Source organism: Streptomyces sp. NPDC059788 (genome assembly GCF_042732265.1).
GTDB lineage: Bacteria > Actinomycetota > Actinomycetes > Streptomycetales > Streptomycetaceae > Streptomyces.
Map to the genome: position 1 here is coordinate 1 of NZ_JBHWHY010000017.1, position 57,671 is coordinate 57,671.

Consider the following 57,671-nt stretch of genomic DNA (forward strand, 5'->3'; position numbering starts at 1 on the left):
GTCGCAAGCGGTTGCGACCGGCTCCCGGCGGCGTTGTCAGTGGGGTGGATTAGGCTCTGGACCGTGGAGCCCGACCTGTTCACCGCCGCTGCCGAAGACCGCCAGGAGAAAGACCCCACGGGGTCGCCCCTCGCCGTACGGATGCGTCCGCGCACCCTCGACGAGGTGGTCGGCCAGCAGCATCTGCTCAAGCCGGGCTCGCCGCTGCGCCGCCTCGTCGGCGAGGGCGACGGCGGACCCGCCGGACCGTCCTCCGTCTTCCTGTGGGGCCCGCCCGGCATCGGCAAGACCACCCTCGCGTACGTGGTCAGCCAGGCCACGAACAAGCGCTTCGTGGAGCTGTCGGCGATCACCGCGGGCGTCAAGGAGGTGCGCTCCGTCATCGACGGCGCGCGCCGTGCCTCCGGGGGCTACGGCAAGGAGACCGTCCTCTTCCTCGACGAGATCCACCGCTTCAGCAAGGCCCAGCAGGACTCCCTGCTGCCCGCCGTCGAGAACCGCTGGGTGACGCTGATCGCCGCGACGACCGAGAACCCGTACTTCTCGGTGATCTCCCCGCTGCTCTCCCGCTCCCTGCTGCTGACGCTCGAACCGCTCACCGACGACGACCTGCGCGGCCTGCTCAAGCGCGCGCTGACGGACGCGCGCGGCCTGGCGGGCGCGGTCGCGCTGCCCGAGGACACCGAGGCGCATCTGCTGCGCATCGCGGGCGGCGACGCGCGCCGCGCGCTCACCGCCCTGGAGGCCGGGGCCGGGTCCGCGATCTCCAAGGGGGACAAGGAGATCACCCTCCAGACGCTGGAGGAGTCCGTCAACCGCGCCGCGGTGAAGTACGACCGCGCCGGTGACCAGCACTACGACGTCGCCAGCGCCCTCATCAAGTCCATCCGGGGCTCCGACGTGGACGCGGCGCTGCACTACCTCGCGCGGATGATCGAGGCGGGGGAGGACCCGCGGTTCATCGCCCGCCGGCTGATGATCTCGGCGAGCGAGGACATCGGGCTGGCCGACCCGTCCGCCCTGCAGACCGCGGTGGCCGCGGCCCAGGCCGTCGCCCTGATCGGCTTCCCGGAGGCCCGGATCACGCTCAGCCAGGCCACGATCGCGCTGGCGCTGGCCCCCAAGTCCAACGCGGCCTACCTGGCGATCGACGCGGCCCTCGCGGACGTACGGGCCGGGCTGGCGGGCCCCGTGCCGCCGCATCTGCGCGACAGCCACTACAAGGGCGCCGAGAAGCTCGGGCACGGCAAGGGATACCAGTATCCGCACGACCTGCCGGGCGGCATCGCGGCGCAGCAGTACGCGCCGGACGAGGTGCACGGGAAGCGGTATTACGCGCCTACGCGGTACGGCTCCGAGGCGCGGTACGCGGAGGTCACGGAGCGCGTGCGGGGCCGCCTGCGCGGCGAGGAGCCGTAGTCAGGCCGGGCCGGTGCGGGCGCACCCTGGCCGACGGCCGTCCTCAGGCGCCGGACGGGCTGGATCTGCCGGGTGCCCGTCCGGCGGGTGAGTGGCTCTCGGCTTCATTCGGACGCGGCCGCGTCGAAGAGGGTGTGCATGGCGCGGCGGAGTTCGAAGACGTCGCGGACGGGTTCCGGGAAGTCGAAGCGGGCGTCGAAGGAGCGCCGCTCGGCGTCGGTGAAGCGGACCCGCAGGCCGAAGCGGTCCAGGGCGACCGGGACGGCCCGGTCGCGGAAGTCGCAGGCGCTCTGCGAGCGGTCCCCGAGCAGCGTGCACAGGCCGCGGACCTGGTCGCTGTGGGCGGAGTGGAGGTGCTGGAGCAGCTCCGCCTCGTGGTCCGCCAGCGGATCGGGCCGGGCCCGGGTGAACTCCTCCGGCTCGACGGCCTGCGCACCCCACAGGTCGTCCACGGCCGCCTCGCCGACCTCCATGCGCAGCATCATCCAGGCGGGCCGCCCGAACATGCCGGGCTGCGGGTCCGGCTGCAGGGCCTCGCCGATGCCGAGCAGCTCGCCGACCGGGTGCCGCTCGGCGAGCAGCATCGCCGAGCGGGCGCGCTCCTCGTTGCGTACGGGAGTCAGCCAGCCCGCCACCCAGGCCCGGCCGCGTACGCGATGGGGCACGGATACGGGTGCCACGTCGGTGATCTCCATCACGGCGGTGAGGTCGTCGTCCTGGGCGTGTGCGGCGGCCCTGGCGGCCGCGGAGTCCCCAGGAACCAGCAACAGCACGTCACCTGAGGCCGTGACCGTACGGCATACTGGGGAAGAGAGTCCGGCGTCGTCGGGGTCCTCGATTCCGGGGATGCTCAGCGAGGCCATACCATTGGACTCGACGAGGGTTCGTACGCGCTCGGCGGCTGCTGGCTGCTGGGCGTCTTCCACGGGACGCGGCTGACCCATCTCGGTGCTCTGACCAGCACCGGGCAGGGGGATCCCAGGTCGAAACATGCGTTCTCCTCGCGGTAAGGTAAGCCTAACCTAACTTACACGGAGGTCCGTTCCACGTGAACCAGTCGCGTCCCAAGGTCAAGAAGTCGCGCGCGCTCGGCATCGCGCTGACGCCGAAGGCCGTCAAGTACTTCGAGGCCCGTCCCTACCCGCCCGGCGAGCACGGCCGTGGCCGCAAGCAGAACAGTGACTACAAGGTCCGTCTGCTCGAAAAGCAGCGTCTGCGTGCGCAGTACGACATCAGCGAGCGCCAGATGGCGCGTGCCTACGACCGCGCTCGGAAGGTCGAAGGCAAGACCGGCGAAGCGCTGATCATCGAGCTTGAGCGCCGTCTGGACGCGCTCGTCCTGCGTTCGGGCATCGCCCGGACGATCTACCAGGCCCGTCAGATGGTCGTCCACGGCCACATCTCGGTGAACGACCGCAAGGTCGACAAGCCGTCCTTCCGCGTCCGTCCCGACGACGTCGTGATGGTCCGCGAGCGCAGCCGCGAGAAGCACCCCTTCCAGGTCGCGCGCGAGGGCGGTTACGCCCCCGACGGTGAGACCCCCCGCTACCTGCAGGTCAACCTGAAGGCCCTGGCGTTCCGCCTGGACCGTGACCCGCAGCGCAAGGAGATCCCGGTGATCTGCGACGAGCAGCTCGTCGTCGAGTACTACGCCCGCTGACCCAGGCGTAGTCACCGCACGGCTGCGCGCCCCGCGCGCAGCCGGCCGCGTGCTCAGCCCGCCGTCTCCCCGCCCTTCGTGGTGGGGGAGGCGGCGGGTTCGTCGTTGTCCGGGCGCCGCTGCGGTGCCGTGGCGCGCGGGCCCGGTACGGACCCGTCCGGCCGGGTGCTCCCGCCGCCGTCGAGGACCCGGGCGACCGCCGCGTCCAGGTCCAGCAGGGCGCCCGTCGCCACGCGGCGCTCGTACCGCTCCGCGCCCAGCGCCTCCCGCGCCTGCTCCTCGCACAGCCGGTGCGGCTGGTTGAAGAAGCGCGAGCCGAACAGCGGCAGCCCCACCGAGGGCCAGATCCGCCCGGCGGCCCCCTGGAGCAGCGCCGCCTCGTCCGCGTCCCCCTCGCCGAGCGTCACCAGCGCCAGCAGCTCGATGGCCAGCACCGCGCCCAGCAGGTCGTGGAAGACGTGGTCGATGGCCAGGCACTCCGCCAGCAGGGCCCGTGCCCGCGCCGCCTCGCCGCGGCTCCAGGCCGCATAGGCGAGCACGAACAGCGCGTACGCCAGGGTCCACCGCTCGCCGTGGTCGTCGCAGACCTGCCGTACGTCCTCGCACAGCCGTACCGCCTGCGCGAGATCGCCCTGGAAAGCCACCGCCATCGCCAGCTCGACCTGCCCCATCAGCACGTTGCTGTTGAGTTCGCCGATCTCCCGGTAACGGCCGAGCGCGTCGCGCAGCAGCAGCTCCGCGCGCGGCATGTCGTCGCCGACCAGTGCGAGGCAGCCGGTGCGGTGTACGGCGTACGCGGCCGCGGTGGCGTTGCCCGCGCGCTCCGCCTCCACGTCGCACTCCTGGAGCGCGCCCATCGCGCCGACCGTGTCGCCCTGGAGCACCGCCACGTACCCGGCCACCCACAGCGCTTTGAGCCGCGCGTCGTCGTGCTCGCCGTCCAGCTCCAGGGAACGGGCGAGCCAGTGCCGCCCCTCGGAGAGCCGGCCGCAGCCGACCCAGTAGAACCACAGGGTGCCCGCCAGGTACTGGCCCAGGTGCGCGTCGCCGGAACTGTCGAGGCTGTATTCCAGCGCGACCCGCAGATTGGGCAGTTCGCACTCGATACGGGCGGCGACCTCGGCCTGCCGTGGGCTGAACCAGTCCAGTTCGCACCAGGTGGCCAGGCCCACGTACCAGTCGCGGTGCCTCCGGCGCAGCCGCTCGATGTCGCCGGTCGCCTCCAGCCAGCCGGCTCCGTACTCCCGGACCGTGTCCAGCATCCGGTAGCGCAGGCCGGCCGGGGTCTCCTCCCGTACGACGACCGACTGGGCCACCAGCTCTTCCAGGACGTCGAGCAGCTCGTCCGCGGGCAGGCCGGGGCCCGAGCAGACGTACTCCGCCGCGTCCAGGTCGAACTGCCCGGCGAAGGCCGACAGCCGTGCCCACAGCAGCCGTTCGGCGGGCGTGCACAGCTCGTGGCTCCAGCCGATGGTCGTGCGCAGCGTCTGGTGGCGCGGCGGCGCCTCTCGGGTGCCCCCGGTCAGCAGCCGGAAGCGGTCGTCGAGCCGGTGCAGCACCTGCCCCGGCGACAGGGCGCGCAGCCGCCCGGCCGCCAGCTCCAGGGCGAGCGGGATGCCGTCCAGGCGGCGGCACAGCTCGGTGACGGTGGCCTCGTCGTCCGCGTCGGCGGTGAAGCCGGGGAGGACGGCCGCGGCGCGGTCGCGGAACAGGCGGGCCGCGTCCGGGCCGTTCATCGGCGGCAGCGGGAGGTTCTGCTCGCCGGCCAGGCCGAGGGGGCGCCGGCCCGCCGCCAGTACGCGGAGGCCGGGCGCGCGCCGCAGCAGGTCGGCGGTGAGCTCGGCGCAGTCGTCGACCAGGTGCTCGTAGCCGTCCAGGACGAGCAGCAGCTCGCGCCCGGCGAGGTGGCCGCGCAGCGCGGCGCGGGGCGGGCGGCCGGTGTGGTCGGCGAGGCCGAGCGCTTCGGCGACCGCGTGGTCCAGCAGGTGGCCGTGGCGCAGCGCGGCCAGCTCGACCAGCCACACCCCGTCGCAGAAGCGATCCTGCAAGATTGCGGCGGCCTGGGTGGCGAGCCGGGTCTTCCCGACGCCGCCGACCCCGGTGAGCGTGACCAGCCGGGCGGACTCCAGATGAACGGCCAGCGCGGCGAGTTCGGCGTCGCGGCCCACGAACCGGGTGAGCTCCGCGGGCAGGTTGCCGGGCACCCGCCGGCGTGCGGCGAAGGGGCGGGAAGCGGGTCCGGGGCGCATGGAGCGTCGCATGGAACACGGAGCGTACTCGCAGGTGTGCGGACCGTACAATCGCCCGGCGGCGGCCCGGCGGCGCACGGGCCGGGCGGTACGGGCGCACGGCCGCGGCGCGATAGGCTCGGGCTCTGCCGTTCGAGCAGGACGGGACCAGAACAAGTCAGTCGGAGAGTGGTGCCAACGTGTCCGGTGGAGAGGTGGCCGGGATCCTCGTGGCCGTCTTCTGGGCGATCCTCGTGTCCTTCCTCGCCCTCGTGCTGGTGAGGCTCGCGCAGACGCTCAAGGCGACGACCAAGATGGTCGCCGAGGTGTCCGAACAGGCCGTACCGCTCCTGGCCGACGCGTCCGCGACGGTCCGCTCCGCGCACACCCAGCTCGCCCGTGTCGACGCGATCGCCTCCGACGTCCAGGAGGTCACCGCCAACGCCTCCGCGCTCTCCTCGACCGTCTCCTCCGCGTTCGGCGGCCCCCTGGTCAAGGTCGCGGCGTTCGGCTACGGCGTGCGCCGCGCGATCGGCAAGAAGGGCGCACCGCCCGAGCCGAAGCGCACCGTCGTCGGCCGTACCCTGCCCGCCGCCCGCCGCGGCGGGCGCCGCAACCGTCGCTCCAAGGACTGATCGCCGCGATGTTCCGCCGCGCATTCTGGTTCACCACCGGCGCCGCCGCCGGGGTCTGGGCCACCACCAAGGTCAACCGCAAGCTGCGCAAGCTCCAGCCCGACAGCCTCGCGGCGCAGGCCGCCGACAAGGCCGTCGAGACCGGACACCGGCTGCGCCAGTTCGCGTTGGACGTACGCACGGGAATGGCGGACCGTGAAGGGCAGCTTCACGAAGCGCTGGGCCTGACCGACCGGGGCGAGGCGCGCGAACTGCCGCCGACGCGCTCCCGTGCCGCACTCGAAACGCCGCAGTACCAGATCACGCAGCACCGAACGAGAACACCCGGACCGACCGGACCGACCGGAAATGAGGACCACTGATGGAGTCGGCTGAAATCCGCCGCCGCTGGCTGCGCTTCTTCGAGGAGCGCGGGCACACCGTCGTGCCGTCGGCGTCGCTCATCGCGGACGACCCGACGCTGCTGCTGGTCCCTGCGGGCATGGTGCCCTTCAAGCCGTACTTCCTCGGCGAGGTCAAGCCGCCGTGGCCGCGCGCCACCAGCGTCCAGAAGTGCGTGCGCACGCCGGACATCGAAGAGGTCGGCAAGACCACCCGGCACGGCACGTTCTTCCAGATGTGCGGCAACTTCTCCTTCGGCGACTACTTCAAGGAAGGCGCCATCAAGCACGCCTGGGAGCTGCTGACCGGCTCCCTGGAGGACGGCGGCTACGGCCTGGACCCGGAGAAGCTCTGGGTCACGGTCTACCTGGACGACGACGAGGCCGAGCGCATCTGGCACGAGGTCGTCGGGGTGCCCAAGGAGCGCATCCAGCGCCTGGGCAAGAAGGAGAACTACTGGTCCATGGGCGTCCCGGGCCCGTGCGGCCCGTGCTCCGAGATCAACTACGACCGCGGCCCGGAGTTCGGCGTCGAGGGCGGCCCGGCCGTCAACGACGAGCGGTACGTGGAGATCTGGAACCTGGTCTTCATGCAGTACGAGCGCGGCGCCGGCACCTCGAAGGAGGACTTCGAGATCCTCGGCGACCTGCCGAGCCAGAACATCGACACCGGCCTCGGCCTGGAACGCCTGGCGATGATCCTCCAGGGCGTCCACAACATGTACGAGACCGACACGCTGCGCGTCGTCATCGACAAGGCCGGCGAGCTGACCGGCGTGCGCTACGGCGCCGCCGCCGACACCGACGTGTCGCTGCGCGTGGTCGCCGACCACATGCGCACCTCCACCATGCTCATCGGCGACGGCGTCACCCCCGGCAACGAGGGCCGCGGCTACGTGCTCCGCCGCATCATGCGCCGCGCCATCCGCAACATGCGCCTGCTCGGCGCCACCGGCCCGGTCGTCGCCGACCTGCTGGACGTCGTGATCAAGACGATGGGCCAGCAGTACCCGGAGCTGCTGGAGGACCGCAAGCGCATCGAGACGGTCGCCCTCGCCGAAGAGGCCGCCTTCCTCAAGACGCTCAAGGCCGGCACCAACATCCTGGACACCGCCGTCTCCGAGACGAAGGCCGGCGGCGGCACGGTGCTCCCCGGCGACAAGGCGTTCCTGCTCCACGACACCTGGGGCTTCCCCATCGACCTCACCCTCGAAATGGCCGCCGAACAGGGCCTTTCGGTGGACGAGAACGGCTTCCGCCGGCTGATGAAGGAGCAGCGGGAGCGCGCCAAGGCCGACGCCCAGGCCAAGAAGCACGGCCACGCCGACCTGTCCGCCTACCGCGAGGTGGCCGACCGCGCCGGCGCCACCGTCTTCACCGGCTACGCCCACACCGAGGGCGAGACCACCGTCGTGGGCCTGCTGGCCAACGGCGTGGCCGCCCCCGCCGCCCACGAGGGCGACGAGGTCGAGGTCGTCCTGGACCGCACCCCCTTCTACGCCGAGGGCGGCGGCCAGCTCGCCGACACCGGCCGCATCCGGCTGGAGTCGGGCGCCGTCGTCGAGGTCCGCGACGTGCAGCGCCCGGTGCCCGGCGTCACGGTGCACAAGGGCGTCGTCCAGGTCGGCGAGATCGTGGTCGGCTCGGCCGCGTACGCCACCATCGACGTCAAGCGCCGCCGGGCCATCGCCCGCGCCCACAGCGCCACCCACCTCACCCACCAGGCGCTGCGCGACGCGCTCGGCCCCACGGCCGCCCAGGCCGGTTCGGAGAACTCCCCGGGCCGCTTCCGCTTCGACTTCGGCTCGCCGGCCGCCGTGCCGGGCACCGTCCTGACCGACGTCGAGCAGCGGATCAACGAGGTGCTCTCCCGCGAGCTGGACGTCCAGGCCGAGGTCATGAGCATGGAGGACGCCAAGAAGCAGGGCGCCATCGCCGAGTTCGGCGAGAAGTACGGCGACCGGGTACGCGTGGTGACCATCGGCGACTTCTCCAAGGAGCTGTGCGGCGGCACCCACGTCGCCAACACCGCCCAGCTGGGCCTGGTCAAGCTGCTCGGCGAGTCCTCCATCGGCTCCGGCGTGCGCCGCGTGGAGGCCCTGGTCGGCGCGGACGCGTACCACTTCCTGGCCCGCGAGCACACCGTCGTCTCGCAGCTGACCGAGCTGGTCAAGGGCCGTCCCGAGGAGCTGCCCGAGAAGGTCTCCGGGATGCTGGCCAAGCTCCGCGAGGCCGAGAAGGAGATCGAGCGCTACCGCGCGGAGAAGGTCCTGCAGGCCGCCGCCGGGCTGGCCCGGGACGCCAAGGACGTACGGGGCGTGGCGCTGGTCGCCGCCCAGGTCGCCGACGGCACCTCCGCCGACGACCTGCGCAAGCTGGTCCTGGACGTGCGCGGCCGTGTGCCGGGCGACCGTCCGGCCGTGGTGGCCCTGTTCACCGTGGCCAACGGGCGTCCGCTGACCGTCATCGCCACCAACGAGGCCGCCCGCGAGCGCGGCATCAAGGCCGGTGACCTGGTCCGTACGGCCGCCAAGACGCTCGGCGGCGGTGGCGGCGGCAAGCCGGACGTCGCCCAGGGCGGCGGCCAGAACGCCGCCGCGGTGCCCGAGGCCGTCGAGGCCGTCGAGCGCCTCGTGTCCGAGGCGGCCTGAGCGCGTGGGTGAGATGCGGCGTGGCAGGCGCCTCGCCATCGATGTGGGGGACGCCCGGATCGGGGTCGCCTCGTGCGACCCCGACGGGGTCCTCGCGACGCCGGTGGAGACGGTGCCGGGGCGGGACGTCCCGGCGGCCCACCGGCGCCTGCGGGGGATCGTCGAGGAGTACGAACCCATCGAGGTCGTCGTCGGCCTGCCCCGCTCCCTGAACGGGGGAGAGGGGCCGGCTGCGGCCAAGGTGCGGGCGTTCGCGCAGGAGATGGCGCGGGGGATCGCCCCGGTGGCGGTACGCCTCGTCGATGAGCGCATGACAACCGTCACAGCCACGCAGGGACTGCGGGCCTCGGGGGTCCGGAGCAAGAAGGGCCGCTCCGTGGTGGACCAGGCCGCTGCCGTGGTGATTCTCCAGAGTGCGCTGGAGACCGAACGGGTGTCCGGTCACCCACCCGGCGAGAGCGTCGAAGTGGTCATCTGATCGCGGTACGGTAACGTTCCGCGCGACGTTGCGGCGGATCGAACAACCGCACGTGCAGAAAGAGGCGGTCGGTACCGCAGGCGCTGCCACTCAGGAGCGCACCGCCTCGCGGCTCTAGGGGATCGATGACTGAGTATGGCCGGGGCTACGGCTCCGAACCGTGGCACCCGGACGACCCTCTCTACGGAGACCAGGGTCGTTACCGGGGGCAGCCGCAACAACCTCAGCAAGGTCCCTACGGGGGGCAGTACGGCGGCCAGCACCAGCAGGCCGCTTACGGAGGGCAGCAGCACGGAAACCAGCAGCCGCCGTACGGGCAGCAGCCGCACGGGCAGCAGTGGGATGAGCTGAACGGTCCCTACCCTCCCGCCCAGCAGCAGCAGTACGGCAGCGGATGGGACGCCTCCCAGGGCGGCGCCCCGTATGACCCGTATGGGCAGCAGCACCCGCCCGTCGACCCGTACAGCGGCCAGACCCCCGACTACTACGGGACCCAGGACGCCTACCCGCCGCCGCAGCCGCAGCACCTGCGCCAGCAGCAGGCCGGGCAGGACGGCCCCCAGGGACAGCACGACCCGCACGGCCACCAGGGACAGCACGGACACCAGGGGCCGCACGACCCGCACGAGCAGCAGGGGCAGGGCGACCACCAGGGCGACCAGATCGCCCAGACCGCCCAGTTCGAGGCGGTGCGGCCGGAGCACCTGAGCCAGCCGCCGCACCCCTCCCCGCCGGGCGACGACTTCCGGGCCGAACCCGGGCCCGGGCAGGACGAGCAGGTCCGCGACCCGGCGCACTCCTTCTTCAAGGACGGCGGGGACGGCGACGACGACTACGACGACGCCGTCCCCCGCGAGGAACGCCGCTCCGGCCGCGAGCGCCGCGGCCGCAAGGGCAAGCAGCGCAGCCGCATGGCCTGCCTGATCGTCGCCGGTGTCTTCGTCGTCGGCGGCGGCGGTGTCGCCTACTTCGGCTACGACTTCTGGAAGAGCCACTTCGGCCCGGCCCCCGACTTCGAGGGCGAGGGCACGGGGGAGGTCCAGGTCCAGATCCCGCCGGGCAGCACCATCCTGAAGATGGGCCTGATCCTCAAGCGCGAGGGCGTGGTCAAGAGCGCCGACGCGTTCACCGAGGCGGCGGGCGAGGGCGACAAGGGCAAGCGGTTGCAGGACGGCGCCTACTCGCTGCGCAAGCAGATGTCGGCGGAGTCCGCGATCACGCTCATGCTGGACCCCAAGAGCCGCAACGGCCTCACCGTCCGCGAGGGCCTGCGCAACGCCGCCGTCTACGACCTCATCGACAAGAAGCTGCACCTCAAGCCCGGTACGACCAAGGACGTCGCGGCCTCCGAGGCCAAGAACCTGGGGCTGCCCTCCTGGGCGAACAGCAACCCGAAGATCAAGGACCCGCTGGAAGGGTTCCTCTACCCCTCCACGTACAGCGTCAGCGGCAAGGCGAAGCCCGCGGAGGTCCTCAAGGAGATGGTGACGCGGGCCAACCGGGAGTACGCCAAGTACGACCTGGTGGAGAACGCGGCGAAGCTGGACCTCAAGTCGCCGCTGGACCTCGTCACGGTCGCCAGCCTCACCCAGGCCGAGGGCATCACCCACGACGACTTCCGCAAGATGGCCGCGGTCGTCTACAACCGGCTCGCGCCGAGCAACACGATCACGAACCAGAAGCTCGAATTCGACTCGACATACAACTACCTGAAGAACCAGAGCAAGATCGACATCGGTACGCGCGAGATCCGCAACTACGACGACCCGTACAACACCTACTTCTACAAGGGCCTGCCGCCCGGCCCGATCGGCAACCCGGGCGCGGACGCGCTGAAGGCGTCGATCGACCCGGACGACAGCGCCAAGTGGCTGTTCTTCATCTCGATCGACAGCAAGAAGACCGACTTCACGACCAACCTCAAGGACCACGAGAAGCTGGTCCAGGAGTTCAACAAGCGCAAGCGCCCGTAGGGGCGCAGCCGGCGCCCGCCCCGGCCCCCGCCCGACGGCGGCGGCCCCGGGCCGGGGGTGCCCCGGCCGCCGCGCGCGGTTCGTCTATCGTGTCGCGGGTCCGAGCTGAGGAGCACCATGTCCAGTGAAGTCCAGGGCCGACACCGTGCGGCGGTCCTCGGGTCACCCATCGCCCATTCCCTCTCCCCGGTCCTGCACCGGGCCGCCTACGCCGAACTGGGCCTGAGCGGCTGGGAGTACGGCCGCCACGAGATCGACGAGGCCGCGCTGCCCGGCTTCATGGCCCGGCTGGACGGCAGCTGGGCGGGGCTCTCCCTGACCATGCCGCTCAAGCGGGCGGTGATCCCGCTGCTGGACGGGATCAGCGACACCGCGGCCTCCGTCGAGGCCGTCAACACCGTCGTCCTCACCGAGGACGGCCGCCGCACGGGCGACAACACCGATATCCCGGGCATGCTGGCCGCCCTGCGCGAACGCGGCGCGGACCAGGTCGAACGGGCCGCGATCCTGGGCGCCGGCGCCACCGCCTCCTCCGCGCTCGCCGCCCTGTCCCGCATCTGCGCGGGCGAGGTGACCGCCTACGTGCGCAGCGAGGCGCGGGCCGCGGAGATGCGCGGCTGGGGCGAACGGCTGGGCGTGGACGTGCGTACGGCCGACTGGTCGCAGGCCGCCGCGGCCTTCGAGGCGCCGCTCGTCATCGCCACCACCCCGGCCGGGACCACCGACGCGCTGGCCGCCGCCGTGCCCGAGCGCCCCGGCACCCTCTTCGACGTCCTGTACGAGCCGTGGCCGACCACCCTGGCCACCGCGTGGGGCGCCCGCGGCGGCGCCGTCGTGGGCGGCCTGGACCTGCTCGTCCACCAGGCCGTACTACAGGTGGAGCAGATGACGGGGAAGTCGCCGGCGCCGCTGGAGGCGATGCGCGCGGCGGGGGAGGCGGCCCTCGCGGGGCGGTGAACCGGCCCTGTCACCGCCGCTCCGACACCGCGCGGCCGGCCCTCCGCCACCGCGGCCGGTCCGTTTTCCGGACGGGAAGCGGGCCGCCGGGGCAGACGTGGGAGGATCAGGGGAAGACTGTTCGCGCAGTAGCAGGACATGAGGAGCATCGTTGAGCAGGTTGCGCTGGCTGACGGCGGGGGAGTCGCACGGCCCCGCACTCGTGGCGACGCTGGAGGGCCTCCCGGCCGGCGTCCCGATCACCACGGACATGGTGGCGGACGCCCTGGCCCGTCGCCGGCTCGGCTATGGCCGCGGTGCCCGCATGAAGTTCGAGCGCGACGAGGTCACCTTCCTCGGCGGCGTCCGGCACGGGCTCACCCTCGGCTCGCCCGTGGCGATCATGGTCGGCAACACCGAGTGGCCCAAGTGGGAGAAGGTCATGGCGGCCGACCCGGTCGACGAGGCGGAGCTGGCCGAACTGGCCCGCAACGCCCCGCTGACCCGCCCCCGCCCCGGCCACGCGGACCTGGCCGGCATGCAGAAGTACGGTTTCGACGAGGCCCGGCCCATCCTGGAGCGCGCCTCCGCCCGCGAGACCGCGGCCCGTGTCGCGCTCGGCACGGTCGCCCGCTCCTTCCTCAAGGAGACGGCCGGCATCGAGATCGTCTCGCACGTGGTCGAGCTGGCCGCGGCGAAGGCCCCGTACGGCGTGCTCCCCAAGCCCTCCGACGTGGAGAAGCTGGACGCGGACCCGGTCCGCTGCCTGGACTCCGCGGCGAGCGAGGCGATGGTCGCCGAGATCGACCAGGCCCACAAGGACGGTGACACCCTCGGCGGTGTCGTCGAGGTGCTCGCGTACGGCGTGCCCGTCGGCCTCGGCTCGCACGTCCACTGGGACCGGCGGCTCGACGCCCGGCTGGCCGGGGCCCTCATGGGCATCCAGGCCATCAAGGGCGTCGAGGTCGGCGACGGCTTCGACCTGGCCCGGGTGCCCGGCTCCAAGGCGCACGACGAGATCGTTTCCACCGACGACGGCATCCGCCGCACGACCGGCCGCTCGGGCGGCACCGAGGGCGGCCTGTCCACCGGCGAGCTGCTGCGCGTACGGGCCGCGATGAAGCCCATCGCGACCGTCCCGCGCGCGCTGGCCACCGTCGACGTCGCCACCGGCGAGGCCACGCAGGCCCACCACCAGCGCTCCGACGTGTGCGCGGTCCCCGCGGCCGGCATCGTCGCCGAAGCGATGGTGGCGCTCGTGCTGGCCGACGCGGTGGCGGAGAAGTTCGGCGGCGACAGCGTGCCGGAGACCCGCCGCAACGTGCGGTCCTTCCTCGACGGCCTGGCGATCAGGTGACGCCGCCGCTCGTGGTGCTGGTGGGCCCCCCGGGCGCGGGGAAGTCCACCGTGGGGGCCCTGCTGGCCGCCCGGCTCGGCGCCGGGTACCGCGACACCGACGCCGACATCGAGGCGGGCGCGGGCAAGCCCATCCCGGAGATCTTCATCGACCACGGCGAGCCGCACTTCCGCGAGCTGGAGCGCCGCGCCGTGCGCGCCGCGGTCGAGGGCCACCCCGGGGTGCTCTCGCTCGGCGGCGGCGCGATCATGGACGAGGGCACCCGTGCCCTGCTGTCCGGGCTGCCGGTCGTCTTCCTGGACGTCCAACTGGCCGACGCCGTACGGCGGGTGGGGCTGGACGCGCCGCGCCCGCTGCTCGCCGTCAATCCGCGCCAGCGGTGGCGCGAGCTGATGGAGGCGCGCCGCCCGCTGTACACGGAGGTCGCGCGCGCCGTGGTCGCCACGGACAGCCGGACGCCCGAAGAGGTCGCCGAAGCCGTACTGGACGCATTGCAGCTACACGAATCCCCGGAGCCCGGGGTGCCGGCGGCGGACGCCGCGGCCCCCGGCACACCCGGGAGGAAGGAACACCCGTGACGGAGCAGGCCACCCGCATCCAGGTCGGCGGCACCGCGGGCACCGACCCCTACGAGGTCCTGGTCGGCCGGCAGCTGCTGGGCGAACTGGCGGGCCTGATCGGCAAGAAGGCCCAGCGCGTCGCCGTACTGCACCCGGAGGCGCTGGCCGCCACCGGCGAGGCGCTGCGCGAGGACCTCGCGGGCCAGGGGTACGAGGCCATCGCCATCCAGCTGCCCAACGCCGAGGAGGCCAAGACCGCCGAGGTCGCCGCGTACTGCTGGAAGGCGCTCGGCCAGACCGGCTTCACCCGCACCGACGTCATCGTGGGCGTCGGCGGCGGCGCCACCACCGACGTCGCGGGCTTCGTCGCCGCGACGTGGCTGCGCGGCGTGCGCTGGGTCGCCGTACCGACCACCGTGCTCGGCATGGTGGACGCGGCGGTCGGCGGCAAGACCGGCATCAACACCGCCGAGGGCAAGAACCTGGTCGGCGCCTTCCACCCGCCGGCCGGTGTGCTGTGCGACCTGGCCGCGCTGGACTCCCTGCCGGTCCACGACTACGTCTCCGGCCTCGCCGAGGTCATCAAGGCGGGCTTCATCGCCGACCCGGCGATCCTGGAGCTGATCGAGGCCGACCCCGAGGGCGCCAAGCGCCCCGACGGGCCGCACACCGCCGAGCTGATCGAGCGCGCCATCCGGGTCAAGGCCGAGGTCGTCTCCGCGGACCTCAAGGAGTCCGGACTGCGCGAGATCCTCAACTACGGGCACACCCTGGCCCACGCCATCGAGAAGAACGAGCGCTACAACTGGCGGCACGGCGCGGCCGTCTCCGTCGGCATGGTCTTCGCCGCCGAGCTGGGCCGGATCGCCGGCCGGCTGGACGACGCGACCGCCGACCGGCACCGCGCCGTCCTGGAGTCGGTGGGCCTGCCGCTGACCTACCGCGGTGACCAGTGGCCCAAGCTGCTGGAGACGATGAAGGTCGACAAGAAGTCGCGCGGCGACCGGCTGCGCTTCATCGTCCTGGACGGCCTGGCCAAGCCCACCGTCCTGGAGGGCCCCGACCCGGCGATGCTGCTCGCCGCGCACGCGGAGATCGCCGCGTGAGGCGCGTCCTGGTCCTCAACGGGCCCAACCTCGGCCGCCTGGGCTCCCGCGAGCCCGACGTGTACGGCTCCACGTCGTACGCCGGTCTGGTGGAGCGGTGCGCCGCGCTCGGCAAGGAGCTGGGCTTCGAGGCCGACGTCCGGGAGACCAACGACGAGGGCGAGATGATCCGCTGGCTGCACGAGGCGGCGGACCATTCGATTCCGGTCGTGGTCAACCCCGGCGCGTTCACGCACTACTCGTACGCGATGCGGGACGCCGCCGCCCAGCGCACCGCGCCGCTCGTCGAGGTGCACATCTCCAACCCGTACGCCCGCGAGGAGTTCCGCCACACCTCGGTGATCGCGGCGGTGGCCAGCGGCACCGTCGCGGGCTTCGGCATCGGCTCCTACGAGCTCGCGCTGCGCGCGCTGGCCGCCGAACTCACCGGCTGAGCACGCCCCTCGGGCCCGCCCCGGCCGTCGCCCGCACGGCGACGGCCGGGGGAGGACTGCGGCCGCCTTCTGCGGGTACCGTTCGCCGGACAACCACATCGGCCCACCCGGGCCGGACGCCCGGCGCGCCGGACACGCGAGCACGGTACGGACGACAGCCCCGCCCGTATCGCGTACCGCGCACGCCACGGGCGGCCACGAGATTCGACCGCACGAGACGGAGAGCCACCGGATGCAGCACGCAGTGGGGGCTCCGCTGCCACCGCCTCACGGACCGGTGCCGGGCCCGGGGGCCGCGATGAGCCCGCACCCCGGCCACCCCATACCGCCGCACCGGCCGCCCGCCGCGCCGCCCGCGCCCGGCTGGCCCACGGCCCCGCCGCCCCTCGCCCCGCAGCACGGCGCGCCGACCGCGCCGCCCGCTGCCGAGGCCACCGGGCACATCCAGCTCCCGCCCGGCGCGCCCGTGGCGCTGCCCAGCCCGCCCGCCGGCGCCTCCGCGCAGGACGCCGCGCACACCGCCGTCGCGGTGCTGCTCATCGGCCCGGCCGGAGCCGGCAAGACCAGCGTCGCCCGGCACTGGGCCGACACCCGCCGGGTGCCCACCGCGCACATCAGCCTCGACGACGTACGCGAATGGGTGCGGTCCGGGTTCGCGGACCCGCAGACGGGGTGGAACGAGCACTCCGAGGCGCAGTACCGCCTCGCCCGCCGCACCTGCGGCTTCGCGGCCCGCAACTTCCTCGCCAACGGCATCTCCTGCATCCTCGACGACGCCGTCTTCCCGGACCGCCCGGTGATCGGCCTCGGCGGCTGGAAGCGCCATGTGGGCCCCGGGCTGCTGCCGATCGTGCTGCTGCCCGGCCTGGAGATCGTCCTGGAGCGCAACGCCCGCCGTACGGGCAACCGGCGCCTCTCCGACGAGGAGGTCGCCCGCATCCACGGCCGCATGGCGGGCTGGTACGGCTCCGGCCTGCCCATCATCGACAACTCCGCGCAGGACGTGCCCACCACGGCCCGCCTCCTGGACGACGTGGTGGCGCGCAGCATCGCGAGCCCGCCGAGCTGGTAGGGGCGGGGGCCGGCCTCCGGGGCTTGGCCGGGCGTTCGGTCGGGGGCCGGGTCGCCGTCCGGCTTGGTCCGTGGCGTCCGGTCTCCGGCGTCCGGTCCGCGGTCCGGGCCGCCGCGCCGGTCCGGGAGCTGGTCCGGTCGCTCCGTCCGGCGTCCGGGCCGCCGTTCGGTCCGCCGTGCGTTCCGGCGCCCGAAAGGCTCCGGTTCCCGGGGTTCCCGTCGCCCGCTCCGGGTATCCCCCCGCCGGGGGGACGATCACGTTCGATTCGCCCCGTAGGGCAGCCTCCCGGCCCGCCCCCCGGCCCTGCCTCCCGCCCGGCCCTGCCTCCCGCCCGGCCCTGCCTCCCGCCCGGCCCTCCGCCTGCCCTTCCGCTCCGCCCCCGTCCGGCCTCCCCCCCAGCCTCCCGCCCCGCCCCCCCCCGCCCGCTTCCGGCCCGCCTCCCGCCCGCCCGGCCAAGAGCCCGTACGGCCCCGGTCGGAAGCCCTACGCAGCCCCCCGGCCAGGAGCGACCCGCGGTCCCCCGGCCGGACCCGCCCGACCGGCCGGGCCGGACCGGTGCCCGTACGCTCGGTGCATGTCCGAGCTGTACTCGGCCCGGCGTACGCGGCTGCGCGACCGCTGCGTCGCCGCCGGAAGCGCCGCTGCGCTCATCTCGCGTCCCGCCAACGTCCGCTACCTCACCGGCTGCGCACCGCCCGGCGCGGCCCTGCTGCTCGGCCCGGCCGACGACCTCCTGCTGACCGGGGGGCCGCTCAGCGGTGACCCTTCGGAGGGCCGGCCCGCCGAGGAGCTGCGGGTGTCCGAGCTGCCCGACCGGGGCGGCGACCCGGTCGTGGCGGCCGCGGACCGGGCCGCGCGGGCCGGGGCGGGCTCGCTCGCCGTCGAGGAGCACCACCTCACGGTCGCCCGGCACCGCGCGCTGAGCCAGGTCGCCCCGCGGCTGCTGCTCGCCGATCTCGCCCGCGCCGTCGAGGCGCAGCGGGTCGTCAAGGACGACGAGGAGATCGCCTGTCTGCGGATCGCCGCGGAGATCACCGACCAGGCCCTCGGCGAGCTGCTGGAATCGATTCTGGTGGGCCGTACGGAACGGCATCTCGCCCTGGAACTGGAGCGCCGCCTCGTGGACCACGGCGCGGACGGCCCCGCCTTCCCCACCTCGGTCGCCTCGGGGCCGCATTCGGGACGGCCCGGACATTTGCCCACCGACCGGCGGGTCGAGGAAGGCGACTTCCTGACCGTCAACCTGGGCGCGAACTACCGGGGTTACCGTTGCGAGATCGGCCGTACGTTCGTCATCGGCACCACGCCGGCGGACTGGCAGATCGAGCTGTACGACCTCGTTTTCGCAGCCCAGCGGGCCGGACGGGAGGCGCTGGCACCGGGCGTGGAGTGCCGCGAGGTGGACCGGGCGGCGCGTCAGGTCCTGGTCGGCGCGGGCCACGGCGAGCGCCTGGGACCGGGGACCGGACACGGTGTGGGACTCGAAATCGTCGAGGACCCTCGGCTGTCACCTGCGGCCATGGGTAAACTGGACGCTTGCGTGCCGGTCACCGTCGATCCGGGGGTTCACATCCCGGGCCGCGGCGGCGTCCGGATCGACGACACACTCGTCGTCCGCCCCGAGGCGGACGGCGGGCCCGAGCTACTCACGATCACGACCAAGGAGCTGCTCGCGCTCTGAGCCGGACCGGTTCGTCGCGCGGGGGCCCGGGGTCCCACCACCCGCAGTCCAGGAGATTCCGCAACCGTGGCTTCCACGAACGACCTCAAGAACGGCCTGGTGCTCAAGCTCGAAGGCGGCCAGCTCTGGTCCGTCGTCGAGTTCCAGCACGTCAAGCCCGGCAAGGGCCCGGCCTTCGTCCGCACCAAGCTCAAGAACGTGCTGTCCGGCAAGGTGGTGGACAAGACCTTCAACGCCGGTGTGAAGGTCGAGACGGCCAACGTCGACAAGCGGGGCATGCAGTTCTCGTACATGGACGGCGAGTACTTCGTCTTCATGGACATGGACACCTACGACCAGCTGCACATCGACCGCAAGACCGTCGGTGACGCCGCCAACTACCTCCTCGAAGGCTTCGAGGCCGTCGTGGCCCAGCACGACGGCTCGGTGCTCTACGTCGAGCTGCCGGCCGCCGTCGAGCTGGTCATCAAGGAGACCGAGCCGGGCGTCCAGGGTGACCGCTCCACCGGCGGCACCAAGCCCGCCACGCTGGAGACCGGCTACCAGATCCAGGTGCCGCTCTTCATCACGACCGGCGAGAAGATCAAGGTCGACACCCGCTCCGGCGAGTACCTCGGCCGGGTGAACAGCTAACCGTGGCCGCCCGCAACAAGGCCCGTAAGCGCGCCTTCCAGATCCTCTTCGAGGCCGACCAGCGCGGTGCCGACGTGCAGTCCGTGCTCGCGGACTGGATGCGGCACGCCCGGACCGACCCGCGGCAGCCGCCGGTCAACGAGTACACCCTGCAACTGGTCGAGGGGTACGCGGAGCGCGTCGAGCGCATCGACGAGCTGCTCGCCTCCTACTCGGTCGGCTGGACGCTGGACCGGATGCCGACGGTGGACCGCAACGTCCTGCGGCTCGGCGCGTACGAGCTGATCTGGGTGGACGAGACGCCGGACGCCGTCGCCATCGACGAGGCGGTACAGCTGGCCAAGGAGTTCTCCACGGACGACTCCCCGGCCTTCGTCAACGGCCTGCTGGCCCGTCTGAAGGAACTGAAGCCCGGCCTGCGGCGCGAGGCGCAGTAAGGCGGCGGTGGATCCCGTGAAAGGGCCCGGAGCGTGCGACGCTCCGGGCCCTTCGCATGGGCGGGTGCGGGCCGCGGGGGAGCGGTGGGGCGCCGCGTGCGGGCCCGGAGCCCGCGAGCGTACGCGTACGGAGGGCGGGTGCGTACGCGTACGGCGGCAGCGCGCGCGTGCGGAGAGCGGGTGCGTACGCGTACGGAAACGGCGGCGCACGCGCACAGAAAACCGCCGCCCCGGAGAGGTCCGGAGCGGCGGTACGTTTCTGCAGGTGGCGGCGGTGCGGTCAGATGTCCTCGTGCTGCACCGCGCGGCGGGCGTCGGCGTCCAGCACGCCCCAGCTGATCAGCTGCTCCGTCAGCACGGAGGGCGACTGGTCGTAGATCACCGCGAGGGTGCGCAGGTCGTCCTGGCGGATCGAGAGGACCTTGCCGTTGTAGTCGCCGCGCTGGCTCTGGATCGTGGCGGCGTAGCGCTGCAGCGGGCCGGCCTTCTCGGCGGGGACGTGGGCCAGCCGCTCCAGGTCCAGGACCAGCTTCGGCGGCGGCTCGGCGGCACCGCCCGGGGTCGTGCCCGGCAGGAGTTCCTGCACCGGCACGCCGTAGAAGTCGGCCAGCTCGGCCAGGCGCTGCACGGTCACGGCACGGTCGCCGCGCTCGTACGAGCCCACCACGACGGCCTTCCAGCGGCCCTGGGACTTCTCCTCGACACCGTGGAGAGAGAGGCCCTGCTGGGTGCGGATGGCGCGGAGCTTGGCCCCGAGCTGTTTGGCGTATTCGCTGGACATAAAGCTCCCCGGACACTGTGTAGACGTGCGGCGCGGGCCGCGCGGCTGGTAACTCACTGTGAGGTTACGCAGCGTAATTTGGCTTCGTCAAGCCGAATGAGTCACACGGAGGCCTCGAAGGGGTGCTGTCGGACCACGCCGCGGCTCCTGGTAACGTGAACGGCGTAATTCCGACGTCCTTTAAAGTCCGTCCCGTGAGGCGGAGAAGGAGGTCCGTTCGTCATGGACGCCCCCAGCTCGAATGCTGCGCGCCCGGTCCTCGAAGGCCCGGACATCACGCGCATGCTCACCCGTATCGCCCACGAGATCGTCGAACGCGCCAAGGGCGCCGACGACGTGGTGCTCCTCGGCATCCCCACCCGCGGGGTCTTCCTCGCCCGCCGGCTGGCCGCCAAACTCGAAGAGATCACCGGCCGCGCCGTTCCCGTCGGCTCGCTCGACATCACCATGTACCGCGACGACCTGCGCCTGGGTCCGGCCCGCGCTCTCGCGCGCACCGACATCCCCGGTGACGGCATCGAGGGCCGCGTGGTCCTCCTCGTCGACGACGTGCTCTTCTCCGGCCGTACGATCCGCGCCGCCCTCGACGCCCTGAACGACATCGGCCGGCCGCGCGCCGTGCAGCTCGCGGTCCTGGTCGACCGCGGCCACCGCGAGCTGCCGATCCGTGCCGACTATGTGGGCAAGAACCTCCCCACGTCGCTGCGGGAGACGGTCAAGGTCCAGCTCACCGAGGAGGACGGCCGCGACGCCGTGCTGCTCGGCGTCAAGCGGACCGCCCCGGCCGGCGGGCAGTAGCTCCTTCGCGGACGGACCCGGCGCGACCGGGCCCGTACCCATGCCTGCTCGACGGACATACCCGTACACCTCCATCACTCACGGAGAAAACCGGATGAAGCGTCATCTCATCTCGGCCGCCGACCTCACCCGCGACGACGCCGTCCTGATCCTCGACACCGCCGAGGAGATGGCCCGGGTAGCGGACCGGCCGATCAAGAAGCTCCCCACGCTGCGCGGACGCACCGTCGTCAACCTCTTCTTCGAGGACTCCACGCGCACCCGCATCTCCTTCGAGGCCGCCGCCAAGCGGCTGTCCGCCGACGTCATCAACTTCTCCGCGAAGGGCTCCTCCGTCTCCAAGGGCGAGTCCCTCAAGGACACCGCGCTGACCCTGGAGGCGATGGGCGCGGACGCCGTCGTCATCCGGCACGGCGACTCCGGCGCCCCACACCGCCTGGCCACCTCCGGCTGGATCGGCGGCTCGGTCGTCAACGCCGGCGACGGCACGCACGAGCACCCCACCCAGGCGCTGCTGGACGCCTTCACCATGCGCCGCCACCTGACCGACGGCACCGGCCAGGACCTGTCCGGGCGCCACATCACCATCGTCGGCGACATCCTGCACAGCCGCGTCGCCCGCTCCAACGTCCACCTGCTGACCACGCTCGGCGCCGAGGTGACGCTGGTCGCGCCGCCCACGCTGGTGCCGGTCGGCGTCGAGCGGTGGCCCTGCGAGGTCAGCTACGACCTCGACGCGGTGCTGACCAAGTCCGACGCCGTGATGATGCTGCGCGTCCAGCGCGAGCGGATGAACGCCGCCTTCTTCCCCACCGAGCGGGAGTACGCCCGGCGCTACGGCCTCGACGGCGACCGCATGGGCCGGATGCCCGACCACGCGATCGTGATGCACCCCGGCCCGATGAACCGCGGCATGGAGATCACCGCCGAGGTCGCCGACTCGCCGCGCTGCACCGCCGTCGAACAGGTCGCCAACGGTGTCAGCATCCGTATGGCCGTCCTGTACCTGCTGCTGGGCGGCAACGAACCCGCCGTCACCACCAGTGCCGCCCCCGCCCACCCGTCGCCCGCCACCACCCCAGATGGAGGCGCCGCGCGCCGCGCCTCCCATCGCACCGAGGAGAGCAAGTAATGAGCAAGACCCTGATCCGCGGGGCGAAGGTCCTGGGTGGCGAGCCGCAGGACGTACTGATCACCGATGGTGCGATCGCTGCCGTCGGCAACGAACTGGCCGGTACCGAGGGCGCCACCGTCGTCGAGGCCGCGGGCCAGATCCTGCTGCCCGGCCTGGTCGACCTGCACACCCACCTGCGTGAGCCGGGCCGCGAGGACTCCGAGACCGTCCTGACCGGTACCAAGGCCGCCGCCGTCGGCGGTTTCACCGCCGTGCACGCCATGGCCAACACCTTCCCCGTCGCCGACACCGCCGGCGTCGTCGAGCAGGTCTGGCGCCTGGGCAAGGAGTCCGGCTACTGCGACGTGCAGCCGGTCGGCGCGGTGACCGTGGGCCTGGAGGGCAAGAAGCTCGCCGAGCTGGGCGCCATGCACGAGTCCGCGGCGGGCGTACGGGTCTTCTCCGACGACGGCAAGTGCGTGGACGACGCGGTGATCATGCGCCGCGCGCTGGAGTACGTGAAGGCCTTCGACGGCGTGATCGCCCAGCACGCCCAGGAGCCCCGGCTGACCGCGGGCGCCCAGATGAACGAGGGCATCGTCTCCGCCGAGCTGGGCCTGGCGGGCTGGCCCGCGGTGGCCGAGGAGTCGATCATCGCGCGGGACGTGCTGCTCGCCGCGCACGTCGGCTCGCGGGTGCACATCTGCCACCTGTCCACCGCGGGCTCCGTCGAGATCGTCCGCTGGGCCAAGTCCAAGGGCTGGAACGTCACCGCCGAGGTCACCCCGCACCACCTGCTGCTGACCGACGAGCTCGTACGCTCCTACAACCCCGTCTACAAGGTGAACCCGCCGCTGCGCACGGAGGCCGACGTGCTCGCGCTGCGCGAGGCGCTGGCCGACGGCACCATCGACTGCGTCGCCACCGACCACGCACCGCACCCGCACGAGGACAAGGACTGCGAGTGGGGCGCGGCCGCCATGGGCATGGTCGGCCTGGAGACGGCGCTGTCCGTCGTCCAGCACACGATGGTCGACAGCGGCCTGCTGGACTGGGCCGGCGTCGCCGACCGGATGTCCTTCCGCCCCGCCGGGATCGGCCGTCTCAAGGGCCATGGCCGTCCCGTCTCGCCTGGCGAGCCCGCCAACCTCACGCTGCTCGATCCGGCATACCGTGGACCCGTGGACCCCGCGGGCTTCGCCTCCCGCAGCCGTAACACGCCCTATGAGGGCCGTGAGCTGCCGGGGCGCGTGACCCACACCTTCCTGCGGGGCCGGGCAACGGTCGTGGACGGGAAACTGGCGTGACATCTTCAATCATCCAACTGGCAGCCGAGCAGAAGTCCGCCGAGGTCACCGACTGGGCGGCCCGCATCGGCTGGGTCGTCGGACTGCTCCTGTTCGTCGCGCTCCTGTACTGGCTGATGCGCGAGGGCTGGAAGTGGCGCGGCACCCTCCAGGGCGACCTGCCCGAGCTGCCCACGGCTCCCGAGGACGCCGGAGCGCCGCGGCTGACGATGACCGGCCGCTACCACGGCTCCACCACCGCCGGGCAGTGGCTGGACCGCGTGGTCGCGCGCGGTCTGGGTACCCGCAGCCGCGTCGAGCTGACCCTGACGGACGCCGGCGTGGACGTCGTACGGCCCGGTGCGCAGGACTTCTTCGTCCCGGCGGCGGCGCTGCGCGGCGCCCGCCTGGACAAGGGCATCGCCGGCAAGGTGCTCCCCGAGGGCGGCCTGCTGGTGATCACCTGGGCGCACGGGGACCAGGAGATCGACTCCGGTTTCCGCTCCGACCGGGCCGCCGAGCACACCGCCTGGGTCACCGCTCTGAGCGACCTGGGCAGCAAGAACAGCAAGACCATCGAAACGGAAGGCGCACGATGACGACCTCCACCGGGGCAGCCGTGAAGGCTCCCGCCATACTCGTCCTGGAGGACGGACGCAGCTTCCGCGGCCGCGCCTACGGGGCCGTGGGGGAGACCTTCGGCGAGGCGGTGTTCTCCACCGGCATGACCGGCTACCAGGAGACCCTGACCGACCCCTCGTACCACCGCCAGGTCGTCGTCATGACCGCCCCGCACATCGGCAACACGGGCGTCAACGACGAGGACCCGGAGTCCGCCCGCATCTGGGTGTCCGGCTTCGTCGTCCGCGACCCCGCCCGCACCCCGTCCAACTGGCGCTCGGTCCGCTCCCTCGACGACGAGCTGGCCGCCCAGGGCGTCGTCGGCATCAGCGGCATCGACACCCGCGCGCTCACCCGCCACCTGCGCGAGCGCGGCGCGATGCGGGTCGGCATCTTCTCCGGCCCCGGCCTCGACGGCCCGTCCGGCACCGGCCTCGCCGACGAGGCGATGCTGCTCGCCAAGGTGCAGGCGGCCCCGCAGATGAAGGGCGCCGACCTGTCCGCCGAGGTCGCCACCAAGGAGGCGTACGTCGTGCCCGCGCAGGGCACCAAGCGCTTCACGGTCGCCGCCGTCGACCTGGGCATCAAGGGCATGACCCCGTACCGGATGGCCGAGCGCGGCATCGAGGTGCACGTGCTGCCCGCCACCGCCACCGTCGAGGACGTGTACGCGGTCGCGCCGGACGGCGTGTTCTTCTCCAACGGCCCCGGCGACCCGGCGACCGCCGACCACGCGGTGTCCGTCATGCAGGGCGTGCTGGAGCGCGGTACGCCGCTGTTCGGCATCTGCTTCGGCAACCAGATCCTCGGCCGCGCGCTGGGCTTCGGCACGTACAAGCTCAAGTACGGGCACCGCGGCATCAACCAGCCGGTGCAGGACCGCACGACCGGCAAGGTCGAGGTCACCGCGCACAACCACGGCTTCGCCGTCGACGCGCCGCTCGACCAGGTCTCCGAGACCCCCTACGGCCGCGCCGAGGTCTCCCACGTCTGCCTCAACGACAACGTGGTGGAGGGGCTCCAGCTCCTCGACCGGCCGGCCTTCAGCGTCCAGTACCACCCCGAGGCCGCCGCGGGTCCGCACGACGCGGCCTACCTGTTCGACCGCTTCGTCCAGCTCATGGAGGGCCAGCGTGCCTAAGCGCACCGATATCCAGTCCGTCCTGGTCATCGGCTCCGGCCCGATCGTCATCGGCCAGGCAGCCGAGTTCGACTACTCCGGCACCCAGGCGTGCCGGGTCCTGAAGGCCGAGGGCCTGCGGGTCATCCTGGTCAACTCCAATCCGGCCACGATCATGACCGACCCGGAGATCGCCGACGCCACCTACGTCGAGCCGATCACCCCGGAATTCGTCGAGAAGATCATCGCCAAGGAGCGCCCGGACGCCCTGCTGCCCACCCTGGGCGGCCAGACCGCGCTGAACACCGCGATCTCGCTGCACGAGTCCGGCACGCTGGAGCAGTACGGCGTCGAGCTGATCGGCGCCAACGTCGAGGCGATCAACAAGGGCGAGGACCGCGACCTGTTCAAGGAGGTCGTCGAGGCGGTCCGCCGCAAGATCGGCCACGGCGAGTCCGCCCGCTCCTACATCTGCCACTCCATGGACGACGTCATGAAGGGCGTCGAGGAACTGGGCGGCTACCCGGTCGTCGTCCGCCCCTCCTTCACCATGGGCGGCGCCGGCTCCGGCTTCGCCCACGACGAGGAGGAGCTGCGCCGTATCGCCGGTCAGGGCCTGACCCTGTCGCCGACCACCGAGGTGCTCCTGGAGGAGTCCATCCTCGGCTGGAAGGAGTACGAGCTGGAGCTGATGCGCGACAAGAACGACAACGTCGTGGTCGTCTGCTCCATCGAGAACTTCGACCCGATGGGCGTGCACACCGGCGACTCCATCACCGTCGCCCCGGCGATGACGCTGACCGACCGCGAGTACCAGACCCTGCGCGACATCGGCATCGCGGTGATCCGCGAGGTCGGCGTGGACACCGGCGGCTGCAACATCCAGTTCGCCGTCAACCCCGTCGACGGCCGGGTCATCGTCATCGAGATGAACCCGCGCGTCTCGCGCTCCTCGGCGCTCGCCTCCAAGGCCACCGGCTTCCCGATCGCGAAGATCGCCGCCCGGCTGGCCGTCGGCTACACGCTCGACGAGATCCCCAACGACATCACCGAGCAGACCCCGGCGTCCTTCGAGCCGACCCTCGACTACGTCGTCGTCAAGGTGCCGCGCTTCGCGTTCGAGAAGTTCCCGGCGGCCGACGCCCGGCTGACCACCACCATGAAGTCGGTGGGCGAGGCGATGGCCATCGGCCGCAACTTCACCGAGGCGCTCAACAAGGCGCTGCGCTCGCTGGAGAAGAAGGGCAGCCAGTTCGCGTTCACCGGCGAGCCCGGCGACAAGGCCGAGCTGCTGCTGCGGGCCGAGATGCCCACCGACGGCCGGATCAACACCGTCATGCAGGCCATCCGGGCCGGGGCCACCCCCGAGGAGGTCTTCGACGCCACGAAGATCGACCCGTGGTTCGTCGACCAGCTGTTCCTGATCAAGGAAACCGCCGACGAGATCGCCGCCACCGACAAGCTCGGCCCCGAGGTCCTGGCGCACGCCAAGCGCCACGGCTTCTCCGACAGCCAGATCGCCGCGATCCGCGGTCTGACGGAGGACGTCGTCCGCGAGGTCCGGCACGCCCTCGGCATCCGTCCGGTCTTCAAGACGGTGGACACCTGCGCCGCCGAGTTCGCCGCGAAGACCCCGTACTTCTACTCCTCCTACGACGAGGAGAGCGAGGTCGCGCCGCGCGAGAAGCCCGCCGTGATCATCCTGGGCTCCGGCCCGAACCGCATCGGCCAGGGCATCGAGTTCGACTACTCCTGCGTGCACGCCTCCTTCGCGCTGTCCGAGGCGGGCTACGAGACCGTCATGGTCAACTGCAACCCGGAGACCGTCTCCACCGACTACGACACCTCCGACCGGCTCTACTTCGAGCCGCTCACCCTGGAGGACGTCCTGGAGATCGTGCACGCCGAGCAGCAGGCGGGCCCGGTCGCCGGCGTCATCGTCCAGCTCGGCGGCCAGACCCCGCTGGGCCTGGCCCAGGCGCTGAAGGACAACGGCGTACCGATCGTCGGCACCTCGCCGGAGGCCATCGACCTGGCCGAGGAGCGCGGCGCGTTCGGCCGGGTGCTGACCGAGGCCGGCCTGCCCGCCCCCAAGTACGGCACCGCCTACTCCTTCGGCCAGGCCAAGGGCATCGCCGCCGAGATCGGCTACCCGGTCATGGTCCGGCCGTCCTACGTCCTCGGCGGCCGCGGCATGGAGATCGTCTACGACGAGCCGTCGCTGGGCGAGTACCTGATGCGGCACGCCGGCCTCATCGACCGGCACCCGGTCCTCATCGACCGCTTCCTGGACGACGCCATCGAGATCGACGTGGACGCCCTCTACGACGGCACCGAGCTCTACCTCGGCGGCGTCATGGAGCACATCGAGGAAGCCGGCATCCACTCCGGCGACTCCGCCTGCGCGCTGCCGCCCATCACCCTCGGCGGCCACGACATCAAGCGGCTGCGCGCCTCCACCGAGGCGATCGCCAAGGGCGTCGGCGTGCGCGGCCTGATCAACATCCAGTTCGCGATGGCCGGCGACATCCTGTACGTGCTGGAGGCCAACCCGCGCGCCTCCCGTACGGTGCCCTTCACCTCGAAGGCGACCGCGGTGCCGCTGGCCAAGGCCGCCGCCCGGATCTCGCTGGGCGCCACCGTCGCCGAGCTGCGCGCCGAGGGCATGCTGCCGAAGAGCGGCGACGGCGGCACGCTGCCGCTGGACTCGCCGATCTCCGTCAAGGAGGCCGTCATGCCCTGGTCGCGGTTCCGCGACGTCTCCGGGCAGGGCGTGGACACCGTGCTGGGCCCGGAGATGCGCTCCACCGGCGAGGTCATGGGCATCGACTCGGTGTTCGGCACCGCGTACGCCAAGTCGCAGTCCGGCGCGTACGGCGCGCTGCCCACCAAGGGCCGCGCGTTCGTCTCCGTCGCCAACCGCGACAAGCGCTCGATGATCTTCCCGGCGCGGGAGCTGGTCGCCCACGGCTTCGAACTGCTCGCCACCTCCGGCACCGCCGAGGTGCTGCGCCGCAACGGCATCAACGCCACCGTGGTGCGCAAGCAGAGCGAGGGCGAGGGCCCCGACGGCGAGAAGACCATCGTCCAGCTCATCCACGACGGCGAGGTCGACCTGATCGTCAACACGCCGTACGGCACCGGCGGCCGCCTCGACGGCTACGACATCCGCACCGCGGCCGTCGCCCGCGCCGTCCCGTGCCTGACCACGGTCCAGGCGCTCGCCGCCGCCGTCCAGGGCATCGAGGCGATGTCCCGCGGCGACGTGGGGGTGCGCTCCCTCCAGGAACACGCGCGGCAGCTGACCGCGGCCCGCGAGGAGTAGGGCCACCGGGAGGGGGACACCGTCGCGGTGTCCCCCTCTTCATGAGCCCGCCCCTCGATCCCACCCTTTCGACCCGCGGAAGGCCCCGCCCCGTCGTGTACTCCCTCCTCTTCAACCTGATCTTCCGCCGCATGGACCCCGAGAAGGCCCACCACCTGGCCTTCCGCTGGATCCGGCTGGCCGCGCGCGTCCCCGTGCTGCGCACCTTCGCCGCGGCCTTCCTGGCCCCCCGCCACAAGGAGCTGCGTACGGAGGCCCTGGGCCGCCGGATGCACGGCCCCTTCGGGCTGGCCGCCGGCTTCGACAAGAACGCCGTCGCCGTCGACGGCATGGCCATGCTCGGCTTCGACCACGTCGAGATCGGCACGGTCACCGCCGAGCCCCAGCCCGGCAACCCGAAGAAGCGCCTGTTCCGCCTCGTGCCGGACCGCGCGCTCATCAACCGCATGGGCTTCAACAACGACGGCTCCGCGGCCGTGGCGGCCCGTCTGGCGGCCCGCAACCCGGTCTTCCGTACGACGCTGGGCGTCAACATCGGCAAGACCAAGGTCGTCCCCGAGGACGAGGCGATCGCCGACTACGTGACCTCCACGGAGCGGCTGGCCGCCCACGCCGACTACCTGGTCGTCAACGTCTCCTCGCCGAACACTCCCGGCCTGCGCAACCTCCAGGCCGTCGAGCACCTGCGCCCGCTGCTCGGCGCGGTCCGCGAGGCGGCCGACCGCACCGTCACCGGACGCCGCGTCCCGCTGCTCGTCAAGATCGCGCCGGACCTCGCCGACGAGGACGTGGACGCGGTCGCCGACCTCGCCGTCGAACTGGGCCTGGACGGCATCATCGCCACCAACACCACCATCGCCCGCGAGAGCCTCGGCCTGGCCTCCGACCCGGCCCTGGTCCAGGAGACCGGCGGCCTGTCCGGCGCCCCGGTCAAGGAACGCTCCCTGGAGGTGCTGCGCCGCCTCTACGCCCGCGTCGGCGACCGCGTCACCCTGGTGGGCGTCGGCGGCATCGAGAACGCCGAGGACGCCTGGCAGCGCATCCTCGCCGGCGCCACCCTCGTACAGGGCTACAGCGCCTTCATCTACGAGGGCCCGTGCTACGCCCGCGCCATCCACAAGGGCCTGGCCGCCCGACTGCGCAACAGCCCGTACGCCACCCTCGCCGACGCCGTCGGCGCCGAGCACAGGAAGGCCGGCGCATGACGGCCCACGAACCGCAGCCCTTCGGCGCGCGCCTGCGCCGCGCCATGGACGACCGCGGCCCGCTCTGCGTCGGCATCGACCCGCACGCCTCGCTGCTGGCCGACTGGGGCCTGAGCGACGACGTGGCAGGCCTGGCGGCCTTCTCGCGGACCGTCGTCGAGGCCCTGGCCGACCGCGTCGCCGTCCTCAAGCCGCAGTCCGCCTTCTTCGAGCGCTTCGGCTCGCGCGGCGTCGCCGTCCTGGAGGAGACCGTCGCCTCGGCCCGGGAGGCCGGCGCCCTCGTCCTGATGGACGCCAAGCGCGGCGACATCGGTTCCACCATGGCCGCGTACGCCGCCACGTACCTGGACCCGGCCTCGCCGCTGTTCTCGGACGCCGTCACGGTCAGTCCGTACCTGGGCTTCGGTTCGCTGCGCCCGGCCGTCGACCTGGCCCGCGAGCACGGCTGCGGGCTGTTCGCCCTCGCGCTGACCTCGAATCCCGAGGGGCACGAGGTCCAGCACGCGGTACGGGCCGACGGCCGCAGCGTCGCCGCGACCGTTCTGGGCCACCTGAAGGCGGAGAACGCCGACGCCGCCGCACGCGGGGAGCTGGGCTCGTACGGGGCCGTCGTCGGCGCCACGCTCGGCGACCTGTCCGCGTACGACCTGGCCATCGGCGGTCCCCTGCTCGCGCCCGGCATCGGTGCCCAGGGCGCGACCCCCGCGGACCTGCCGCGGGTCTTCGGGGACGCGGTCCGGGCCGTCGTGCCGAGCGTCAGCCGGGGGGTGCTCCGTCACGGTCCGGACACCGCCGCGCTGCGCGACGCCGCCCTCCGATGTGCCGACGAGGTGCGGGAAGCGGTCGAACGTCGGGGACTTTAGTCCCGATATGTCCTGGTCAGCAGAGTCTGACCAGGACTTTTCGTCTGTTCTCGCTGACTCCGAGCGCCTTGGCCGCTAGTCTCCGACGAGAGCAGTGCACGTAAGCGCGTTGCTCGTTGCTCCGCCGGTGTGGGGCGACTAGGTTCCACACCGGTCCGTATCCGACAGTTCGACATCCGAGGTGACGTAGGCGTGGCTCTTCCGCCCCTTACCCCTGAACAGCGCGCAGCCGCGCTCGAGAAGGCCGCCGCGGCTCGCCGGGAGCGCGCCGAGGTCAAGAATCGGCTCAAAAACTCCGGTGCCTCCCTTCATGACGTCATCAAGCAGGGCCAGGAGAACGACGTCATCGGCAAGATGAAGGTCTCCGCCCTTCTTGAGTCCCTGCCCGGCGTCGGCAAGGTTCGCGCCAAGCAGCTCATGGAGCGACTGGGCATCTCCGAAAGCCGCCGGGTCCGCGGCCTCGGTACCAACCAGATCGCCGCCCTGGAGCGAGAGTTCGGCGGCAAGGCCGGCTGAGTTTCCTGGCACTGCCGGGGAACTGGAATAATCGCCGCATGGCTGCAACACCCCGGGGGATGTCCCCCGTATCCCCGGACGCCCGTCCGCGGCTGACCGTGCTCTCCGGCCCCTCGGGGGTCGGCAAGAGCACGGTCGTCGCCCATATGCGCAAGGTCCACCCCGAGGTCTGGCTCTCGGTGTCGGCCACCACACGCAAGCCGCGTCCCGGGGAGCGGCACGGCGTCCAGTACTTCTTCGTGGACGACGAGGAATTCGACAAGCTCGTCGCCAACGGCGAACTGCTGGAATGGGCCGAATTCGCCGGCAACCGCTACGGCACGCCCCGCCAGGCCGTCCAGGACCGCCTGGAGGCCGGCGAGCCGGTACTGCTGGAGATCGACCTCCAGGGCGCGCGGCAGGTCCGCGAGTCCATGAAGGAGGCCCAGCTGGTCTTCCTGGCCCCGCCGAGCTGGGAGGAGCTGGTCCGCCGGCTCACCGGCCGCGGTACGGAGGCGCCCGAGGTCATCGAGCGCCGCCTGGCAGCCGCCAAGGTCGAGCTGGCCGCCGAGACCGAGTTCGACGTCACCCTGGTCAACACCTCCGTCGAGGGCGTCAGCCGTGAGCTGCTAGCCTTGATGAAGGTTCTTTGATCTTTACACCGGTTTTCACCCCCTTCGGAAGGCAGAGAGTGTCCTCTTCCATCACCGCGCCCGAGGGCATCATCAACCCGCCGATTGATGAGCTTCTCGAGGCCACCGACTCGAAGTACAGCCTCGTGATCTACGCCGCCAAGCGCGCCCGTCAGATCAACGCGTACTACTCGCAGCTCGGCGAGGGCCTGCTGGAGTACGTCGGCCCGCTGGTCGACACCCACGTCCACGAGAAGCCCCTGTCCATCGCGCTCCGCGAGATCAACGCGGGTCTGCTGACCTCCGAGGCCGTCGAGGGCCCGGCTCAGTGAGCAGTGCGGCGCCGTGTGGCACGGCGTCCTGAAGGACTCCGCCACGGCGCCCCGACCAAGGGCCCGGCAGCGCCGCTGCCGGGCCCTTGGTGTGTCATGGGGGAGTAACCGACCGGGTCCGCACCCCGCAGGGGACGGAACCCACGGCGTGGGGAGAGAACGCGATGGACCAGCCGACACAGCCGCAGCAGGCCACCGGACCGGCGGGCGGAGCCGACGGAGCGGACGGGGGCGCCGCGCCGCGCCGCCCCAAGGTCGTCCTGGGGGTCAGCGGCGGTATCGCCGCCTACAAGGCGTGCGAGCTGCTGCGCCGGCTCACCGAATCCGGCCATGAGGTGCGGGTCGTGCCGACCGCGGCGTCCCTGCACTTCGTCGGCGAGGCCACCTGGGCCGCCCTCTCCGGCAACCCGGCCTCCACCGAGGTGTGGGAATCGGTCCACGAGGTCCCGCACGTACGCATCGGCCAGTCCGCCGACCTGGTCGTGGTCGCCCCCTGTACGGCCGACATGCTGGCCAAGGCCGCCCACGGCCTGGCCGACGACCTGCTCACCAACACCCTCCTCACCGCGCGCTGCCCGGTGATCTTCGCGCCGGCGATGCACACCGAGATGTGGGAGCACCCGGCCACCCAGGAGAACGTCGCCACGCTGCGCCGCCGCGGCGCCGTCGTCATCGAGCCCGCCGTCGGCCGGCTGACCGGCGTGGACACCGGCAAGGGCCGCTTCCCCGACCCGGCCGAGATCTTCGAGACCTGCCGCCGGGTGCTGGCCCGCGGCCCGCTGGGCCTCACCCAGGACCTCGCCGGCCGGCACGTCGTGATCAGCGCGGGCGGCACCCGCGAGCCCCTGGACCCGGTCCGCTTCCTGGGCAACCGCTCCTCCGGCAAGCAGGGCTACGCGCTCGCCCGTACGGCCGTGGCCCGCGGTGCCCGGGTCACCCTCGTCGCCGGAAACAGCGAGCTGCCCGACCCGGCCGGGGTGGACGTGGTCCCCATCGGTACGGCCGTCCAGCTGCGCGAAGCCGTGCTGAAGGCCGCCGGGGACGCCGACGCGGTGGTCATGGCGGCCGCGGTGGCCGATTTCCGCCCCGCCGCGTACGCCACCGGAAAGATCAAGAAGCAGGACGGCCGGGACCCGGAGCCGGTGGCCCTGGTCCGCAATCCGGACATCCTCGCCGAGATCTCCGCAGACCGCCCCCGCCCCGGTCAGGTGGTCGTCGGATTCGCCGCCGAAACCGACGACGTCCTCGCCAACGGTCGCGCCAAACTCATCCGAAAGGGTTGCGACCTCCTCGTCGTCAACGAGGTGGGCGACCACAAGGCGTTCGGGTCGGCCGCGAACGAGGCGGTGATCCTGGCCGCCGACGGCGCCGAGACCCCCGTACCGTACGGCCCGAAGGAAGCCCTCTCCGACCGGATCTGGGACCTCGTGGCCCCGCGCCTGCCCGCCCCGCAGACACCTCCGGCCCCCTCCTCCCCATGATCGAGAACCGCCGTCCGGGCCTTTGCCGGAACGAGATCTTCCTCTCTCCGACGAGGTGTCCCAGGTCACGGGGGGTCCATAAATCGAGACTGCGTGCCCGAACGCCGCTCATGACCGATAAACTGGCCCCGGATCGCGCCGAGCGCAGCTCTCGGCCTTTCCGCCAATGATCAGCCAGCAGCCGCTGCAACCCCAGGGAGCGATGTGTCCCGCCGCCTGTTCACCTCGGAGTCCGTCACCGAGGGTCACCCCGACAAGATCGCTGACCAGATCAGCGACACCATTCTCGACGCCCTCCTCAAGGAGGACCCGACCTCCCGCGTCGCCGTCGAGACGTTGATCACCACCGGCCTGGTCCACGTGGCCGGCGAGGTGACGACGAAGGCGTACGCCGACATCCCCAACCTCGTGCGCAACAAGGTTCTGGAGATCGGCTACGACTCGTCCAAGAAGGGCTTCGACGGCGCCTCCTGCGGCGTCTCCGTCTCCATCGGCGCACAGTCCCCGGACATCGCCCAGGGTGTCGACACCGCCTACGAGAAGCGGGTCGAGGGCGACGAGGACGAGCTGGACAAGCAGGGCGCGGGCGACCAGGGCCTGATGTTCGGCTACGCCTGCGACGAGACCCCGGAGCTGATGCCGCTCCCGATCAACCTCGCGCACCGCCTGTCCAAGCGCCTGTCCGAGGTCCGCAAGAACGGGACCATCCCGTACCTGCGCCCCGACGGCAAGACCCAGGTCACCATCGAGTACGACGGCCACAAGGCCGTCCGCCTCGACACCGTCGTCGTCTCCTCGCAGCACGCCAGCGACATCGACCTGGACTCCCTGCTCGCGCCCGACATCCGCGAGTTCGTCGTCGAGCACGTCCTCAACCAGCTCGTCGAGGACGGCATCAAGCTGGACACCGACGGCTACCGCCTCCTGGTCAACCCCACCGGCCGCTTCGAGATCGGCGGCCCGATGGGCGACGCCGGCCTGACCGGCCGCAAGATCATCATCGACACGTACGGCGGCATGTCCCGCCACGGCGGCGGCGCCTTCTCCGGCAAGGACCCGTCCAAGGTCGACCGCTCGGCCGCCTACGCCATGCGCTGGGTCGCCAAGAACGTCGTAGCGGCCGGGCTGGCCGCCCGCTGCGAGGTCCAGGTCGCCTACGCCATCGGCAAGGCCGAGCCCGTGGGCCTGTTCGTCGAGACCTTCGGCACCGCCACCATCGACGTCGACAAGATCGAGAACGCCATCGCCGAGGTCTTCGACCTCCGCCCGGCCGCCATCATCCGCGACCTCGACCTCCTCCGCCCCATCTACGCCCAGACCGCCGCCTACGGCCACTTCGGCCGCGAACTGGCCGACTTCACCTGGGAACGGACGGACCGGGTGGAGGCACTGCGGAAGGCTGCGGGGTTGTAGGACCCCTCTTCCACGAGGCGACCCTTCATCGCCGTACACCCCGGCCCCGGCCCGCTTCGGCGGGGCGGGGCCGGGGGGTACGCGTGGTCCGGACGGGTGCTCCGCCGGTTGAGGCTGCCGTGCGTCACCGCAGAGAGATTCCCAGCAGGATGCCGGTCGATGTGAGGAGCAGAAACAGCCCGATCCAGATCATGGCACGGCGGATGCACCGGTATTTCACGGTGACAAGCACGGACAGAATCGCGAACTGGCTCACGTCCCGGTCTCTGAGGTCCGTCTGCTGAACCTTGGCTTTGAGGTGACGCACGGGAGTACCGTCAGCCGCATCGCCGAAGTAGTGGGTACGGTCTCCGCGACCGGTTCCTGTGCGCGGGACGATGGCGAGCCCTAACAGCAGGAACGACGGCACGACAGTTGTGCAGCCGGCCCAGAACAGTGATTGGGCGATCGCGGCGTAGGCCAGCGGTTCTACTCCGCCGGCACCGACGGCACCGACCAGTGCGGTCAGGGCCATGCCGAAGACGGTCAGCACGACATTGGCCTTGTGGTCCGCCTTCAGCATCTCCTCGCGTGTTTCGGACAGAAGGATTCGGGCGAGACGTGCTCCGCTGTCCGCACTCTCGTCTCCGGTAAGACCGTGCACACCGGTCCCCTTCCTCTGAGCATTCGGATTCTGGACTGGAGCGAGGTGTGATGACCGGATTCCGTCGCGGCGTCGCGGACCCGGGAATGGCTCACACCTTGGAGGTGCGCCGCATCTCGTCCTCCAAGGTGTTCACTGCTTGACTGACCCGGATGTGCATCGCGGCCACGTGTTCGCGGCGATCGGCGTCGATTTCGGCCTTGCGCCTCCTCACCCGGTCCTCGCATTCCTCACGTACGATCTCCGCGTCCGCCATGGCCTGTCGTTCGGCCGTCCGCACGGCTTCCTCGTGGACCAGTACCGCGCTGTTGCTCCGGGCACTGAGCAGACGGTCGTAACTGTTCTCGCTTCCCAGCAGTTTCGCGAGAACCGGCAGTACATCGACAAGGACGAACAACAGCCGTACCACCCAGACACCTGTCAGCAGGGTGGCGTTCTTGCCGGCCAGTTCTTCCAGCGCCTGCATCCGCTCCAAGACGCCGATACCGCGCTGCTTCGCACGCTCCTGGGCGACGCGCCGGGCGATCTCCTTGTCCCGGGCCTTGAGAAAGGCGTCCCGTGAACCGGTCAGTCGGCTTCCGTCGTCCTTGATCCGCTCGTTCATCTCCGCCAGCCGTCGCTCGTTCGCGGCAGTGTGGTGCGTACGCCGGTAGTCCGTCGCCTTTTCACGCAGCCTCAGACACTCCGATGTCCGCTGAAGGAGCCCGGTGCGCATGTCCCGGATCAGGCGCCGGCATTCGTCCCGTACCTGGGCGTCGAGCAGCTCCAACCGGTTGCTGTCCCGGTCGACCCTCTGCTGGAGGGAGGCCGCGTCCTTGCGAAGAGTGCTGAGCGCGTCGTACCCACTCGCAGGGGAAGCGCCGAATGAGAGCAGATGGCTCGCGCAGCCTGTCGGCCGGACGCGCGCCGGCTGTGACGGATCGGTGTTGCACCGCAGAAGATTGCTGCGCAAACGGTCCACCTCGGCATGCCGCTGGTCTCGTACGTGTTCTTCCACCGCGGTTTGGAACACTCGCAGAACCAGTGGCTCAGCAACCACGATCCCCAGGAAGAAGGCGATGAGAAGTCTCAGCAGCAGGGGGGCCGCACGCCGCTTGAGGTTCGGCTGCGGGGCGATCAGCCACCGGTCCAGGTTGAGTACGAAGAGCATCCACAGCGCCGCGGGAAGCAGTGCCAGAAAGGTGTTCTCGCCGATGGCCTCGTTCGCGAAATTCCACATCGAGAACGCCGCGACGACGGAGGTCCCCAGGACGACGCCCCCGAGCGCCGTGTACTTGCTGCGCTCGTGCCAGACCCAGGCCAGCAGGTCCTCGTCCACACCGGTCAGCGATCGCAGCCGACGAGCCGGGGACAGCCGCTCGTGAAGCCGTTGGGATCCGGTCCGGCCGATCCCGTCCGGGGGTTTGAAAAAGTCAGTCAAGATCGTCCTCGTCCTTGATGAAGCCGCGGCGGTCGCCTGGTTGGTCGTCACTTGCGGACCGCGGAGAAATCTCGGCCGGCGGGAGGGCTCCGGCGGCCTGCGAGCGGTTCTCCTGCTTCCTGTTGCCGAAGTCCAGCAGTTGCTGGAGCAGCTGGTGGTCGACATAGCCGGATTCCCGTGCCTGGTTCAGGACGGCCAGCACCAGGGATTGGCGCATTTCCCGTTCAGCCGATTCGCGCTCGTGCGCGCGCTGCTTGTCATCCGCCGTGGCTTGCCTGCTGTGCGCCTTGTCGTCGGCCGCCACCTGGTGGACGCGTGAGGCGATGGCGTGGAGATTGATGTCGTCCCTGGCCACGCCGAACGCATCCACGAAGTGACTGCCTTGAGCGAGGAGTTCCGCGATACGGTGCACGTCATCCGTTTCGAAATCCCGTTGGCCCCGCACGAGTTCCTGCATCCTGCGCTCGTCCCGCACTTCCTGTTCCCAGGTACGCAGATCCTCCGGCGTGAGCACCTCGATTCCGACGAACTCCACGCTCATTCCGATGATGCGAGGGGGAAGGATGGTGGTGTAGGCGGCCATCCTGCGGGTCACCTGTTCGCGCACTGCGTTGACTTCCTCGATACGGTGCGCGGCGCTCGTACGGGCCAGCTCGCTGTCTCCGGCAAGGTACGCGCGCAGGGGGACCGCCGCGTCGATGATGCCTTGCCGGGCGACGGTGGCGGCGTCCGTCACCTGGCAGGTGAAGGACGCTCTGAGGGTGAAGGCGTCCGCCTCGCTCACCGAGGGAATGGCCCGCTCGGCTTCGACCAGCCTGGCGCGGGTATCGACCAGACTGACGGAAGTGGCATCGACCGCGTCCAGGTGCATGGGATCGAGGGTGATTCCTTCCGGGTAGACGCTGTAGCGGCCGCCGACCTGGAATACGTACACCGCTCCGGGCGGCAGCTGGGGAACATCGACGCGCCGCCGTCGCCGGGAGAAGAACCCGCGCTGGACGGGGTTCAGCGTCTGCTCTGTCACAACGGGAAATGTCACTTCGTCAGCCTCCTGGTGTGACCGGCAAGGGTCCTGATGTGGGATCAGTTGAGTCGAGCAACAGGCGGGCCAGCTGCTGGATGCCCGGCAGGGCGTGTTGGGGATGGTGCAGAGCGGCCGGCAGATCGTTGCGCAGGGCGGCTCGCTGTCGGCTGTTCATGTAGGACTGCATCGCTTCGCCGAAAAGGCGAACCGTGCCGGAAGCCGTTCCCTGTTTCCGCAAGGCGACCAATGTCCGGCACAGTTCGGCAACGGCGGCCGCCCGGAAGGGGCTGTGCAGCACCGTTGCCCACAGTGAACCGTACTGATCCGAGACATCGGCATCGCTGTTCAGCAGAAACGCGGCGAGTGGCTCACCGGAATTCAACCGCCTGGCCCCCAGCACCTGAACGATGATGGCGAAGGCTGTGAGACGGCCGCTGCCACGCGGCGCGCATCGAGCTTGCGTACGGAGATAACGCAGGACCAGACGTGCCCGCTCCGGTTCCCGTTCAGCGGTGGCCAGAAGCAGTACCAGCGAGCGCCGGGCCGCGCTCGCGACGCGCTCGCCGCGTGAGGCGAGCACCCACAGCCAATTGAGAGTGTCGAATCGGTAGATCGTCCCGAGCTCACCGGCGAATGCCATGGCTGCGGTGATGGCACGTTGCTGTCCATGTCCCTCGGTCCAGCTCGATGCCAGGGTCAGAGCCTGCGGCGCCAACCGTTCGTCGGCGCACATGAACTGCAGGACGAAAGCCGCTGTGACGCGCTGGTTGCTGAATCCGTCCGCCCACACCTCCAGCTGCTTCTCTTCCACCTCTGGGAGGGCATAACGGGCCAGGAGAGCGACCCCCCGAGCCACCTCCTGCCGGACAGCCAGGCTGCCTTCAAGGCTGAGCTGCTCCAGCCACTGACGTAATGGGTACCAGAGTTCGTACCCGTACAGACCGTGCAGCTCGCCGATCACGAGGTCACGGACGCGCGGAGAGGTGAAGACGATGCGCCGCTCACTACGGCAGTGATCCACGCTGCCTTCAGCGCACTGCACCGCTTCGGCAATGCCCACAGCGCGTTCCCTCCACCGGACTCGCGCCTGATCGATTCCGGCGGCCGGCTGGCGCGGGGTTTCCTCCTCTGCCGGAAAGTCGCCGGCCGACTTCTCAGCGTTCCGGACACAGTTTTCGAGAGAGACCACGAGTTCTTCGAAGGTCCGCTCCGGAAGCCCCTCGGCGAAGGAAAGGGCCGCTACCGGCAACAGGTCCTCGATGGCGGGTGCGTTACCGAACCACCGCTCCACCGTCTCCTTTGTGCTGTCACGCAACGCTTCCAGCGCCGCGTCCACACCTTCGCCGAGATTCTCCGCAACTGCCACGACATCGGCGGGCCGCCGGAGTTCGCTGACGCGTGCCCGAAGCTCCGCCATCACCGGCGCCGATGGATCGGGGAGAGCCAGGTGTTCGACGCAGTGGTCGAAGAGGCGAAGTGGTTCCGGCGCACGCCAGGTGACCGAGAAATCTTGGAACGCCAGACGATGCCGCGTGACCGGCGAGGACGTGATCACCAAGAAGGAGCGGTTCCGTCGCAGCTCGGCACGTAGACGCTTGATTTCAAAGTCTTGTACGGCATCTGTTCCGGTCTCGCCAAGGTAGTCGAGGATGACGTATCCGGAATCTTTCTTCAGCTGTCCCGGGGACGCCAATTGCGCAAGTGAGTTGACCGGGGAGAGGCTGCGCAACCCGCATTGTGCGCCCATGAGGTCGCGTAGCAAGGAGAAGGCCGCTGCCCGCCGTCCACACCCTTCCTCACCGACTACGACCAGCAGGTGTTGTGTCTGCAGTTTTCCGGCAGCGGCGTCGTAATCTTCGGGGTGCAGGAAGTCACGGAGTACGAGGTCGATCTCTTCCGGCTCCACCAGTCCGGGAGCGAGTCCTGGAGTGGAGGGTGAACCAAATCCGAAGGTCGCGTCGGTGGCGTTCACCTGGCTGTAGAAGTAGTTGTTGTTGACGCGTTGCCCCAGCGCGTTGTCGAGGTCCCGGTAGCCCTGCTCGTCCTGCTCCCGTTCGAGGTCGGCGCGCTGTGCAGCTTCTCGCTTGCCGGGGGTGTCCGTCTGGCCGGGTCCGATGGTGTCCGGCTCGGCTGCCGGCCACTCGTCCGCGGCCGTACCCGCGTTGTGGGGGCCGCGATTCTCCGGCTCAGCCATGCGGGCCACTGAATCCGAAGACGCTGCCGGGCGCGTTCACCGTGTCGTTGAAGTTGTTCTGATTGACGTTGTGCCCATGGACAGCTGGAGGAACATGACGGGTCCTCTTGGCCTCGTCGCCAGGTCCGGCGGTATCCGACGGCTGTGCATCCCGCGTGTTCCGGGACGGCTGCGGCGATTCTGCGTGATTTCCGTCCTGTCGGCGCCTCTCTCGCTGCCGTGTGCTGTGAGATGTCGGCTCGTCGTCTTCCGTGAGCGATCCCTCGACACCGTCGAGATCCAAGTGATGGACATCGTCTCCGGGAATCCACAGCCAGGCCACGGACCGGTATTCCTTTTCGTGAATCATCACGGGCCGAAAGGCATCAGGGGACAGTGTGGTGTGACCGCCCACCACGGTGGTGTTGTATACGTCGTTGGACAGAGCCAGTACGAGGTCGGCCTTGTCAGTGGCCCGCAGTGCCCGGTTCAGGGCGGCGCTGGCCAGCAGCCGGGAGGTGACCACTACCGTGCTCCCTGCGTATCCGTTGTCCGCGACCTCCACCGGGCCGTGGTGGACGGAGGCCCGCAGCCGCAGCCAAGCCTCTTTGACGCGAAGCCGGTTGTACTGGTGAAGTGCTGAAGCAATGTGCCGGATGTAGTCGTCGATGACGCGTGGCTCCTCGCGTCCATCCATGGGCAGGACGGCCAACTGCTCGTCTCCCTTGGCCTGGAAGTGCCAGTGCGAGCGATCCAGGCCGGCGTTGTGAGCCGCCTGTTCGAGCAGCAGCGGCAGGTCGTGCTGGATCTCCGATTGCCGACGGTCGTTGTTGCCTCCGTAGGCCTGCACGTCCAGGGCGAGACAGGTGCTGAAGCGGTAACCGGTCCGTTCGGACACGTGACGTTTCCTCTCTTCCTCGGCGTCGCGCGGTTGTTCCGGCGAAGCGCTGACGGCGAGGTTAGGAGGGATACGAGAGGGCGATTCCGTATCAGTACGGGTTCTCGGTACTAATTTTGGCGAACGCGCACAGTCGCGGAATGTCACTGATCGTGATTTTGCGGTATCTGCGTTCCACCAGGCCCATCTGGGCAAGGGCGGCGAGCGCCTTCTCCGCGGTGGGCAGCGCGACGGCGGCGAGCGAGGCGAGTTCCGCCTGGGTGAGCGTCACGCCGAGATCACTGCGCCGGACGTCGCCCTGTGCCGCGCATCCGTACGTCTGGGCCGTCTCCACAAGAACCCGGGCCAGCCGGACCGGGGATTCGTAGGCCCGGAAGTCCAGTCGGCGCCTGTTCGCCCAGCGCAGCCGGGAGCTGAGCATGCCGAGCAGCGCCACCATCGTGTGCTGGTGCTGCGACAAGTGCGTGATCAGGGTTTCCAGGTGGATGATGCGTGCCGATACGTCACCACAGGCGATCACGGAACCGGAGCGCGGCCGGTTCTCGAAGGCCGCCATCTCTCCCACCAGGTCTCCGGCGACGCGGACGGCGAGCAGCATCGTGTAGCCGTCCTCCGAGCGTGACTCCACCTTGACCACGCCCCGGGTGATCAACAGTACGTGCCGACCGTCGTCGCCTTGCCGCAGAAGGGTGCGGTGAGCCGGATAGTGCATGACCGTTCCCAGTCGCAGGAGGTCTTCCGCGGAGTCTTCCGGCAGACGGCCGAGCAGGGTCGCCTCCGGCCAGTGTCGCTCTGGAAGGCCGTTGTCGTCCGACGGTGGCGCGTTCTTACGTCGGTGCGCTGAGTGGTTTCCCGGATGCACGGATACATGGTGCCGCGAGCGGGTTGAGCACGAAACGCGACGGGAGGAACGGCTGGTCGGCACTGCGCCGGGCAGCTGCGCGCCGGGGGGCCGGTGGGGCGGCCGCGGGCTGCCCCACCGCAGGTGGGGAACGAGGACGGTCCGGGGCGGCTGCGGGCCTTGGCGTGAACCGGCACTGTCACCCCCATCTGCTAAGACTGATGCTGTGAGCAGGGAAGACGAGGGGCAGGGTGCGGGGCCGGAGCAGCTTGCGTTGATTCGGGAGGCGGTGCAGGAGAGCAAGGGGGCGCGGGCCAGGCCGCGGACGTGGCGGGGGGCCGAGCTGGCGGAGGGGCTGCCGGTGGCGCGGGTGCTGGTGGACAAGGGGCTGGTGCATCTCGACCGGTATTTCGACTACGCGGTGCCGGCGGCGATGGACGAGGAGGCGCAGCCCGGGGTGCGGGTGCGGGTGCGGTTCGGGGCCGGGGAGAAGGGGGGCCGGCGGGAAGGGGGGAAGCTGGTCAACGGGTTCGTGGTGGAGCGGGTGGCGGAGAGCGAGTTTCGTGGGGTGCTCGCGCCGATCGCGCAGGTGTTGTCGCCGGAGCGGGTGCTGACGCCGGAGTTGCTGGGGCTGTGCCGGGCCGTCGCCGACCGGTACGCGGGGACGCTCGCGGACGTGGTGCAGCTGGCGGTGCCGCCGCGGCGGGCGAAGGTGGAGGGGAAGGACAGCGGTGCGCCGTTGCCGCCCAATCCGAAGCCGGAAGCCGGTAGTTGGGGGAGGTACGCGGCGGGGGAGGGGTTCTTGGAGGCGTTGGGGAGGGGGGATTCGCCGCGCGCCGTGTGGACGGCGTTGCCGGGGCCGTACTGGCCGCAGGAGCTGGCGCGGGCAATGGCCGCCGCGCTGGCCTCCGGGCGCGGGGCGCTCGCCGTCCTGCCGGACGGGCGGGCCGCCGCGCGGGTGGACGCGGCGCTGCGGGAGATCGTCGGGGAGGGGCGGCATGTGGTGCTGAGCGCCGATGCCGGGCCGGAGGAGCGGTACCGGCGATGGCTGGCGGTCAGCCGCGGCGCGGTGCGGGCGGTGATCGGCACGCGGGCGGCGATGTTCGCGCCCGTACGGGAGCTGGGTCTGGTGGCCATCTGGGACGACGGGGACAGCAGCCACAGCGATCCGCACGCGCCGCAGCCGCACGCGCGGGAAGTGCTGTTGCAGCGGTCGGTGACCGAGCAGGCGGGATTCCTGCTGGGCGGGCTGAGCTGCACGGTCGAGGCGGCGCAGCTGGTGGAGACGGGCTGGGCGCGTCCGCTGACGGCCGAGCGCGAACAGGTGCGGGCGGCGGCGCCCCTGGTGCGTACGGTCGGGGACGCCGACGAGGCGCGGGACGCGGCGGCGCGGGCCGCGCGGCTGCCGACGCTGGCGTGGCAGGTGGTGCGCGAGGGGCTCAAGCACGGGCCGGTGCTGGTGCAGGTGCCGCGGCGGGGTTACGTACCGCGGCTGGCGTGCGAGCGGTGCCGGGAGCCCGCGCGGTGCCGGGCGTGCGCGGGGCCGCTGGAGGCGCGGGACGCGGGGGAGCTGCGGTGCGGCTGGTGCGGGCGCGAGGAGGGCGACTGGCGTTGCGCGGAGTGCGGCGGGGCGCGGCTGCGGGCCCAGATCGTGGGGGCGCGGCGGACCGCGGAGGAGCTGGGACGGGCGTTTCCGGCCGTGCCGGTGCGCACGTCGGGGCGTGATCATGTGCTGGACACGGTGCCCGGCACGCCGTCGCTGGTGGTGAGCACGCCGGGGGCGGAGCCAGTGGCCGAGGGCGGTTACGCCGCCGCGTTGCTGCTGGACGGCTGGGCGCTGCTGAGCCGCCCCGACCTGCGGGCCGGCGAGGAGGCGCTACGGCGCTGGCTGCACGCCGCGTCCCTGGTGCGGGGTCAGGCCGAGGGCGGCACGGTCGCGGTCATCGCGGAGGCGACGCTGCGCCCGGTACAGGCGCTGGTGCGGTGGGACCCGGCCGGGCACGCGGTGCGCGAGCTGGCGGAGCGGGCCGAGCTGGGCTTCCCACCGGTCTCCCGGATGGCCTCGGTGACGGGCCGCCCCGAGGACGTGGCGGAGATGCTCGCGGGGGCCGGGCTTCCGGAGAGCGCCGAGGTGCTGGGGCCCGTACCGGTGCCGTCCCCGGACGCGGGACAGCCGCGCCGGCCGGGCGACCCGCCGCCCGGCGAGGCCTGGGAGCGGGCGCTGGTACGGGTGCGCCCCGGCCAGGGCGCCGCGCTGGCGGCGGCGCTCAAGACCGCGCGGGCCGCGCGGCTGGTCAAGCGGGAGGGGGAAGCGGTGCGGGTACGGGTCGATCCGCCCGACCTCGGGTGAGCAGCCCGAGGGACGGGGCGTACAGCAAGGGCGGCGAGCGGCTGGGACCAGGAAGGGCGGCGAGCGGCTGGGACCGGAGGAAAGAAGGGGCCGCCCCGGGAGCGGGCCGGGGCGGAAGCGCGGGTCAGCCGTTGCGGGGGCCGGGGAAGGCGCCGGGACGGGCCTCTTCCCGCGCGGGGACCGGGGACTGGCCCGGCAGCGTACGCGCGGCGGGCACGGACGGCGCGCCGGGCAGCCCGGGGGAGACCGCCATGCTCCGGGCCGCGGACGGCTCGGGCGTCCGGACCGCGTCGCCGCTGTCCGGTCCGGGCTGGGCGGTGGAGCGCCGGGCGCCGTAACGGCGGTGTACGGCCTGTTTCGTGACGCCCAGGGCCGAACCCACCGCGTCCCAGGAGAAGCCCAGCGAGCGGTCGAAGTCCACCGCCGCCGTGACGAGGGTTTCGACGCTGTCGCGCAGTTCCTGGGCGAGCCGTACGGTCGGGGCGGGGGCGCGGCCGTAGACGACGAAGCCGGCGGACGGGCCGGTGCGCCGCGGCCGGTAGACGTTGCCGAGCTGGGCCGTCAGGGTGCGCAGGGCGTCCACCTGCCGGCGGACCCGCTCGATGTCCCTGACCAGTAGGTGCAGGCTGGCGCGAGCCTGGGCGTCGTGGGTTGCGTGGTCGGCCATGAACAAGCCTCTCGAACCGGCGTCGGATGTGCATAGGAACGTGACAAGTAGGAAAGCGAGCGAGCCGCGAAGGCGGCTCGGCCCGGTCAATGCTGCTTGACCAACGCAACAGCAGCGGCTCTGGTCACGGTATGGGGGCGTACGGGTTCCAATCAGGGGAGCGCGTCTGTTCGCACGCCCCCCGAAGGTGTGGCCCATAGACTGGTGCGCCGTTCCGCAGCGTGTGAGAGGTAGTGCGCCACCCATGAGGCTCGTCTTCGCCGGCACCCCCGAGGTCGCCGTACCCGCCCTGGATGCCCTGATCGCCTCGGACCGGCACGAGGTCGTCGCCGTCGTCACCCGGCCCGACGCCCCCGCCGGCCGCGGCCGGCGACTGGTCGCCAGCCCGGTCGCCGAGCGCGCGGAGGAAGCCGGTATCGAGGTGCTCAAGCCCGCCAAGCCGCGTGACGAGGACTTCCTCGCCCGGCTGCGGGAGATCGCCCCGGACTGCTGCCCCGTGGTCGCCTACGGGGCCCTCCTGCCCAAGACGGCCCTGGACATCCCCGCGCACGGCTGGGTCAACCTGCACTTCTCGCTGCTGCCCGCGTGGCGCGGCGCGGCGCCGGTGCAGCACGCGGTGCTGGCGGGCGACGAGGTGACCGGCGCCTCCACGTTCCTCATCGAGGAGGGGCTGGATTCCGGGCCCGTGTACGGGGTGGTGACGGAGGAGGTACGGCAGACCGACACCAGCGGCGACCTGCTGACCCGGCTGGCGCTCGCCGGGGCCGGACTGCTGGCCGCCACCATGGACGGCATCGAGGACGGCTCGCTGGTGCCGGTGCCGCAGCCGGCCGAGGGCATCACCCTCGCGCCGAAGATCGAGGTCGAGGACGCGAAGGCGGACTGGACGGCGCCCGCGCTGCGGGTGGACCGGGTCGTGCGCGGGTGCGCGCCCGCGCCCGGCGCGTGGACCGTCTTCCGGGGGGAGCGGCTGAAGCTGATGTCGGTCGGCCCGGTCACCGACCGTACGGATCTGGCGCCCGGCGAACTCGCCGTCACCAAGAAGGCGGTGTACGCCGGTACGGGCAGCCACGCGGTGGAGCTGCTGTGGGTGCAGCCGCAGGGCAAGAAGCCGATGCGCGGTGCGGACTGGGCGCGCGGGGTGCGGATCGGGGAAGGCGAGCGGCTGGGGGACTGAGCCGGGAACGGGCCGGGGCCGGGGGAGGCGGGCGAGGGGCGGGAAGGGGGACGGCGGCGCTGAGGGAGGCGGGCCGCGGCGGGAGCCGCCGTGCCGCGTAGGCTGGGAGGCGAACCTCGTCTCGTATTGCGGAGCACATTTCTCGTGAGCAGTTCTGGTCAGCCGCGTCGTCCCGGCAAGCCCTACCGTCGCCCCAAGAAGGACCCCGTCCGGATACTCGCCTTCGAGGCGCTGCGGGCCGTCGACGAGCGGGACGCGTACGCGAACCTGGTGCTGCCGCCGATGCTGCGCAAGGCCCGGGACAACGGGGACTTCGACGGGCGCGACGCGGCACTGGCGACCGAGCTGGTCTACGGCACGCTGCGGCGGCAGGGCACCTACGACGCGATCATCGCGCGGTGCGTGGACCGGCCGCTGCGGGAGGTGGACCCGCCGGTCCTGGACGTGCTCTCGCTCGGCGCGCACCAACTCCTCGGTACGCGCATCCCGACGCACGCCGCCGTGAGCGCGAGCGTCGAACTCGCGCGTGTGGTGCTGGGCGACGGGCGGGCGAAGTTCGTCAACGCGGTGCTGCGGAAGATCGCCGCGGACGATCTGGACGGGTGGCTGGAGCGGGTCGCGCCCGAGTACGACGACGACCCCGAGGAGCACCTGGGGATCGTGCACGCGCATCCGCGCTGGATCGTCTCCGCGCTCTGGGACGCCCTCGGCGGCGGGCGGGCCGGTGTGGAGGACCTGCTGGAGGCCGACAACGAGCGGCCCGAGGTCACGCTCGTGGCCCGGCCGGGACGGTCCACCACCGCGGAACTGATCGAGGCCGTGGGGGAGGAGAGCGCCCTGCCGGGGCGCTGGTCCCCGTACGCCGTACGGCTCGCCGAGGGTGGCGAGCCCGGAGCCCTGGACGCGGTGCGCGAGGGGCGCGCCGGTGTGCAGGACGAGGGCAGCCAGCTCGTCGCGGCCGCCCTGGCCAACGCGCCCGTCGACGGCGCCGACAGCACCTGGCTGGACGGCTGTGCCGGGCCGGGCGGCAAGGCCGCACTGCTGGGCGCGCTCGCCGCGCAGCGCGGGGCCCGGCTGCTCGCCTCCGAGAAGCAGCCGCACCGCGCGCGCCTGGTGGCGCGGTCGCTCGCGGGCAACCCCGGCCCGTACGAGGTCATCACGGCCGACGGCACCCGCCCGCCGTGGCGGCCCGGCTCCTTCGACCGCGTCCTGATGGACGTCCCGTGCACCGGCCTCGGCGCGCTGCGCAGGCGGCCGGAGGCGCGCTGGCGCCGCCGTCCGGAGGACCTGGACGGCTTCGCGCCGCTGCAGCGCGAGCTGCTGCGCCAGGCGCTGGTCTCGGTACGGGTCGGCGGCGTCGTCGGCTACGCGACCTGCTCGCCGCATCCGGCCGAGACGCGGGCCGTGGTGGACGACGTCCTCAAGGGGCGGGCCGGCGCGGACGTGACCGCGGAGTGGATCGACGCGCGCCCGCTGATGCCGGGTGTGCCCGCACTGGGCGACGGCCCGGACGTACAGCTGTGGCCGCATCTGCACGGTACGGACGCGATGTACTTGGCGCTGCTGCGTCGGACGGCGTGACGGGCGGGGCGTGTAGCGTCTCAGAATGAATGACCCTTTCTCATTCTTCGTGGCCCCTGTCTGGCCCAGGGGCCACGAAGAATGAGACAAGGCGTGTCCATGCCATCGATCTCCCACCGCGCAGCACGCAGGACTGCCCTTACGCCTACGCCGCCGCCACCGTGCTCTCCGACGACCTGGCCGATCGGAACCGAGGCCTGCTGCAGGCCGTCGCCGTGCTCGCCGACGAACTCTTCCAGGCCTACGGCTACGCCGAAACCGGGCTGATCAGCCGGGCCGGAGAACTCCATCCCGACGCCTTCGGCACCCGTACCCGCCCCGCCGTTACCCAGTGGGCCCAGCGGCACAGTCTGCTGCAGGGGCGACTGGCGCGTGCATGCTGTGTCTTGCCGGGAAACCAGTTACGCCATCTCCCCCGAAACAGCAGACCACGGCTTCGACGAGGCGCTGCGCGAGAGGACGGTCGACATCGGCCAGGGCATGTTCGACCGCTGCGATGTCGAAGGCGGCGAACTCCCTGTTCGCCGTTGAGGCGACCTGCCTGTGGGCGTCCGACGGCATCGTCGCCAATGCAGTGAACCCCGGCGGTGTCGCAACGGGGCTGCAGCGGAACTTCACCGCGCAGCAGAAGCAGTCGCTCGATGCGGCCGAGGCCGCCGGAGTCTTCAGATACGAAACGGTCCAGTAGGGAGCCGCCACCACCATGGTCGCGGCCGTCGCCCCGCGGTTCGCCGACTTCGGAGGCCACTACCTCGATGGCTCGCAGGAGGCCTGCACCCTGCCGAACGACGCCGACCTGGCGCAACACCCGCACGGCGTCAAGGAATGGGCACTCGATGCCGCTGTCGCCGAGCGCCTCTGGGCCGTCCCGACCGACCTGCTCCGTACCTGACCTCCCGACGCCACGACGCTCCTCGTTCGATCTTCTCCGGCATCGGCGAGCCGGCCGTTCCCCGGATTTCACGGAAACCAGGCGCACTGAGAATCCCGCGCCGAGCGTTCTTGCTCCACCTGGCAACCCCGCAGCTCACCACAACATCCACGGACGGACTCAACGGGCGACCGGACGCCCTGCTCGGCAGGTCGACGCTTCCGGAAAGCGGGGCCTTACAGCTCCACCAGGACCGCTCCCACGTGGCAGCCTTCGACCAGTTCGCGCAGGGCCCTGGGGGCGCTGTCGAGGCCGTGCAGCCTGGAGTGCGGAAAAGTCAGTGTGCCGGCGCGCAGCCCGGCGCCGAACTGTTGGTACCACTCGGGGATCAGGTCGAGGTGGTCCGCGTGCAGGACGGTGCCGCGCAAGGTGATGCCCCGGGTCAGCAGGGAGAAGGTGTCGATGGCCGTGGTGGGTGAGCCGGAGTCTGCGAGCTGGGCGCCCAGCGCCCCGACGAGGGCGATGCGGGCGCCGCGGTTGGCGACGGCGATGGACGCCTGCAGCTGCTCACCGCCGACGTTGTCGATCACCGCGTCGACGCCCTCCGGAGCGGCAGCGCGCAGCTGCTCCTCGATTGGCCCTGCGCCGCGGAGGACGACGGCGTCGTAGCCGAGTTCCTTGCGCAAGATGTCCGCCTTTCGCTGCGAGCCGGCGCTGCCGATGACCCGCCGGGCCCCACGCAGCCGGGCGGCCTGCCCGGCAAGGGACCCCACACCGCCCGCAGCGCCGCTGACGAAGACCGTGTCCCCGGGGCGTACCTCGGCTCCGCGGGTGACGCCCATCCAGGCCGTGGGGCCCTGGGACAGGTAGGCGGCCGGGTCGGGCAGCAGGCCCGGGTCGACGTGCTGTGCGGCGGAGGCGTCCACCAGGGCGTACTCGCGCCAGCCCAGGTCGTGTTGCACGAGGTCGCCGGGGGCGAAGCCGGTACCGGGGGCGGACACGACCTCGCCGATCGCGGGGCCGTACAGCGGCTCACCGAGTGCGAAGGAGCGCATCGGCACGCTGGTCGTTTCGTCCATGAGCGTCCGCATGACGGCGGCCACGCTCATCACCTCGGTGCGTACGAGGAGCTGACCGGGCTCGGGGGAAGGGACCGGGCCCTCGGCGATCTCGAAGAGGTCGTCCGTGAGCGGCGCCCCCGGCGCGGGACGGGCGGCCAGCCGGACTTCGCGGTGGGTGCGGAGGCCGTGGTGGGCGCGCGGGGTGTGGCGGCGGCCGGACGGTGCAGTGGTCATGGTGGTCGGCTCCCGAAGAAGTGGGCTCGTACGCCTCCCACACTCCGGCCTCTGATGGATCACGTCCAACGAATGTTTTTGCTCGCAACCATCACCATGAGAGATGGTTGGGGAATGGAACTGCGCCAGTTGGAGTGCTTTGTCGCGGTGGCCGAGGAGTCGAGCTTCACGCGCGCCGCCGCCCGACTGCACGTCGTGCAGTCGGCTGTGTCGGCGACGATCGCGGCCCTGGAAGGGGAACTGCACACCAGGCTGCTGGAACGCACCTCCAGGCGGGTCACCCTCACGGACGCGGGACACGCGTTGCTGCCGAAGGCCCGGGCGGCCCTCGACGCCGTCCGGGACGCGCGGGACGCCGTCGACGACGTCAACGGTGGCGTCCGCGGCACCCTGCGCGTCGGGACGCTGAGTTCTCTCGGGTCGATCGACCTGCCGACGTTGCTGGGCCGCTTCCACCGCGAGCACCCCGCGGTCTCCGTGCGCCTGGCCACCGCGGCGTCATGCGGCGGCTCCCCCGGGCTCCTCGAGGCGCTCACCGAGGGCAGGCTCGACCTCGCGTTCGTCTCCATTCCGGGCTCGCCGCCGCCCGGCGTGCAGTGGACAGACCTCACCACCACCCCGTTGGACCTCGTCGTTCCTGCGGGACACCGGCTTGCCGCGCAGAGCCGGGTGGCGCTCGGGGAGCTGGCCGACGAGGCGTTCGTCGACTTCCCCTCCGGTTACGGCAACCGCGCCGTGACAGATCGCGCGTTCGCCACGGCCGGGCTGCAACGCCAAGTCGCCATCGAGATCACCGCCATCGGGGACGGCGCCGACTTCGTCCGCCACGGCCTGGGCGTCGCTCTGCTGCCTCGGGGTAGTACCGGTCCCGACGACGGCCTCATCGCGCTGCCCATCACCGGGGCGGACCTCAACTGGCCCATCTCCCTGGCCACGCCCGGCAACCGCACCTCCAGCGCGGCGGCACGCGCCTTCGAGCGCTTGGTCGACCAGCATCTGCGGTGAGTGAGGTTGTCCCGGCCGCTTGTTTCGTAAACCGAGGGCGCGGCCCATCCCGAACCCTGCTGTCTTGGAGGAGGGAGGCCCCGTTGATTGGCCGTGGTCGTGAGACAAATCTTGATCGGTCCCGATTGAGACACCACGGAGAATCCCAGGTCGAGTGCTCGCGATGGGCCAGTGGAAGCGGGAACCCACAGGGCGTTTGCGGCGATGGGGCGTTTGTGGCTTCTAGGGGTGAGTGATTGTTTCTCGGGCTCTGCCGAGCTGCTTCGGTGCCCGAAATGCCGCCTCCGGAGTGCCGAACAGGCCGCAGAGGGATCGTCGCAAAATGACGGCCGGGAACCGGCGTCGTTCGGTCCGGTCGACTCTCCCCGCCCGGACGAACCCGGTCCGCCCCTTCCGGTTTGCCGCGCCTCGCGAGTCCACGCACCCGGCGCCGCTCCACCCCTGCCCCACCCGCTTCGGCCTGTCGGGCCGGGCAGGACATACTGGAGGCATGGCCTTGATCAACCCCAGCATCCTGTCCGCAGACTTCGCCCGGCTCGCCGAGGAGGCGAAGGCCGTCGAGGGCGCCGACTGGCTGCATGTCGATGTGATGGACAACCACTTCGTGCCGAATCTGACGCTGGGTGCTCCGGTGGTCGAGGCGCTGAGCAAGGCGACGGACACTCCGCTCGATCTGCACCTGATGATCGAGGACCCGGACCGCTGGGCGCCGCAGTACATCGAGGCCGGTGCCGGTTCGGTCACCTTCCACGCGGAGGCGGCGGCCGCGCCCGTCCGCCTGGCGCGGGAGATCCGGGCCAAGGGCGCGCGGGCGTCGATGGCGCTCAAGCCGGCCACGCCGATCGAGCCGTACGAGGACCTGCTGCCCGAGCTGGACATGCTGTTGATCATGACCGTGGAGCCGGGCTTCGGCGGCCAGGCGTTCCTGGACATCATGCTGCCGAAGATCCGCCGGACCCGGGAGCTGATCTCCAAGCACGGTCTGCAGATGTGGCTCCAGGTGGACGGCGGGGTCTCGGCGTCCACGATCGAGCGGTGTGCGGAGGCCGGCGCGGACGTGTTCGTGGCGGGTTCGGCGGTGTACGGCGCGGACGACCCGGCGAAGGCGGTGCGCGAGTTGCGCGCCCAGGCCGAGTCCGCCGCGGCCGGGGCCGGCCGGGGCTGCGCCCACTGACGCACGGGTGCCCGCGGACCGGCCGCGGGCACCGGCACCGCACGTGGTGTGCGGGGAGCGCGTGCGCCGATCCCCGCCTGCCGGTGTTTCTTGGTGTTGCCGCTACCTGGTGTTCACGACGGCCGGGGCGGTGATGGTCCCCGACCACCTCGGGTTTCTGCAAGGATGAGCAAAGACTCGATCAGGTGCGCACAAGGGGAGAATCTCGTGGTTGCCAGCCGCCCGCAGTCCGCAATGGGCCCCGCCGAGCTGGTGCAGGCCGCGGCCATGGCCCGCCGCTTCTATCTAGAGGGCAAGTCCAAGATCCAGATCGCCGAGGAGTTCGGCGTCAGCCGCTTCAAGGTCGCCCGGGTGCTGGAGACGGCGCTGGAGCGCGACCTCGTACGGATCGAGATCCGCGTCCCGGCGGAGCTGGACGCCGAACGGTCCGACGCGCTGCGGGCCCGCTACGGCCTGCGGCACGCGGTCGTGGTGGAGTCGCCCGCCGACGCCGTCGTCGACGCCCCGGACCCGGAGAACCTCGGCGAGGTCGCGGCCGACCTCCTCGGCGAGCTGGTCACCGAGGGCGATGTGCTGGGCCTGGCCTGGGGCCGGTCCACCATCCACATGGCGGCCGCGCTGCACCGTCTGCCGCCGTGCACGGTCGTGCAGCTGACCGGTGTGTACGACGCGGGCACCGCGGACCGCGGCTCGGTCGAGGCGGTGCGCCGGGCGGCCGATGTCTCCGGCGGCGAGGCGCACCCCATCTACGCGCCGATGCTGCTGCCCGACTCGGCGACGGCCGCCGCGCTGCGCGGCCAGACCGGCATCGCCCGCGCGTTCGAGTACTTCGACAAGGTCACCGTCGCCTGTGTCTCCATCGGTTCCTGGGCGCCGGGCATCTCGACCGTCTACGACATGCTCTCGGAGCAGGAGCGGGAGCACTATGCCTCGCTGGGTGCCGCCGCCGAGATGTCCGCGCACCTCTTCGACGCCGACGGCCGCCGCATCGGGCGGGACCTGGGCGAGCGGTGCATCACGGTCGAGGCGGACCGGCTGCGCCGGATCCCCGAGGTCGTGGCGATCGCGGGCGGCCGGCAGAAGGCGGCGGCGATCGGCGCGGTGCTGCGCTCGGGGCTGGTGACGAGCCTGGTGACGGACACGGCCGCCGCGGATCATCTGCTGCTGGAGACCGGCCCCGGCCCGCGTCCGGCGCTGGAGCGGGCGGACCCGGACGGCGCCTGAGGCACGTCCGGCGGCTCCGGACCGCCTCGAAGTGATCTTGTACGGACGCGGGCGGGCACCGGGTGCCGGGCTGTGACAGCATCGGCGCATGGTGATCCGCTCCGCTTCCCGCGCGGCCTTCGGCGTACTCGCCGCGCTGCTGGCCTGCCTTCTGCTGCTGTTGTCCGGTTGCTCCGGAGGCGGTGGCGCCAAGGGGAGCGCGAAGTCCACACACAGCGCGCCCTCGGCGGGCGCCACCGCGCCGGACTGGGCCAAGGGCATGGCGACCGTCCCGGAGGGCCGGCTGCCCGCGCAGGCGCGTGAGACGCTGCGGCTGATCGACGCGCGCGGCCCGTTCCCGTACCCGAAGGACGGCACCGTCTTCGGCAACCACGAGCGGCTGCTGCCCAAGCAGAAGCGCGGCTACTACCACGAGTACACGGTCCCCACCCCGGGCTCGAAGGACCGCGGCGCGCGGCGCATCGTCACCGGCGACAGCCGCGAGACGTACTACACCGACGACCACTACCGGACTTTCAAGGCGGTGCTCCGATGACGGCTCCCGTGCCCCGGCCGCTCGCGGCGGTGCTCGACGGCAGTACGCCCCCCGGGGTCGTGCCCTGGCCGCACGACCGGCCCCCGCGCGAGGCGCTGGACGCGGCGCGCGCGGCCGGCTGGGAGGGCGCGCTGCTCGACCTCGAAGGGGTCGTGGACAAGGCCGGGTTCATGGACCGCTGCGCGCGGGCGCTGCGGCTGCCGGACTGGTTCGGCCGCAACTGGGACGCGCTCGCGGACTGCCTCACCGACCTGTCGTGGTGCCCGGCGGACCGCGGCCGGGTGCTGGTGGTGTGCGGCTGGCAGCGGTACGCGGCCGCCGCGCCCGACGACTGGAGCGTCGCGGAGGAGATCATCGCGGACGCGGTGGGCTTCTGGCGGGACACGGACACCGGGCTGGTGATCGTGATGGCGAGCGGCCGGGAGCCGGGGACGCGGACGAAGTGACGTACGGGGGCGGGGGCGGGCCGGGCGGGGAACGGCCGGGCGTGGCGCGACTGCGCCTGATGGCGGGCGCGGCGGCGCTGCTGACGGTCGCCGCGGGGCTCGGTGTCCGGGCCGGCGCGGCCCGCGCGGGGCTCGGCCCCGAGGTCGCAAAGTACGCGGGCGACGCGCTCTACACCGTGCTCGTGCAGACGCTGGTGGTGCTGGCCGCGCCGCGCGTGCGGCCGCCGGTCGCGGCGGGGGTGGCGCTGGCCGTCAGCTGGGCGGTGGAGTTCGCGCAGCTCAGCGACGTACCGGCGGAGCTTTCGCGGCGCAGCGTGGTGGCGCGCCTGGTGCTCGGCTCGACGTTCAACGCGCCGGACCTCTTCTGGTACGCGGTGGGAGCGGCCTTCGCGTGGGCACTGCACGGGCGGCTCCGGGCCCGGCGCCGTACCGACCTGGCCTGAGCGGATACGGCCGCATCCCCTCCCGCCGCGCCACCGGTGTCCTCCGGTTCGGCGCGCGCGATGTTTCACCTGCCCGCCGCCGGGCACCGAGGTGCGGCGGGAGGTGACGCGGTGTCCGAGGTGCTTCTCCTACTGGCGGCGTTGGCGCTGACGCTGGCCTGTGCCGTGTTCGTCGCGGCGGAGTTCTCGCTGACGACGGTCGAGCGCAGCGAGGTGGAGCGCGCGGTGGAGGACGGGGAGCGCGGGGCGCTGGGGGTGCTGAGCTCCGTCCGCGCGCTCGCGTTCCAGCTGTCCGGCGCCCAGCTCGGCATCACCGTGACCTCACTGGTCATCGGCATGCTCGCGGAACCGTCCGTGGCGGCGCTGCTGCGCGGCCCGCTGGAGACGGCCGGACTGCCGGGCACGGTGGCCCCGGGCGTCGCGTCCGCGCTGGGGGTCGGTGTGTCCACGGTGGTGCTGATGGTCGTCGGCGAACTGGTGCCCAAGAACTGGGCGATCTCCCGGCCGCTGGCCGTGGCCCGGCTCGTGGCCGGTCCGCTGCGCGCCTTCAGCGCCGCCTTCGCGCCCTTCATCCGCCATCTGAACCGGTCCGCCAACCGGCTCGTACGGCGCTTCGGGCTGGAGCCCACCGAGGAGCTGGCGTCCTCCCGCAGCCCCGCCGAGCTGGTCTCCCTGGCCCGGCACTCCGCGCAGGAGGGCGCGCTGCCGGCCGACTCGGCCGAGCTGTTCGTACGGACCCTGCACCTGGGCGAGCTGACCGCGCAGAACGTCATGACGCCGCGCGTCGACGTACGGGCCCTGGAAGCGCACGCCACCGCGGCCGACGCCGCCACACTGACCCTGGCCACCGGGCTGTCCCGCTTCCCCGTCCACCGGGGCGGTCTCGACGACATCCGCGGCACCGTCCACATCCGCGACGTCCTCGCCCTCGCCCCGCGGGAACGCACCGCCACCACCGTCGCGGAGCTGGCCACCGATCCCGTGCTCGTACCGGAGTCGCTGCCCGTCGACCGGCTGCTGGACCGGCTGCGCACGGTCCGCAGCATGGCCGTGGTGATCGACGAGTACGGCGGTACGGCCGGGATCGTCACCCTGGAGGACATCGTCGAGGAACTCGTCGGCGACGTACGGGACGAGCACGACCCGGTGGCGGGCCCGGACCTGCTGCGGACCGGGGCGCACACCTGGGAGGCGGACGGCGGGGTGCGTCTGGACGGGCTGGCCGGGACCGGCCTGGAGGCGCCCGAAGGGCCGTACGAGACACTGGCCGGACTGCTCGCGGCCCGGCTGGGGCGGATTCCGGAGCCCGGCGACGAGGTGGGCGTGGCGGGCTGGCGGCTGACGGTGCTGGCGGTGCGCCGGCACCGGGCGGAGCGGGTACGGGTGAGCGCGCCCGCCGGGTCGTCGTCGCCGGGCGCCCGGACCGCCGACGGCGCGGGGGAGCGGCCGTGACCGCCGTCCAACTGGCCGTCGCCGCGCTGACCTTGCTCAGCAACGCCTTCTTCGTCGGCGGCGAGTTCGCGATGATCTCCGTACGGCGCAGCCAGATCGACCCGCGCGCCGCGGCGGGGGACCGGCGGGCCGGCCGGGTGCTGTGGGGCCTGGAACACCTCTCCGAGCTGCTCGCCACCGCCCAACTCGGCGTCACCGCCTCCTCGCTGCTCCTCGGCGCGATGGCCGAACCGGCCATCGCGCACCTCGCCGAGCCGGTCTTCGAGGCGCTGCGCGTCCCGCACGGGCTCGTCCACCCGATCGCGTTCGTCCTGGCGCTGACCCTGGCCACGTATCTGCACATGCTCGTCGGGGAGATGGTCCCCAAGAACATCGCCCTGGCCGCGCCGGAGCGCGCGGCCCTGCTGCTGGGACCGCCGCTGGTGGCTCTCACCCGCGCGCTGCGCCCGGTGGTGGTGAGCATCAACGCGCTCGCCAACGCCCTGCTGCGGCTCGCCAGGACCGAGCCCGGAAACGAGGTCGCCGCCGCCTTCACGGACGAGGAACTCGCCCGTATCGTCCAGGAGTCGCGCCACGCCGGGATGCTCACCGACTCCGGCGGCGAGCGGCTGCGGGACGCGCTGGAACTGGGGCAGCGGCCCGTCGGGAAACTGCTCGTCCCGCTGTCGGAGATGGTCACCGTCGGCCGGAGTGTCACCCCCGACGAGCTGGAACACACCGCGGCGCGCGCCGGGTTCTCCCGCCTCCCGGTCACCGGAGCGGACGGTACGGTGCTCGGCTACCTCCACATCAAGGACACTCTCGGCGTCACCGACCGGGACGAGCCGTTCCCCCGGGACGCGCTGCGCCCCGTGCCCCGTGTCAGTCGCGACACCCCGCTGGACGACACCCTGACCACGATGCGGGCGGCCGGCACGCAGCTGGCCGCCGTCAGCGGCGAGCAGGGCGTGGTGCTCGGCTTCGTCACCATGACCGATGTGCTGGACGAGCTGGTGGGGCCGCCGGAACCGGGCCCCGCCCAGGGCGCGGAGCAGGAGGAGGGCCCGGCCGACGCACCGTGAAACGGTCGGGGGACGCCCCCGGCCGCCGCACCGTGGACCGGCCGGGGCCGGGGTGGCCGCGGGTCAGTCGGACACCGCGGCGGAAGGCGAAGGGGGAGCGGTCCGGTCCCGGAGCCCGCCGGGGGGCTCGGCGCTCGTGCGGGTGACGGCGGGCGGGGTGTGGCCGAGATGCGGGCGGGGCATGCTCGGCTCCAGCTCGACCAGGACGAGGGCGACGTCGTCGTCCTGGGCGCCGTGGGTGTGGCGGCACATCGTCGACAGCACCGCCTCGATCGCGTCGTTGAG

The 57,671-nt window shown here is 71.8% G+C and carries 53 protein-coding genes and 1 pseudogene (1 of these 54 running past the window's edge); 42 read left to right on the forward strand and 12 right to left on the reverse strand.

Translation table 11 applies throughout. The annotated features are described in order from the left end of the window. Positions 1–63 precede the first annotated feature (63 nt). Positions 64–1,419 (forward strand): replication-associated recombination protein A, encoded by a 1,356-nt coding sequence (locus ACFV57_RS16365; protein ID WP_385231611.1) that lies wholly within the window; start codon positions 64–66, stop codon positions 1,417–1,419. Positions 1,420–1,523: 104 nt separating this feature from the next. Here ACFV57_RS16365 and ACFV57_RS16370 read toward each other — a convergent pair whose 3' ends face one another. Beyond that, the gene (locus ACFV57_RS16370) at positions 1,524–2,282 is read right to left on the reverse strand and encodes a DUF2470 domain-containing protein (RefSeq protein WP_385232056.1); all 759 of its coding nucleotides are present in this window, start codon (positions 2,280–2,282) and stop codon (positions 1,524–1,526) included. A gap of 185 nt (positions 2,283–2,467) precedes the next feature. On the opposite strand from ACFV57_RS16370, the gene rpsD reads away from it, so the two are divergent. Beyond that, positions 2,468–3,079 carry a 30S ribosomal protein S4 gene (rpsD, locus tag ACFV57_RS16375; RefSeq protein WP_030023487.1) on the forward strand — a complete coding sequence of 204 codons (612 nt, stop codon included), beginning with the start codon at positions 2,468–2,470 and terminating at the stop codon, positions 3,077–3,079. Between the two features lie 53 nt (positions 3,080–3,132). On the opposite strand, the gene ACFV57_RS16380 is transcribed toward rpsD, so the two are convergent. Beyond that, complete coding sequence (locus tag ACFV57_RS16380) at positions 3,133–5,340, reverse strand: ATP-binding protein (protein WP_385231614.1); 2,208 nt, start codon at positions 5,338–5,340, stop codon at positions 3,133–3,135. Between the two features lie 182 nt (positions 5,341–5,522). Between ACFV57_RS16380 and ACFV57_RS16385 the strand changes: the two genes are divergently transcribed. The 14 genes from ACFV57_RS16385 (at position 5,523) to nusB (ending at position 19,640) form a co-directional block, all read left to right on the forward strand. Beyond that, positions 5,523–5,942: a DUF948 domain-containing protein gene (locus tag ACFV57_RS16385; RefSeq protein WP_385231617.1), complete on the forward strand. Its 420-nt coding sequence runs from the start codon at positions 5,523–5,525 to the stop codon at positions 5,940–5,942. 8 nt (positions 5,943–5,950) lie between these two features. Further along, positions 5,951–6,304 carry a DUF6167 family protein gene (locus ACFV57_RS16390; protein WP_385231620.1) on the forward strand — a complete coding sequence of 118 codons (354 nt, stop codon included), beginning with the start codon at positions 5,951–5,953 and terminating at the stop codon, positions 6,302–6,304. Further along, positions 6,304–8,973, forward strand: coding sequence for an alanine--tRNA ligase (gene alaS / locus ACFV57_RS16395; protein WP_385231623.1), 2,670 nt, complete (start codon positions 6,304–6,306; stop codon positions 8,971–8,973). The genes ACFV57_RS16390 and alaS overlap by 1 nt, the downstream gene beginning before the upstream one ends. A 13-nt stretch (positions 8,974–8,986) precedes the next feature. Continuing rightward, a complete protein-coding gene (gene ruvX / locus ACFV57_RS16400; RefSeq protein WP_385232059.1) occupies positions 8,987–9,451 on the forward strand; it encodes a Holliday junction resolvase RuvX in 465 nt (154 codons plus the stop codon). Between the two features lie 125 nt (positions 9,452–9,576). After that, positions 9,577–11,424 (forward strand): endolytic transglycosylase MltG, encoded by a 1,848-nt coding sequence (mltG, locus tag ACFV57_RS16405; protein WP_385231626.1) that lies wholly within the window; start codon positions 9,577–9,579, stop codon positions 11,422–11,424. 117 nt (positions 11,425–11,541) lie between these two features. Further along, on the forward strand, positions 11,542–12,381 hold the full coding sequence (locus tag ACFV57_RS16410; protein ID WP_385231629.1) for a shikimate dehydrogenase: 840 nt from the start codon (positions 11,542–11,544) through the stop codon (positions 12,379–12,381). Positions 12,382–12,532: 151 nt separating this feature from the next. Beyond that, a complete protein-coding gene (aroC, locus tag ACFV57_RS16415) occupies positions 12,533–13,717 on the forward strand; it encodes a chorismate synthase (protein ID WP_385231632.1) in 1,185 nt (394 codons plus the stop codon). After that, positions 13,714–14,295, forward strand: a complete 582-nt coding sequence (locus ACFV57_RS16420; protein ID WP_385231635.1) for a shikimate kinase — start codon at positions 13,714–13,716, stop codon at positions 14,293–14,295. The genes aroC and ACFV57_RS16420 overlap by 4 nt, the downstream gene beginning before the upstream one ends. Next, positions 14,292–15,383, forward strand: coding sequence for a 3-dehydroquinate synthase (aroB, locus tag ACFV57_RS16425; RefSeq protein WP_385231638.1), 1,092 nt, complete (start codon positions 14,292–14,294; stop codon positions 15,381–15,383). Before ACFV57_RS16420 ends, aroB begins: the two co-directional genes overlap by 4 nt. Continuing rightward, positions 15,380–15,817 (forward strand): type II 3-dehydroquinate dehydratase, encoded by a 438-nt coding sequence (gene aroQ / locus ACFV57_RS16430; RefSeq protein WP_385231641.1) that lies wholly within the window; start codon positions 15,380–15,382, stop codon positions 15,815–15,817. The genes aroB and aroQ overlap by 4 nt, the downstream gene beginning before the upstream one ends. Positions 15,818–16,049: 232 nt before the next feature. Then, a complete protein-coding gene (locus tag ACFV57_RS16435) occupies positions 16,050–16,889 on the forward strand; it encodes a Pro-rich N-terminal domain-containing protein (protein WP_385231643.1) in 840 nt (279 codons plus the stop codon). Between the two features lie 574 nt (positions 16,890–17,463). Then, entirely contained in the window at positions 17,464–18,570 is a 1,107-nt protein-coding gene (locus tag ACFV57_RS16440; RefSeq protein WP_385231646.1) for an aminopeptidase P family protein, read from the forward strand. A gap of 66 nt (positions 18,571–18,636) precedes the next feature. Continuing rightward, positions 18,637–19,203 (forward strand): elongation factor P, encoded by a 567-nt coding sequence (efp, locus tag ACFV57_RS16445; RefSeq protein WP_385231649.1) that lies wholly within the window; start codon positions 18,637–18,639, stop codon positions 19,201–19,203. A gap of 2 nt (positions 19,204–19,205) precedes the next feature. After that, a complete protein-coding gene (gene nusB, locus ACFV57_RS16450; protein ID WP_385231652.1) occupies positions 19,206–19,640 on the forward strand; it encodes a transcription antitermination factor NusB in 435 nt (144 codons plus the stop codon). A gap of 280 nt (positions 19,641–19,920) precedes the next feature. On the opposite strand, the gene bldD is transcribed toward nusB, so the two are convergent. Beyond that, positions 19,921–20,421, reverse strand: a complete 501-nt coding sequence (gene bldD, locus ACFV57_RS16455; protein ID WP_003982726.1) for a transcriptional regulator BldD — start codon at positions 20,419–20,421, stop codon at positions 19,921–19,923. A 222-nt stretch (positions 20,422–20,643) separates the two neighbouring features. Between bldD and pyrR the strand changes: the two genes are divergently transcribed. From pyrR to metK, 13 genes are all read left to right on the forward strand, one after another. Next, a complete protein-coding gene (pyrR, locus tag ACFV57_RS16460; RefSeq protein WP_385231655.1) occupies positions 20,644–21,219 on the forward strand; it encodes a bifunctional pyr operon transcriptional regulator/uracil phosphoribosyltransferase PyrR in 576 nt (191 codons plus the stop codon). 94 nt (positions 21,220–21,313) lie between these two features. Next, on the forward strand, positions 21,314–22,351 hold the full coding sequence (locus ACFV57_RS16465; RefSeq protein WP_385231658.1) for an aspartate carbamoyltransferase catalytic subunit: 1,038 nt from the start codon (positions 21,314–21,316) through the stop codon (positions 22,349–22,351). Continuing rightward, positions 22,351–23,640, forward strand: a complete 1,290-nt coding sequence (locus tag ACFV57_RS16470) for a dihydroorotase (RefSeq protein ID WP_385231660.1) — start codon at positions 22,351–22,353, stop codon at positions 23,638–23,640. Before ACFV57_RS16465 ends, ACFV57_RS16470 begins: the two co-directional genes overlap by 1 nt. Beyond that, a complete protein-coding gene (locus ACFV57_RS16475; RefSeq protein ID WP_385231663.1) occupies positions 23,637–24,218 on the forward strand; it encodes a hypothetical protein in 582 nt (193 codons plus the stop codon). The genes ACFV57_RS16470 and ACFV57_RS16475 overlap by 4 nt, the downstream gene beginning before the upstream one ends. Next, entirely contained in the window at positions 24,215–25,381 is a 1,167-nt protein-coding gene (gene carA, locus ACFV57_RS16480) for a glutamine-hydrolyzing carbamoyl-phosphate synthase small subunit (RefSeq protein WP_385231666.1), read from the forward strand. Before ACFV57_RS16475 ends, carA begins: the two co-directional genes overlap by 4 nt. Continuing rightward, positions 25,374–28,685 (forward strand): carbamoyl-phosphate synthase large subunit, encoded by a 3,312-nt coding sequence (carB, locus tag ACFV57_RS16485; RefSeq protein ID WP_385231669.1) that lies wholly within the window; start codon positions 25,374–25,376, stop codon positions 28,683–28,685. Before carA ends, carB begins: the two co-directional genes overlap by 8 nt. A gap of 95 nt (positions 28,686–28,780) precedes the next feature. Next, positions 28,781–29,890: a quinone-dependent dihydroorotate dehydrogenase gene (locus ACFV57_RS16490; protein ID WP_385231672.1), complete on the forward strand. Its 1,110-nt coding sequence runs from the start codon at positions 28,781–28,783 to the stop codon at positions 29,888–29,890. Further along, positions 29,887–30,753, forward strand: coding sequence for an orotidine-5'-phosphate decarboxylase (gene pyrF / locus ACFV57_RS16495; protein ID WP_385231675.1), 867 nt, complete (start codon positions 29,887–29,889; stop codon positions 30,751–30,753). Before ACFV57_RS16490 ends, pyrF begins: the two co-directional genes overlap by 4 nt. Positions 30,754–30,945: 192 nt before the next feature. Beyond that, positions 30,946–31,269 carry an integration host factor gene (locus tag ACFV57_RS16500; RefSeq protein ID WP_385231678.1) on the forward strand — a complete coding sequence of 108 codons (324 nt, stop codon included), beginning with the start codon at positions 30,946–30,948 and terminating at the stop codon, positions 31,267–31,269. A gap of 38 nt (positions 31,270–31,307) precedes the next feature. Then, a complete protein-coding gene (gene gmk / locus ACFV57_RS16505; protein ID WP_385231681.1) occupies positions 31,308–31,901 on the forward strand; it encodes a guanylate kinase in 594 nt (197 codons plus the stop codon). A gap of 38 nt (positions 31,902–31,939) precedes the next feature. Next, positions 31,940–32,212 carry a DNA-directed RNA polymerase subunit omega gene (gene rpoZ, locus ACFV57_RS16510; RefSeq protein ID WP_003982715.1) on the forward strand — a complete coding sequence of 91 codons (273 nt, stop codon included), beginning with the start codon at positions 31,940–31,942 and terminating at the stop codon, positions 32,210–32,212. A gap of 164 nt (positions 32,213–32,376) precedes the next feature. Next, on the forward strand, positions 32,377–33,693 hold the full coding sequence (gene coaBC / locus ACFV57_RS16515; RefSeq protein WP_385231684.1) for a bifunctional phosphopantothenoylcysteine decarboxylase/phosphopantothenate--cysteine ligase CoaBC: 1,317 nt from the start codon (positions 32,377–32,379) through the stop codon (positions 33,691–33,693). Positions 33,694–33,897: 204 nt separating this feature from the next. Further along, positions 33,898–35,106 (forward strand): methionine adenosyltransferase, encoded by a 1,209-nt coding sequence (gene metK / locus ACFV57_RS16520; RefSeq protein WP_385231687.1) that lies wholly within the window; start codon positions 33,898–33,900, stop codon positions 35,104–35,106. Positions 35,107–35,230: 124 nt separating this feature from the next. On the opposite strand, the gene ACFV57_RS16525 is transcribed toward metK, so the two are convergent. The 6 genes from ACFV57_RS16525 to ACFV57_RS16550 form a co-directional block, all read right to left on the reverse strand. Beyond that, positions 35,231–35,668: a Pycsar system effector family protein gene (locus tag ACFV57_RS16525; RefSeq protein WP_385231690.1), complete on the reverse strand. Its 438-nt coding sequence runs from the start codon at positions 35,666–35,668 to the stop codon at positions 35,231–35,233. A gap of 172 nt (positions 35,669–35,840) precedes the next feature. After that, complete coding sequence (locus ACFV57_RS16530) at positions 35,841–37,169, reverse strand: DUF4407 domain-containing protein (RefSeq protein ID WP_385231692.1); 1,329 nt, start codon at positions 37,167–37,169, stop codon at positions 35,841–35,843. Next, the gene (locus ACFV57_RS16535) at positions 37,162–38,193 is read right to left on the reverse strand and encodes a hypothetical protein (protein ID WP_385231695.1); all 1,032 of its coding nucleotides are present in this window, start codon (positions 38,191–38,193) and stop codon (positions 37,162–37,164) included. Before ACFV57_RS16535 ends, ACFV57_RS16530 begins: the two co-directional genes overlap by 8 nt. 19 nt (positions 38,194–38,212) lie before the next feature. Next, positions 38,213–40,387, reverse strand: a complete 2,175-nt coding sequence (locus ACFV57_RS16540; protein WP_385231698.1) for a hypothetical protein — start codon at positions 40,385–40,387, stop codon at positions 38,213–38,215. Then, positions 40,380–41,264, reverse strand: a complete 885-nt coding sequence (locus ACFV57_RS16545; RefSeq protein ID WP_385231701.1) for a hypothetical protein — start codon at positions 41,262–41,264, stop codon at positions 40,380–40,382. Before ACFV57_RS16545 ends, ACFV57_RS16540 begins: the two co-directional genes overlap by 8 nt. A 91-nt stretch (positions 41,265–41,355) precedes the next feature. Next, positions 41,356–41,976, reverse strand: coding sequence for a Crp/Fnr family transcriptional regulator (locus ACFV57_RS16550; protein ID WP_385231704.1), 621 nt, complete (start codon positions 41,974–41,976; stop codon positions 41,356–41,358). A 355-nt stretch (positions 41,977–42,331) separates the two neighbouring features. Between ACFV57_RS16550 and ACFV57_RS16555 the strand changes: the two genes are divergently transcribed. Next, positions 42,332–44,455 carry a primosomal protein N' gene (locus ACFV57_RS16555; protein WP_385231707.1) on the forward strand — a complete coding sequence of 708 codons (2,124 nt, stop codon included), beginning with the start codon at positions 42,332–42,334 and terminating at the stop codon, positions 44,453–44,455. 124 nt (positions 44,456–44,579) lie between these two features. Here ACFV57_RS16555 and ACFV57_RS16560 read toward each other — a convergent pair whose 3' ends face one another. Further along, the gene (locus tag ACFV57_RS16560) at positions 44,580–45,122 is read right to left on the reverse strand and encodes a hypothetical protein (RefSeq protein WP_385231710.1); all 543 of its coding nucleotides are present in this window, start codon (positions 45,120–45,122) and stop codon (positions 44,580–44,582) included. Positions 45,123–45,366: 244 nt separating this feature from the next. Between ACFV57_RS16560 and fmt the strand changes: the two genes are divergently transcribed. The 4 genes and pseudogenes from fmt to ACFV57_RS16580 all read left to right on the forward strand — a co-directional run. Then, on the forward strand, positions 45,367–46,299 hold the full coding sequence (fmt, locus tag ACFV57_RS16565; protein ID WP_385231713.1) for a methionyl-tRNA formyltransferase: 933 nt from the start codon (positions 45,367–45,369) through the stop codon (positions 46,297–46,299). 144 nt (positions 46,300–46,443) lie between these two features. Further along, positions 46,444–47,880, forward strand: coding sequence for an RsmB/NOP family class I SAM-dependent RNA methyltransferase (locus ACFV57_RS16570; RefSeq protein ID WP_385231715.1), 1,437 nt, complete (start codon positions 46,444–46,446; stop codon positions 47,878–47,880). A 372-nt stretch (positions 47,881–48,252) separates the two neighbouring features. Beyond that, positions 48,253–48,411 carry a hypothetical protein gene (locus tag ACFV57_RS16575; protein ID WP_385232089.1) on the forward strand — a complete coding sequence of 53 codons (159 nt, stop codon included), beginning with the start codon at positions 48,253–48,255 and terminating at the stop codon, positions 48,409–48,411. Then, positions 48,374–48,772 (forward strand): annotated as a pseudogene (locus tag ACFV57_RS16580) (oxidoreductase); the annotation flags it as partial. The gene ACFV57_RS16575 and the pseudogene ACFV57_RS16580, both read left to right, overlap by 38 nt. A 215-nt stretch (positions 48,773–48,987) precedes the next feature. On the opposite strand, the gene ACFV57_RS16585 reads toward ACFV57_RS16580, so the two are convergent. Continuing rightward, entirely contained in the window at positions 48,988–50,046 is a 1,059-nt protein-coding gene (locus tag ACFV57_RS16585) for a zinc-binding dehydrogenase (protein ID WP_385231718.1), read from the reverse strand. Between the two features lie 114 nt (positions 50,047–50,160). Between ACFV57_RS16585 and ACFV57_RS16590 the strand changes: the two genes are divergently transcribed. The 8 genes from ACFV57_RS16590 (at position 50,161) to ACFV57_RS16625 (ending at position 57,386) form a co-directional block, all read left to right on the forward strand. Continuing rightward, positions 50,161–51,051, forward strand: coding sequence for a LysR family transcriptional regulator (locus tag ACFV57_RS16590; RefSeq protein WP_385231721.1), 891 nt, complete (start codon positions 50,161–50,163; stop codon positions 51,049–51,051). A gap of 490 nt (positions 51,052–51,541) precedes the next feature. Continuing rightward, entirely contained in the window at positions 51,542–52,225 is a 684-nt protein-coding gene (gene rpe / locus ACFV57_RS16595; protein ID WP_385231724.1) for a ribulose-phosphate 3-epimerase, read from the forward strand. 234 nt (positions 52,226–52,459) lie between these two features. Continuing rightward, entirely contained in the window at positions 52,460–53,449 is a 990-nt protein-coding gene (locus tag ACFV57_RS16600; protein ID WP_385232062.1) for a sugar-binding transcriptional regulator, read from the forward strand. 88 nt (positions 53,450–53,537) lie between these two features. Next, complete coding sequence (locus tag ACFV57_RS16605; protein ID WP_385231727.1) at positions 53,538–53,984, forward strand: ribonuclease domain-containing protein; 447 nt, start codon at positions 53,538–53,540, stop codon at positions 53,982–53,984. Further along, positions 53,981–54,430, forward strand: a complete 450-nt coding sequence (locus tag ACFV57_RS16610) for a barstar family protein (protein WP_385231729.1) — start codon at positions 53,981–53,983, stop codon at positions 54,428–54,430. Before ACFV57_RS16605 ends, ACFV57_RS16610 begins: the two co-directional genes overlap by 4 nt. A gap of 59 nt (positions 54,431–54,489) precedes the next feature. Beyond that, positions 54,490–54,873: a DUF2809 domain-containing protein gene (locus ACFV57_RS16615; protein WP_385232065.1), complete on the forward strand. Its 384-nt coding sequence runs from the start codon at positions 54,490–54,492 to the stop codon at positions 54,871–54,873. Between the two features lie 111 nt (positions 54,874–54,984). Next, positions 54,985–56,325: a hemolysin family protein gene (locus ACFV57_RS16620; RefSeq protein ID WP_385231731.1), complete on the forward strand. Its 1,341-nt coding sequence runs from the start codon at positions 54,985–54,987 to the stop codon at positions 56,323–56,325. Next, positions 56,322–57,386 (forward strand): hemolysin family protein, encoded by a 1,065-nt coding sequence (locus ACFV57_RS16625; RefSeq protein WP_385231733.1) that lies wholly within the window; start codon positions 56,322–56,324, stop codon positions 57,384–57,386. The genes ACFV57_RS16620 and ACFV57_RS16625 overlap by 4 nt, the downstream gene beginning before the upstream one ends. Positions 57,387–57,449: 63 nt before the next feature. Here the strand turns inward: ACFV57_RS16625 and ACFV57_RS16630 are convergent, their stop codons facing one another. Next, positions 57,450–57,671 carry the final stretch of a PP2C family protein-serine/threonine phosphatase gene (locus ACFV57_RS16630; protein ID WP_385231735.1) on the reverse strand. The gene runs 921 nt beyond the window's last position, so 222 of the gene's 1,143 nt are visible here — the last part of the coding sequence; the start codon falls outside the window, past its right edge; the stop codon is at positions 57,450–57,452.

Coding starts and splice junctions, on each gene's coding strand:
- bldD (WP_003982726.1), bottom strand. CDS start 20,421: ATGTCCAGCGAATACGCCAAACAGCTCGGGGCCAAGCTCCGCGCCATC.
- ruvX (WP_385232059.1), top strand. CDS start 8,987: ATGCGGCGTGGCAGGCGCCTCGCCATCGATGTGGGGGACGCCCGGATC.
- ACFV57_RS16540 (WP_385231698.1), bottom strand. CDS start 40,387: ATGGCTGAGCCGGAGAATCGCGGCCCCCACAACGCGGGTACGGCCGCG.
- ACFV57_RS16525 (WP_385231690.1), bottom strand. CDS start 35,668: ATGCTGAAGGCGGACCACAAGGCCAATGTCGTGCTGACCGTCTTCGGC.
- ACFV57_RS16560 (WP_385231710.1), bottom strand. CDS start 45,122: ATGGCCGACCACGCAACCCACGACGCCCAGGCTCGCGCCAGCCTGCAC.
- ACFV57_RS16440 (WP_385231646.1), top strand. CDS start 17,464: ATGTCCGAGCTGTACTCGGCCCGGCGTACGCGGCTGCGCGACCGCTGC.
- carA (WP_385231666.1), top strand. CDS start 24,215: ATGACGACCTCCACCGGGGCAGCCGTGAAGGCTCCCGCCATACTCGTC.
- pyrR (WP_385231655.1), top strand. CDS start 20,644: ATGGACGCCCCCAGCTCGAATGCTGCGCGCCCGGTCCTCGAAGGCCCG.
- ACFV57_RS16605 (WP_385231727.1), top strand. CDS start 53,538: ATGGTGATCCGCTCCGCTTCCCGCGCGGCCTTCGGCGTACTCGCCGCG.
- alaS (WP_385231623.1), top strand. CDS start 6,304: ATGGAGTCGGCTGAAATCCGCCGCCGCTGGCTGCGCTTCTTCGAGGAG.
- mltG (WP_385231626.1), top strand. CDS start 9,577: ATGACTGAGTATGGCCGGGGCTACGGCTCCGAACCGTGGCACCCGGAC.
- ACFV57_RS16585 (WP_385231718.1), bottom strand. CDS start 50,046: ATGACCACTGCACCGTCCGGCCGCCGCCACACCCCGCGCGCCCACCAC.
- gmk (WP_385231681.1), top strand. CDS start 31,308: ATGGCTGCAACACCCCGGGGGATGTCCCCCGTATCCCCGGACGCCCGT.
- ACFV57_RS16410 (WP_385231629.1), top strand. CDS start 11,542: ATGTCCAGTGAAGTCCAGGGCCGACACCGTGCGGCGGTCCTCGGGTCA.
- fmt (WP_385231713.1), top strand. CDS start 45,367: ATGAGGCTCGTCTTCGCCGGCACCCCCGAGGTCGCCGTACCCGCCCTG.
- ACFV57_RS16470 (WP_385231660.1), top strand. CDS start 22,351: ATGAGCAAGACCCTGATCCGCGGGGCGAAGGTCCTGGGTGGCGAGCCG.
- ACFV57_RS16550 (WP_385231704.1), bottom strand. CDS start 41,976: ATGCACTATCCGGCTCACCGCACCCTTCTGCGGCAAGGCGACGACGGT.
- ACFV57_RS16610 (WP_385231729.1), top strand. CDS start 53,981: ATGACGGCTCCCGTGCCCCGGCCGCTCGCGGCGGTGCTCGACGGCAGT.
- ACFV57_RS16435 (WP_385231643.1), top strand. CDS start 16,050: ATGCAGCACGCAGTGGGGGCTCCGCTGCCACCGCCTCACGGACCGGTG.
- ACFV57_RS16600 (WP_385232062.1), top strand. CDS start 52,460: ATGGGCCCCGCCGAGCTGGTGCAGGCCGCGGCCATGGCCCGCCGCTTC.
- ACFV57_RS16615 (WP_385232065.1), top strand. CDS start 54,490: ATGGCGGGCGCGGCGGCGCTGCTGACGGTCGCCGCGGGGCTCGGTGTC.
- pyrF (WP_385231675.1), top strand. CDS start 29,887: ATGACGGCCCACGAACCGCAGCCCTTCGGCGCGCGCCTGCGCCGCGCC.
- ACFV57_RS16590 (WP_385231721.1), top strand. CDS start 50,161: ATGGAACTGCGCCAGTTGGAGTGCTTTGTCGCGGTGGCCGAGGAGTCG.
- ACFV57_RS16370 (WP_385232056.1), bottom strand. CDS start 2,282: ATGGCCTCGCTGAGCATCCCCGGAATCGAGGACCCCGACGACGCCGGA.
- ACFV57_RS16380 (WP_385231614.1), bottom strand. CDS start 5,340: ATGCGACGCTCCATGCGCCCCGGACCCGCTTCCCGCCCCTTCGCCGCA.
- ACFV57_RS16465 (WP_385231658.1), top strand. CDS start 21,314: ATGAAGCGTCATCTCATCTCGGCCGCCGACCTCACCCGCGACGACGCC.
- ACFV57_RS16390 (WP_385231620.1), top strand. CDS start 5,951: ATGTTCCGCCGCGCATTCTGGTTCACCACCGGCGCCGCCGCCGGGGTC.
- rpe (WP_385231724.1), top strand. CDS start 51,542: ATGGCCTTGATCAACCCCAGCATCCTGTCCGCAGACTTCGCCCGGCTC.
- coaBC (WP_385231684.1), top strand. CDS start 32,377: ATGGACCAGCCGACACAGCCGCAGCAGGCCACCGGACCGGCGGGCGGA.